Below are 56,389 nucleotides of genomic sequence, written 5' to 3'. Positions count from 1 at the left end.
AGCGAGGACTACAGCCTGCAGACCAGCTTCCTCCTGGACGACGTGAGCCTGCAGAGCGGCTGACCGACCCCCCACGGGTGCTCCGCCCCGCCGCGCTCCCCGCGCGGCGGGGCGGACTGCCGCGCCGGGAATACGCTCGTCCCAGGCCGCTGCTGTGCACCTTCGGAGGTACGACGATGACGACCACGGACGACGACCGGCATTACCGCGTCGAGCGCGACTCCATGGGGGAGGTGAAGGTACCCGCCGACGCCAAGTGGCGCGCCCAGACCCAGCGCGCCCTGGAGAACTTCCCGGTCTCCGGGCAGCGCCTGGAGCGCGCCCACATCGAGGCGCTGGCGCGCGTCAAGGGCGCCGCGGCCAAGGTGAACGCCCGGCTCGGCGTGCTGGACGAGGACATCGCCGAGGCGATCCAGGAGGCGGCCGGCGAGGTCGCCGAGGGGCGGTGGGACGAGCACTTCCCGGTGGACGTGTTCCAGACCGGGTCGGGGACCTCGTCCAACATGAACGCCAACGAGGTCATCGCCACGCTCGCCACCGAGCGGCTGGGGCGGGACGTGCACCCGAACGACCACGTGAACGCCTCGCAGTCGTCCAACGACGTCTTCCCCTCGTCCCTCCACATCGCCGCGACCGCCGCCGTCACCCGGGACCTGATCCCGGCCCTCGGCCACCTCGCCGCCTCCCTCGAGCGCAAGGCCGGGGAGTTCGCCGACGTCGTGAAGTCCGGGCGCACGCATCTGATGGACGCGACCCCGGTGACGCTGGGTCAGGAGTTCGGCGGCTACGCGGTCCAGGTGCGGTACGGGATCGAGCGGCTGAACGCCTCCCTGCCGCGCCTCGCCGAACTGCCGCTGGGCGGCACCGCCGTCGGCACCGGCATCAACACCCCGCCGGGGTTCTCCGCCGCCGTCATCGAGGAGGTCGCCCGCGCGACCGGACTGCCGCTGACCGAGGCGCGCGACCACTTCGAGGCGCAGGGCGCCCGGGACGGCGTCGTGGAGACCAGCGGGCAGCTGCGGACGATCGCCGTGGGGCTGACGAAGATCGCCAACGATCTGCGGTGGATGGCCTCGGGCCCCCGCACCGGCCTCGCGGAGATCAGCCTCCCGGATCTCCAGCCCGGCTCCTCGATCATGCCCGGCAAGGTCAACCCGGTGATCCCGGAGGCCGTGCTCATGGTCTGCGCGCAGGTGACCGGCAACGACGCGACCGTCGCCGCCGCGGGCGCCTCCGGCAACTTCGAACTCAACGTCATGCTCCCGGTCATCGCGAAGAACGTGCTGGAGTCGGTGCGGCTGCTCGCGAACGTCTCCCGGCTGCTCGCCGACCGTACCGTCGACGGCATCGTCGCCCACCGTGAACGGGCCCGGGAGTACGCCGAGTCCTCGCCGTCCGTGGTCACCCCGCTCAACAAGTACATCGGCTACGAGGAGGCCGCCAGGGTCGCCAAGAAGTCCCTGGCGGAGCGGAAGACCATCCGGGAGGTGGTCCTGGAGAGCGGCTACGTCGAGCGCGGCGACCTCACCGTCGAACAGCTCGACGAGGCGCTGGACGTGCTGCGGATGACGCGCCCGTGAGCCCTCGTGTCCCGGGAGTGAACCATGAGGGGCGCCGCGGCGTCGTATGCCCGGGGCACCTAAAATCTGCGCATGGCGGAGGGCGGAGCGACGATGCGCGAGGAAGCGGGCCGGGGCGCCGGCCACTGGACGCCCGGGACGCGGATCCTGTGGCGTTACCGGGAGAACGGCGGCACGCGCATCCACATCGCGCGCCCCGTCACGGTCGTGCGCGACGACCCGGAGCTGCTCGCCGTGTGGATGGCACCCGGGACCGAGTGCGTGAAACCGGTGCTCGCCGACGGCACACCCGTGCACCGCGAGCCGCTCGGCACGCGGTACACCAAGCCGCGCACGGTGCTGCGGGACCGCTGGTTCGGCACCGGTGTGCTGAAGCTGGCCCGGCCCGGCGACCCCTGGTCGGTGTGGCTGTTCTGGGAGCCGGGCTGGCAGTTCAAGAACTGGTACGTGAACCTGGAGGAGCCGCTCGCCCGTTGGGCCGGCGGCGTGGACTCCGAGGACCACTTCCTGGACATCTCCGTGCACCCGGACCGCGCCTGGTACTGGCGTGACGAGGACGAGTTCGCGCAGGCCCAGCGGGACGGGCTGGTGGACCCCGCGCTGGCCGGGAGGGTGCGGGAGGCCGGGCGGGCCGCCGTGGAGGTGATCGACGCCTGGGGGGCGCCGTTCTCGGACGGCTGGGAGAACTGGCGCCCGGATCCGTCCTGGACGGTACCGTCACTGCCACAGGACTGGGACCGCACGGACGCGCATGTGTCCTCGTGAGACCCTTGCTGAGCCCCGGGGCGGGAAACGTAGGATCGTCGTCCGCAAGGGCGCGGGGCAGCAACCACCGGAGCGCGCGCCGGGCTTGACCGAACGTCACCGAGGGGCGGCAGGACGTGAGCGAGGGGTACGGAAACACCAGTAGCGGCCGGGAACGGCCGGCCGGCCGCGCAGCAACAACCTCTGACCACACGCGAAATCCGTTCCGGGGACAGGCATTCCGGGTATCGGAGTTTCGGCGGGACGAACCGCGCGCACGGCGTGCGCCGGACGGATGGACTCGACACGCGTGACGGAGCAGCCGACCTCCTTCGAGCGCCCGCAGCCGGGCGTGGACCCCGCGGATCCCCGCGGGGCGCTCCTGCGTACCCCGTCACCGGCCCGCGTGCCGGGCACCGGGGCCGCCTTACCGGTACAGGGCCGCTGTGGCGATGAGCCGCCCGCGCCCGGGGCCGCGTTCCCGGGATCGCCGGGTGCCGCCTCACCGGACACGGTGACGCCCGGCGGCGCCGGCCAGGACCCGGCGCCCGGACCGGGTGCCGAGCACGCACAGCCGGGCTCCGGGCACGGGGCCGAGCCGGCCACGCACCGGCCGCGGCCCGCGCCGGAGGGCATCCCGGTGCAGCCGGCCGCGGGAGCGGGCGTCCCGGCCCAGGCCCCCGACGGCCAGGAACGCCGCACCGGGCAGGTGACACGGCCCGGGCAGCCGACGCCGATGCGGCGCGACGGCGACCGGCTGCGGTTCGTCGGCGCCGCGACCCGGCGCATCGCCCGCGGCATCGACCTGGACGAGATCGTGATGGGACTGTGCCGGGCCACCGTGCCCACCTTCTCCGACGCGATCCTGGTCTATCTGCGCGATCCGCTGCCGGTCGGCGACGAGCGGCCCACGGGTCCGCTGGTGCTGCGGCTGCGCCGCACCGACCGCATCCCGGCGGAGCGGGACACCGAGGGCGGGTTCGCGCCGGTCGCCCCGCCGGAGCCGTCCGAGCTGGACTCGGTCGGCGAGGAGCTGTGCACGGTGCGGCCGGGCAGCGCGCTCGCCGAGGTGCTGCGCGGCGTGCGGCCGGTGTTCACGGACGCTCCGGCCGCCCGGGCCGCGCTGCCCGAACTCCTCGGCGAGGACGGCGCGTCGGCCGTCCCGGACGGGCAGCGGGCGATCCTCGCACCGCTGCGCGGCCGGCGCCGGGTGATCGGCGCGGCGCTGTTCCTGCGCCGTCCGGAGCGCATCCCCTTCGAGGCCGACGATCTGCTGGTCGCCGCGCAGCTCGCCACGCACAGCGCCCTCGGCATCGACAAGGCGGTGCTGTACGGGCGGGAGGCGTACATCGCGGACGAGCTGCAGCGGACGATGCTGCCGGAGAACCTGCCGCGCTGCACCGGTGTGCGGCTGGCGTCGCGCTATCTGCCGGCCGCGGAGACCGCCCGGGTGGGTGGCGACTGGTACGACGCGATCCCGCTGCCGGGCAGCCGGGTGGCGCTGGTGGTCGGTGACGTGATGGGGCACTCCATGACGTCGGCGGCGATCATGGGCCAGCTGCGCACCACCGCGCAGACCCTGGCCGGTCTCGACCTGCCCCCGCAGGAGGTGCTCCACCACCTCGACGAGCAGGCGCAGCGGCTCGGCGTGGACCGCATGGCGACCTGCCTGTACGCGGTGTACGACCCGGTGTCCCACCGCATCACCATCGCCAACGCCGGCCATCCGCCGCCGATCCTGCTGGAGCTGGGCGGCCGGGCCGAGGTGCTGCGGGTGCCCGCGGGCGCGCCGATCGGCGTGGGCGGGGTGGACTTCGAGGCCGTGGAGCTGGACGCGCCCGCCGGGGCGACGCTGCTGCTGTACACCGACGGCCTGGTGGAGTCCCGGCTGCGGGACGTGTGGACCGGCATCGAGCAGCTGCGCGAGAAGCTCGCCGCGACCGCGCAGCTCACAGGACCGGACCATCCGCCGCCGCTGGAGGCCCTGTGCGACGAGGTCCTCGACATGCTCGGCCCGGGCGACCGGGACGACGACATCGCGCTGCTCGCCGCCCGCTTCGACGGCATCGCCCCCAGCGACGTGGCGTACTGGTTCCTGGAACCGGAGGACGCGGCCCCCGGCCGGGCCCGCCGCCTGGCCCGGCGGGCGCTGTCCCGCTGGGGCATGGAGGAGCTGAGCGACTCGGTGGAGCTGCTGGTCAGCGAGGTGGTGACGAACGCCGTGCGCTATGCGACGCGGCCGGTCACGCTGCGGCTGCTGCGCACCGACGTGCTGCGCTGCGAGGTCGGTGACGACGTGCCGCAACTGCCCCGGATCCGGCAGGCGCGCGCCACGGACGAGGGCGGACGCGGGCTGTACCTGGTGAACCGGCTGGCGCGGCGCTGGGGCGCGACCCGGCTGAGCACCGGCAAGGTGGTGTGGTTCGAGCTGAACCACGGCTGAGCCGCCGTACCACGAGGGGAGGGGCGCCCGGTGCGGTCACCGGGCGCCCCTCGTGCGCTCTACTGGTCCGCGCCGAACTGCGGGTCGTCAGGGTCGCCGGGGATCCCGAAGGTCGGCGAGCCCGACGGCGGCGTGGTCGTCGGCGGCGGTGTCGTGGGCGTCTGGGTGGGCGGCTCGGACGTCGGCGGGGCGGACGAGGTCTCCGGCGGCGCCTCGGTGGTGGGCGCCTCGGTCGTCGGCTCCTGGCTCGGGGTCTGCGAGGGCGTCTGCGTGGCCGACGGCGTCCGGGTGGGCCGGACGGCCGCGCCCTGGTCGGTCTCCAGGTCGAACCTGCTGACCTCGTCCATCACGCCGAAGGTGTACGCCGCCCAGATCTCGGCGGGGAAGCCACCGCCGTTGACGCGGTAGTCGACGCCGCCCGCCCGGTACATCGGGACCTGCCTGCCGTTCTTGGCGTCCTCGCCGAACAGGCCGACCGAGGTGACCAGCTCGGGGGTGAAGCCGGTGAACCAGGCCGACTTGTTGTTGTCGGAGGTACCGGTCTTGCCGGCCACCTGCTGGCCGTCGCGCAGCGGGTTCTCCCGCACGGACCTCCTGGCCGTACCGTCGTCGACCACGCCGGTGAGCACGGAGGTCACCGTGTCGGCGGCGGTGCGGCCGATGACCCGGTCGCCGACCGCCTCGGGGAACTCGACGCTGCGGTCCTTGTGCTCGACCGACTTCACGACGGCCGGGGTGACCTTCTTGCCGTGGTTGGCGAGGGTGGCGTAGACGCCCGCCATCTCCAGCGGGCTCGCGCCCATACTGCCCAGGGTCTGGGCGGGCACGGCCTCCATGCCCTCGGTCTCCATGCCGAGGTCGCCCGCGACCTTCACGACCTCGGGCATGCCGACGTCGATGCCCATCTGGGCGAAGACCGAGTTCACGGACTTGTTCATCGCCTCCTGGACGGTGATGTCTCCGTAGTCGACGTCGTCCTCGTTGGGGGGCGCGAAGCCGACCTTGCTGCCGTTGTCCATGACGGGGCGCCTGCTGGTGCCGTCGTAGAGCGTGCCGGCCCTGATCGGTACCCCGTCCTGGGTCTCGGCGGCCTGGTCGACGGCCGCGGCGAGGATGACCGGCTTGAACGTGGAGGCGGGCTGGTAGTCGTCGCGGGTGGCGTTGTTGCGGAAGTGCTTCACGTAGTCCACGCCGCCGTACATCGCCACCACCGCGCCCGTCCTGGGGTTCACGGAGACGGCACCGGCCTGGACGTCGGCGTCCACGTCGCGCCGGTCCGGGTCGAGCTTGCTGGTCAGCTTGGCCTTGACCGCCTTCTCCAGCGCGGTCTGCTTCTTCTTGTCGATGTTGACCGTGATGGTGTAGCCGCCGAGGTCCAGCAGGGCGTCGGCCTGCTTCAGGTCCTCGGCGATGCCCTGCTCGACGAACTGCCGCTTGACCGCGTTGTTGGCCGCCTCCACCAGGTAACCGGTCTGGCCCTCCATCCCGGGGGCGGCCTTGGGCTCCTTGGGGACGGGGAACGTCATGCCCTGCCGGTCGGCCGCGTCCAGCCACTTCTGCTCGACCATGTTGTCCAGGACGTAGTTCCAGCGCTCCTGGACGAGCTTCTTTCCGGTCTCGCTGGCGGCCGCCCAGTCGTACTGGCTCGGCGCCTGGAGCAGCGCGGCGAGGTAGGCGCCCTGCTCGACCGTCAGGTCCTCGGCGTCGACGCGGTAGTAGGCCTGCGCGGCGGCCTGGATGCCGTACGCGCCGCGGCCGTAGTAGCTGGTGTTGATGTATCCGGCGAGGATGTAGTCCTTGGACTTCTCCCGGTCCAGCTTCAGGGAGATGACCACTTCCTTCATCTTGCGGCTGACGGTCCGTTCCTGCGTCAGGTAGTAGTTCTTGACGTACTGCTGGGTGATCGTCGAGCCGCCCTGGGCGCCCTTGCCGGAGAGCGTGTTGAGCAGGCCGCGCGCGGTGCCCTTGATGTCGACGCCGGAGTCGTTGTAGAAGGTCTTGTTCTCGGCGGCGACGAAGGTGCGCTGGACGTCCTTGGGGACCCTCGCCAGGTCGACGATCTCGCGGTTGAAGCCGCTGCGGGCCATGACCGTGCCGTCGCTGTACTTGTAGACGTTGCCCTGCGACTCGGCGTCGGCGTTGCCCTCGGGTATGTCGATCAGCATGTAGAGCACGATGAAGGCGCCCATGCCGAGCAGGCAGAGGCCGAAGAAGGTGCCGAGGATCTTCTTCCAGGTGAAGAGCCGGCGTATGCCGCTGCGGCCGGTCACGCCCGACGAGCGGTGGCCCGCGGGTGCCGCACGGCGCCCGCCGCGCTGTCGTGCGCGTCTTTCTTCCGCTCGTCCCATACGCCCGTTCCGCTCCGCTTCGTTCATGTGCGCTCGACTGCTGCACAGGTTCGCAGCCCAGGTCAGCTCAGCTCAGCTCAGAAAGCTAACACCGGGAGCTATGACAAAGGACTGCTGATGCGGTCGTTACGGACGTGACAATCAGCACCCGCCCCGAAGGAACCGACGTGCGGGAGGGGCACAAGGTTGCCATGAGCGGGTAATCTGCTATCACTTAGATAGGCAGGCGCCAGCGGCGGGGAACCCGCGCGGACGGCGCGCGGAGAAACGTGGGATCACCCATGTCCACACACGACACGCAGGTCACGGCCGATGTGCCCGAGCTGCCGGCCCCGCGCGTGCGAGAGTTCGCGGCGCACAGCATCGGCGGCGTCCTGGTCGCGCTCGCCGCGTTCCTCGCGATGTGCGGGCTGAACATGGTGGCGCCCGGCGAGGCCCGGATGGTGCAGCTCTTCGGCCGCTACCGGGGCACGATCCGGCAGGACGGACTGCGCTGGGTGAATCCCTTCACCTCGCGCACCAAGATCTCCACACGCGTGCGCAACCACGAGACCGCCGTCCTGAAGGTGAACGACGCCTACGGCAACCCGATCACCCAGACCGAGGCGGCCGTGCGGCACATCGCCATCGAGTACCGCTACGACGCCCATGACGAGGACGGCCTCTCGCTGCGCGGCAACGCCGAGGAGATCACCGAGAAGCTCGCCGTCGAGCGGCACGCGCGCGTGGACGCGGCCGGTGTGCAGATCATCGAGTCCCGCTTCACACACCTCGCGTACGCTCCCGAGATCGCCTCGGCGATGCTCCAGCGGCAGCAGGCCGGCGCGGTGGTGGCGGCGCGGCAGCAGATCGTGGAGGGCGCCGTGGGCATGGTCGAGTCGGCGCTGACCCGGATCGCCATGGGGGCACCTCCCACGCCTTTCGGGCAGTGGGGGAAGGACATCGTGGAGCTGGACCCGGAACGGAAGGCGGCAGTGGTGTCCAACCTGATGGTGGCGCTGTGCGGTGACCGCTCGGCGCAGCCGGTCCTCAACACCGGGACGCTCTACCAGTGACGACTCCGTCCGGGGACCCGGCCCCCCGCGGTCGGCCGCAGCGCAAGCAGGTGCTGCTGCGGCTCGACCCGTCGGTGTACGAGGCGCTGGCGCGCTGGGCGAACGACGAGCTGCGCTCGGCCAACGCGCAGATCGAGTTCCTGCTGCGGCGGGCGCTCGCGGAGGCGGGGCGGCTCCCGGGGGACACCGGGCCCCTGCCCCGCCGCGGGCGTCCGCCCGGGGGCTCTGCACCCAGACCCCCCTCGGCCTGAACCGGCCTCGGTGGCAGAACCGTGACAATCGACCTCCACCTGCGGTGTCGCACGCCCCGCCATGGACTGCACACTCCGCGTATACACGCGGCGTATACACGCTGTGTAGAGTGCTCGGCATGTCCATCGGTCACACCCTCCTGGGGCTCCTGGAGTCCGGCCCGCGTCACGGTTACGACCTGAAGCGGGCCTTCGACGAGAAGTTCGGTCACGACCGGCCGCTGCACTACGGCCAGGTCTACTCGACGATGTCCCGCCTGCTGAAGAACGGGCTCGTCGAAGTCGACGGCATCGAGGCCGGCGGCGGCCCCGAGCGGAAGCGGTACGCGATCACCGAGGCCGGCATCACCGATGTCGAGCGCTGGCTCGCCACGCCGGAGAAGCCGGAGCCGTACCTCCAGTCGACGCTCTACACCAAGGTCGTCCTGGCGCTGCTCACCAGCCGCGACGCCGCCGACATCCTCGACACGCAGCGCTCGGAGCATCTGCGCGGCATGCGGATCCTCACCGACCGCAAGCGCAAGGGCGATCTCGCCGACCAGCTCATCTGCGACCACGCCCTGTTCCACCTCGAGGCCGATCTGCGCTGGCTCGAGCTGACCGCGGCGCGCCTCGACAAGCTCCGTGCGGCGGTGACCCGATGACCGCCCCCGTTCCCCCCGGTTCCCTGCTCACCGCCCGGGACCTGCGCAAGGTCTACGGTCCGACCACCGCGCTCGACGGTGCCGGCTTCTCCATCCACCCCGGCGAGGTCGTCGCCGTGATGGGCCCCTCCGGCTCGGGCAAGTCGACCCTGCTGCACTGCCTCGCCGGAATCGTCACCCCCGACTCCGGCTCGATCACCTACGACGGGCGCGAGGTGACCGCCATGAGCGACGCCGAGCGCAGCGCGCTCCGGCGCTCGGAGTTCGGCTTCGTCTTCCAGTTCGGGCAGCTCGTTCCGGAGCTCACCTGCGTGGAGAACGTCGCCCTGCCGCTGCGGCTGAACGGCACGCCACGCAAGGAGGCCGAGCGGGCCGCGTCGACCTGGATGGAACGCCTCGAGGTCGACGACGTCCGCAAGAAGCGGCCCGGCGAGGTCTCCGGCGGTCAGGGCCAGCGGGTCGCCGTGGCCCGCGCGCTGGTCACCAACCCGCGGGTGATCTTCGCCGACGAGCCGACCGGCGCGCTGGACTCCCTCAACGGCGAGCGCGTCATGGAGCTGCTCACCGAGGCCGCCCGGTCCGCCAACGCCGCCGTCGTCCTCGTCACCCACGAGGCGCGGGTGGCCGCGTACTCCGACCGCGAGATCGTGGTGCGCGACGGCAGGTCCCGGGACATGGAGCGCGTCGTATGAGTGCGCGTCAGTGGGGGCGCGACCTCGGCATGGGCATGCGGTTCGCCTTCGCCGGCGGACGCGAGGGGTGGATCCGGGCACTGCTCACCGCCGTCGGTGTCGGGCTGGGAGTGGCGCTGCTGCTGCTCACCACCGCCCTGCCCGGCGCCCTGGCGGAGCGGCACCGGCGGGAGGAGGCGCGCCTGGACTACACCTTCGGCGAGCCGGTCGAGCACAGGGCCGACAACACCCTCGTCATCGCCAGGACCGACACCGGGTTCGGCGACCGGGACGTCCGCGGCCGGCTGGTGGAGGCGGAGGGCGCGAAGGCCCCGCTGCCGCCGGGTCTGCGGGAGTTCCCGGCGGCGGGCGACATGGTGGTCTCCCCCGCGCTGCGGGAACTGCTCGACTCCGAAGGCGGCACGCTGCTGCGGGAGCGGCTGCCCTACGACATCGTGGGGACGATCGGCGAGCAGGGGCTCATCGGTTCGCAGGAGCTCGCCTACTACGCGGGCGGCAAGGACCTGGCGGAGCGGGTCGGCAACGCGGCGGCGGAGCGCATCGACTCCTTCGGCAACCCGGATCCCACGGAGGAGAAGACCGATCCGGTCCTCGTCCTGCTGGTCCTGGTCGTCTTCGTGGTGCTGCTGATGCCGGTCGCCGTGTTCATCGCCGCGGCCGTGCGGTTCGGCGGCGAACGGCGCGACCGCAGGCTGGCCGCGCTGCGGCTGGTCGGCTCCGACGGCGGCATGACCCGGCGGATCGCCGCGGGCGAGGCACTCGGCGGGGCGCTGCTGGGTCTGGTGTTCGGCACCGGGTTCTTCCTGGCGGGACGCGAACTCGCCGCTTCCTTCGAGGTGTTCGACGTCAGTGTCTTCCCGAGCTATCTCAACCCCTCGCCGCTGCTGGCGCTGCTGGTCGCGGTGGCGGTGCCGGCGGCCGCGGTGCTGGTGACCCTGTTCGCGCTGCGCGGGGTGGTCATCGAACCGCTCGGCGTGGTGCGCACGGCACGGCCCGCCCGCCGCCGGCTGTGGTGGCGGCTGCTGCTGCCGCTGGCCGGGATCGTCATGCTGGCCCCCATGCTCGGCCAGGGCCGGGAGAACGGGGAGTTCAACGGGTATCTGGTCACCGGCGGTGTCATCTGCCTGCTCGTCGGGGTCACGGCGCTGCTCCCCTGGGTCGTGGAGACGGTCGTCGCCCGGCTCGGCTCGGGCAGCGTGTCCTGGCAGCTGGCGGTACGCCGCCTGCAGCTGAGCAGCGGTGCGGCGGCCCGCATGGTCAACGGCATCGCGGTGGCCGTGGCCGGCGCGATCGCGCTGCAGATGCTGTTCGCCGGGGTCGAGGGCGACTACACCACGGACACGGGCCTGGACGTGTCGCGGGCGCAGATGCAGGTACGGGTGCCGGACGGCACGGAACTCGCCGCGGCCACCGCGAAGCTCGAGGGGACCAAGGGCGTCCGTAAGGTCCGCGCACTGTCCGAGGGGTACCTCGGCGACCGGCCCTGGCGGAAGAACCCGGAGCGCTCCGCCGAACTGACCATCGGCGACTGCGCGGCCCTGCGCGAGGTGGCGAGGTTCCCCTCCTGCGAGGACGGCGACGTGTTCTCGCTCCGGGGCGGCGAGTACGACACCGACACCCCGTCGCTGAGCAGGCCCGGCCAGAAGCTGTACCTGGAGCAGGGCACCGTCGACGGCAAGGCGGAGGACGTCGTCTGGACCCTCCCGAAGACACTGAAGGAGGCCGAATCCGTCGAGGACCCGACCGGGACGAAGCGCGGCGGCTTCCTGATGACACCGGGCGCGGTGCCCGCGGACGTGGCGAAGTCGGTCCGGGGCGAGCTGTACCTGTCGGTCGACGACTCGGTGCCGTACGCCCGCGAGTACGTGCGCAACGCGGCGGCCGCGATCGACCCGCTGGCCGCGCCGATGACCTGGTCCGCCACCGAGCGCACCGATCGCTTCGACGCCATCCGCACGGGTCTGTTCGTCGGGGCCACCGCCGTCCTGGTGCTGATCGGGGCGAGTCTGCTGGTCTCCCAGCTCGAACAGTTGCGGGAGCGCCGGAAGCTGCTGTCGGCCCTGGTCGCCTTCGGTACCCGGCGGCGCACGCTGAGCCTGTCCGTGCTGTGGCAGACGGCGATCCCGATCGGTCTGGGCCTGCTGCTGGCCTCGGTGGTGGGCGTGTCCCTGGGCGCGGTCCTGCTGAAGATGACCGCGACACCGGTCGGTGTCGACTGGCCGAGCGTGCTGCGGATGACCGGCATGGGCGCGGGCGTGGTCCTCGTGGTGACCCTGCTCAGCCTGCCCCCGCTGGTGCGCATGATGCGCCCGGACGGGCTGCGCACCGAGTAGGGCCGGCGGGGGCGCTCAGCTCCCCAGTATGCGCACCGGCAGGCCGCGCATCGCCTCGCGCAGGGCCACCGCCAGCTGCTCGTACTCCGCCGCCCTCGCCGTGCCCGTGCGCATGGCGAGGGCGATGCGGCGGGCGGGGGCCGGGTCGGTGAAGCGGCCGGTGAGCAGGCGGCCGGCGCGGGTGGTCTCGACGTCGACGGCGGTGCGCGGCAGCAGCGTCACCCCGAGGCCGCCCGCCACCAGCTGCACCAGCGTGGACAGTCCGGCCGCCGTGGTGGTCGCCGGGACCCCGGCGCGGCCGGCCTCGCGGCAGATCTCCAGGGCCTGGTCACGCAGGCAGTGCCCCTCGTCGAGCAGGAGCAGGTTCAGCTCGCGCAGCACCTCGCGGGGTATGCCCTGCCGGCCGCCGAGCCGGTGGCCGAGCGGGGTGACCAGGACGAAGTCCTCGTCGAACAGGGGAAGTTCGGTCACCCCCGGTACCCCGAGGGGCACGGCGAGCAGCAGCAGGTCGAGCCGTCCGCCGGCCAGGCCCTCCAGCAGGTTCGCCGTCTGCTCCTCGTGCACCTGCAGGTCGAGGGCCGGGTAGCGCTCGTGGACCAGCCGCAGGACGGTCGGCAGCAGGTAGGGGGCCACGGTCGGGATGACGCCGAGGCGCAGCGCCCCGGTGAACGGCGCCCGCAGCGCGTCCGCCTCCTCCATCAGCGCACCGACCTCGGCGAGTACGGCCTTGGCGCGGACGGCGAGCCGCGCACCGGCCGGTGAGAGCAGCACCTTGCGCGTCGTACGCTCCACCAGGGTGACACCGAGTGTCTCCTCCAGCGCCGACACGGCCCCCGAGAGGGCCGGCTGGCTCATCCCCATGGCCGCCGCGGCGTCCCGGAAGTGCAGGTGCTCGGCCACCGCGGCGAACGCCCGGAGTTGCGCGAGGCTGGGCTGCCTGCGCCTATTACCCACAGTCACTAATAGGTCCCTCCGATCAACACGACCGAGTGTAGCTATTTCACTAATCAATGCACCCTGTGCCAACATCAATAAGGTCCAACCCATGGGAAATGCCCACACAATGGGTGTTTCTTCGCTGCAAGGAGAGTCTGTGCTCACTGTCGGTGACAAGTTCCCCGAGTTCGAACTGACCGCCTGCGTCTCGCTGGAGAAGGGCAAGGAGTTCGAGACGATCGACCACAAGACCTACGAGGGCAAGTGGAAGATCGTGTTCGCATGGCCCAAGGACTTCACCTTCGTGTGCCCGACCGAGATCGCGGCCTTCGGCAAGCTGAACGACGAGTTCGCCGACCGCGACGCCCAGGTCCTCGGTTTCTCCGGTGACTCCGAGTTCGTCCACCACGCCTGGCGCAAGGACCACGACGACCTGCGTGACCTGCCGTTCCCGATGATGGCGGACTCCAAGCACGAGCTCATGCGCGAGCTCGGCATCGAGGGCGAGGACGGCTTCGCCAAGCGCGCCGTGTTCATCGTGGACCAGAACAACGAGATCCAGTTCACCATGGTGACCGCCGGCTCCGTCGGCCGTAACCCCAAGGAGGTCCTCCGCGTTCTGGACGCCCTGCAGACCGACGAGCTCTGCCCGTGCAACTGGAGCAAGGGCGACGAGACCCTGGACCCGGTCGCGCTGCTGGCCGGGGAGTGACCTGACATGTCGCTCGACTCCCTGAAGTCCCGGATACCGGACTACGCCAAGGACCTGAAGCTCAACCTGGGCTCGGTCATCGGCAACTCCGACCTGCCGGCCCAGCAGCTGTGGGGCACGGTGCTGTCGACGGCCATCGCCTCGCGCTCGGCGACCGTGCTGCGCGAGCTGGAGCCGGAGGCGAAGGCGAACCTGTCGCCGGAGGCGTACACGGCCGCCAAGGCCGCCGCCGCGGTGATGGCGATGAACAACGTCTTCTACCGCACCCGCCACCTGCTGTCGGACCACGAGTACGGCAACCTGCGCGCCGGTCTGCGGATGAACGTCATCGGCAACCCCGGCGTCGACAAGGTCGACTTCGAGTTCTGGTCCTTCGCGGTCTCCGCGATCAACGGCTGCGGCATGTGCCTCGACTCCCACGAGCAGGTACTGCGCAAGGCCGGCGTGGAGCGCGAGGCCGTCCAGGAGGCCTTCAAGATCGCCGCGGTGGTCCAGGCGGTCGCCGCCACGCTCGACGCGGAGGCGGCCCTCGCGGAGTGACACCGCGCGCCCCGTCACGCACCACGGGCCCGTCCACCTCGACCGGTGGGCGGGCCCGCTGCCGTACGGGCTACTGCTCGCGCGGGGGCCCGGGGCGTTTGCCCTCCTCCGGCGCCGCCTGTTCGGCGGGCGCGGGGAGCGGGGCGTCCGGCGCGGACAGGGCCGTGGCACCCCGGGGCCGCGGGGAATGGCGTACGGCCGTCTCGTGGGCGTACGCGCGCAGATAGCCGACGACGGTGTTGGTGACCGCGACGAGCGGTACGGCGACCACCGCGCCGCCGATGCCGGCCACCATGCCGCCCGAGGCGACGGCCAGCACCACCGCGAGCGGATGGACCCGCACCGCCCGGCCCAGGATGAACGGCTGGAGGATGTGCCCCTCGATCTGCTGCACCGCCAGCACCACCACCAGCACCATGACGCCCGTGAACACGCCCTGCGTGACCAGCCCGACGACCACCGCCAGCGCTCCCGACACCACGGCGCCCACGAGCGGGATGAACGAGAACAGGAAGATGAAGACGGCGAGCGGCACCGCCATCGGCACGTCGAGGAAGTAGATGCCGAGGCCGATGAAGATGGCGTCGATCAGGGCCACCACCACCGTGCCGCGCACGTACGCCGTCAGCGTCCGCCACGCGGCCGGCCCGGCACCGGCGACACCCGGACGGGCCGCGGCCGGGACGAGCCTGAGCGTCCACTGCCAGATCCGCTTGCCGTCGTAGAGCAGGAACAGCGTCGAGAAGACGGCGAGCAGTATGCCGGTGAGCGCCTCGACGACGACCGTGACGCCCTCCAGGCCCGCCGAGGTGATCTGCTCGGTGTTGGCGCCGACCGCCTCCCGCAGGTTCGCGGCGATCTCGTTGATCTGCTTGTCGGTGACGTGGAAGGGGCTGTTGAGCAGCCAGTTGCGCAGTTCGTCGATGCCGTCCTGGATCTGGCTGGAGAGGTTGTCGATGTTCTCCATGATCTGCCAGGTCACGAACCAGCCTATGAGGCCGATCACGACGAACCCGAACAACGCCGTCAGCGCCGTGGCCGGGCCACGCGGCACGCCGATCCGCCGCAGCCGCGCCACCGTCGGCTGGAGCAGCGCGGTGATCAGCAGCGAGGCCACGAAGGCCAGCACCACGAGCTGTACCGCACTGATGACCCGCATGAGCACCCAGACCGTGCCGGCCAGCACCAGCAGCCGCCAGCCGGCCTCGGCGGCGACCCGCACCCCCCAGGGCACTGCCTGCGCCGGGTCCGGGCGGACGAAGACGGCCCCGGAGGCGGTGTACTCGGCCGGCGCCACCAGGTCGGGGCGCTCGGCGGCCTCCCGCCCGGTGTCCTCGTCGTCGGGCCGGCTCTCCCCCGTCACCTCGGCGCGGCGTTCCTCCAGCCGCTTGCTGACCTCGGTCAGTCGGGCTCCGGCACGGCCGAGCCACCCTGGCACTCGCGACATGATCCGTCCTCTTCCCCCGTTTCTCCCCACCACTCCCCCTGGAGTCGTCGCTCAGACCGTACAGGGCGACAGCCCCGCACCGTAGGACGGTGCGGGGCTGTGCCGGGGTTGAGCGGGGGCCGGGGGTGGAGGGCACCCCGGTGCCTCTAGTACCAGTGGTTGGCCTGCCAGAAGTTCCAGGCGCCGCAGGGGCTGCCGTAGCGGCCGTCCATGTAGCCGAGGCCCCACTTGATCTGGGTGGCCGGGTTCGTCATCCAGTCGGCGCCGGCGGAGGCCATCTTGGACCCCGGGAGGGCCTGCACCAGGCCGTAGGCGTCGGAGGTGGGGTTGTCGGCCCGGTAGTTCCAGCTCGACTCGCGCTCCACGATGTTGCTGAAGCACTGGAACTGGTCCGCGGGGACGATCTGCCGGGCCATCGCCTGGACCTCGGCGACGGTGTAGGACGCCTGGACGGCGAAGGTGGACGCGTCGCGGACCTCGGAACGGCTGGCGGCGGCCTTGGCCTCCGCGCGCTCCTTGGCCTCCCGCTCCGCCTTCTCGGCCGCCTCCTTCTTCTTGGCGACCGCGGTCTCGGCGGCGGCCTTGCGGGCGGCCTCCTCCGCGTCCTTCTTGGCGCTCGCGTCCGCCGCGATGGCCATGGTTTCGGCCTGCTGCGTCAGGGACGCGGTCTGCACCTGGGCCTGCTGGCCCGCGGGGATGTCCGCGAGCAGCGTGGTGCCGCTTGCCGTCGCTTCGACGTCGTTGTTCTGCGCGGTGCTGCCCGAGGCAACACCGACGACGCTTCCGACAGCGGTGACCGCCGTGGCCGAGGCCACTGCGAATCCCCGGACCGAGATCCGGCTCACACGGTTTCCTTCCAGCATCATCCGCTTCGGTGACCCTCGCGGACGCAATCGTGCCCCTGGCACTGTCCTCCCCAACTACGGGTCACGGGAGGCACGGGCCCGGTGGGCAACTCCCACGAGGGGAGCGCCGCGTGATGCTCGGGCGGCATACGACGACGCTATGGAGTTGGAACGGAGTCCTGCTGTGGCGCCGTACCGCTGGGGGTACAGCTGTGTCGTATGCGGGGCCTGACAGGAGTGAGACTCTGCCGTAACCCGACGGGGCAAGGCAATTCTCCGTTGCGTGTGAAAGCTCACATCCCGTTTGGCCCTGGGGATATTCGGAAATCCGCACACGCGTCGGCGCCGCCCGGCTAGGCTCTTCGCCTTTCCGGACGGCGCCAATTACCGCGTAACCGCCTCTGCTTGGAGAACGAGGGTCAGATCTGCCCGTCTTCGAGCATTTCGGTCACAAGGGCGGCGATCCGGGACCTCTCGGAACGCGTCAGTGTGACGTGCGCGAACAGCGGATGCCCCTTCAGTTTCTCGACGACGGCGACCACGCCGTCGTACCGCCCGACCCGCAGATTGTCCCGCTGGGCGACATCGTGGGTCAGAACGACCCGCGAATTGGCCCCGATGCGGGACAGAACGGTCAGCAGGACGTTCCGTTCCAGCGACTGCGCCTCGTCGACGATCACGAACGCGTCGTGCAGCGAGCGGCCCCGGATGTGGGTGAGCGGCAGAACCTCCAGCATGCCGCGCGCGGTGACCTCCTCGATGACCTCCCGGCTGGTGACCGCCGACAGCGTGTCGAACACCGCCTGCGCCCAGGGGCTCATCTTCTCCGCCTCGGAACCGGGCAGATAGCCGAGCTCCTGCCCGCCCACCGCGTACAGCGGACGGAAGACCATCACCTTCTGGTGCTGCCGGCGCTCCAGGACCGCCTCGAGGCCCGCGCACAGCGCCAGCGCCGACTTGCCGGTGCCCGCCCGGCCGCCCATGGACACGATCCCGACGTCCGGGTCCAGCAGCAGGTCGAGCGCGATCCGCTGCTCGGCGCTGCGGCCCTTGACGCCGAACGCCTCCCGGTCGCCGCGCACCAGCCGGACGTTGCCGTCGGCGGTGACCCGCCCGAGCGCCTTGCCGCGCTCGGACTGGATGGTCAGACCGGTGTGCACCGGGAGACCGGCCGCTTCGGGCACGTACACGCGCCCTTCCTCGAAGAGGATGTCCACCTGCTCGCCGGGCAGGGTCAGTTCGGACATTCCGGTCCAGCCGGAGGAGTCCGTGATGGCGAGCTCCGCGCGGTACTCCTCGGCGAGGAGACCGACGGAGGACGCCTTGATCCTGAGCGGGAGGTCCTTCGACACGACGGTGACGTCGAACCCCTCGGCCTGCAGGTTGCGGGCGACCGCGAGGATGCGGGAGTCGTTGTCCCCCAGGCGGTAGCCGCTGGGCAGCACGCTGGGGTCCGAGTGGTTGAGCTCGACCCGCAGGGTTCCGCCGAGGTCCCCGGTCGGAATGGGGGCGTCGAGGCGGCCGTACCGCACCCGGTAGTCGTCCAGCAGACGGAGTGCCTGCCGGGCGAAGTAGCCGAGTTCGGGATGGTTCCGCTTGGCCTCCAGTTCCGTCACCACGACGACGGGGAGCACGACCTCGTGCTCGTCGAAGCGGCTCGGGGCCTTGGGGTCGGCCAGCAGGACGCTGGTGTCGAGAACATAGGTGCGCCGGTCTGGCTTGTGGCGCTTTGCGCTGGTCACCACGGAAGGACGTACCCCCTCGGATGAGGTCGGGGAGCGACGGAGCGGAGCTGGACCGGTCGACGGCCCCCGTGCACGGCGGGCCGGGAACCGGCCCTCCGCTGCTTCGTCCGTGCCGTGACCGCACGGTCGGGCTGCTGCAACAGGGCCTCCCGGGCGGACGGCTTCCGTGCCGCCCGCTGAGATCCGACACCCGTGGTTCGGGTGTCGACCTGCCTGGCTTATTCCCTCGATCGAGCACGGCCATGCCACGGCATATGACGGCGTGCCGGTGAACAGCGTGTGACCAGCGGTGCGGGAGGGGCCGGGAGGGGCGCGTCAGCCGCCGTAGCGCCGGTGGCGGGCGGCGTAGTCGCGCAGCGCCCGCAGGAAGTCGACCTTGCGGAAGGCCGGCCAGAAGACCTCGCAGAAGTAGTACTCCGAATGCGCGGTCTGCCACAGCATGAATCCGGACAGCCGCTGCTCGCCGCTGGTGCGGATCACCAGGTCCGGGTCGGGCTGGGCGCGGGTGTAGAGGTGACGCCCGATCATGTCGACGTCGACGGCCTCGGCGAGTTCCTCCATCGAGGTGCCCTTGTCGTGGGCGTCGACGAGCATGGACCGCACCGCGTCGGCGATCTCCTGGCGACCGCCGTATCCGATGGCGACGTTGACCACTATCCCGGTGACGTGCGCGGTGGCCTCCTCGGCCTCCTTCAGGGTGGTCTGCATCCCGGACGGCAGCAGATCGGGCGTGCCGACGTGATGGACCCGCCAGCGCCCGTCGGCGGCGAGGGTGCGCACGACGTCCTCGATGATGCCGAGGAGCGGGACGAGTTCCTCCTTCGGCCGGTCGAAGTTGTCCGTCGACAGCAGCCAGAGGGTGACGACCTCGACGTCCGTCTCACTGCACCAGCCGAGGAACTCCTCGATCTTGTCCGCGCCGGCCCGGTGGCCGTGGACGGTGCTGGAACCCGCGGCCTTCGCCCAGCGGCGGTTGCCATCCATGATGACGCCGATGTGCTTGGGCACCTGAGCGGTGTCCAGGTGGCCTTCCACCCGGCGTGCGTACAGCCTGACCAGCAGGCTCCGCAGCTTGTCGCGCAGGTTCACGTGATCGTCAGCCCCTCCGTACGGATCGGACAGGCGCGGCGCCCCGCCGCGTCGCGCGGCTAGCGGCCCGGTCTCGGCCACGGGCGGCCCCTGTCCGTATGGCGGTCCCCGAAGGCGAAGCGTACCCCCGCCGGGGCGGGGGTCCCCAAAGTCCGCCGTGGTGCGTTTGTCAGCCGTACTGCGGCGGCACGCCGTTTGAGCGCGGCCGCCGGAACCACTGCCCGGCGGAGCCCTGGCCGAGCAGGACGACGACGGCGACGGCGGTGCCGAGCGGCAGGATGCCCAGGGGGACGCCCTGTGCCGTCGCGCTGAGTGCGAACAGGATCTGCACGGACGCCAGCACGATGGAGGCGACCCGGACGCCGTTGCCCGCCGTGGGGTACCGGAACGCCAGGACGAACAGGGCGACAGTCATCAGGTACGTGGCGAAGAAGCGCCCCGCCGACTCGGCCCCCACGGTGACGCCGACCAGGACGGTGAGCAGCACGCCGAGCCCGAACGTCGCGAAGATCACGATCTGGGCGGCCCGCACGGGGCCCGGCATGGTCAGGGGCGGGGGCGGGGGCGGGGACGGGGCGTAGTACGGCGGGGCGCCGGTCCAGCCGTGGGGGTGGTGGGCGCCGGGGTGGGCGAAGGCGCCGGGCTGGGGCGCCGGCGGGGCGCCGTAAGGGCCGGGCGGCTGTCCGTACGTGCCGTACGGGGGCTGCTGCGGTGGTGTCGGCTGTTCGTTCGACATGCCTGGACTCTAGCCAGCGGGCGTCCGGGGACGGGAGCGCCCGGGGCGGCATGAAGAGCGGCATGAAAAAACGGGCCGGTCCGTGGGGGGGAGACGGACCGGCCCGAGGGGGGGTTTCCACCATAACCCTTCGTAAGTGATGCTGCGCGCATCGGCGGGCCACAACTACTCTCCGGAATCGTCCGGCGACACCCCGATGGCCCTGGAAAGCGCAATCCACGAGCCCTCCGTGACCGAAACAGGGCCACATACCGCGAAAAACCGAGTGGTGAGGGGACCGTGTGCAGGATGTGGCATCGTCATCCCCCGTCAGGGCCACTCTTCCGGTCGTCCCCCCGACGGGTGACCCCGGTGGTGACGCCCGCTTGACCCGGCGGCGGCACTCGGGGTGTCCGCGCCGGGCACCGCGCAGTACGGTGCCGCCGCGGAGCCGGCCGCAGCCGGCAGCGATGGGGCGACCTGCCGGACGCCCCCGATGACCGGGACCCTCACGGCGTCCGGGCCCCGCGTCGCATCTCGAAGAGGTGCCGGCTGCTGTGCGCCACGAACGCCCCCTCGGCCTCGATCCGCTCGTGCAGCGCCCGCAGCCGCGGCCGGTACCTCCCGACGGTGAAGTCCGGAACCATCCAGACCACCTTGCGCAGGAAGTGCACGACGGCGGCGATGTCGTGGAACTCCATGCGCAGGCGTTCGGCCCGCACGTCGACGGTCTCCAGTCCGGCGGCCTCGGCCGCGCGCCTCTCACGGTCGGGGTGCCGCGCCTCCCACAGCTCCGCCGGCCGCGGTCCGAGGAAGAACTCGACGAGCTCCCGCGCGCTGCCGGGCCCGACATGCTGCGCGAAGTACGTGCCGCCGGGCCGCAGCACGCGCGCGATCTCGTCCCAGTGCGCCCGCACGGGATGCCGGCTGACGACCAGGTCGAAGCTCTCGTCGGCGAACGGCAGCGGCGCGTCCTCGGGGGAGGCGACGACGACGACACCGCGGGGCCGCAGCAGCGCCGTGGCCCGGGTGACGTTGGGCGGCCAGCCCTCGGTGGCGGCCGTGAGCGCCGGGCGCCGGCCGGCCCGCGCGAGCGCGAAGTCCAGGACCTCCCCTCCCCCGGTCTGGACGTCGAGCACGGCGCCGGCACCGCTCAGCCGCCCGGCCAGCGTGCCGGCGTACCCCCACGAGGGCCGGGCCTCGGTGGCCCGGCCCTCGAACCAGGAAAAGTCCCATCCCTCCGTGGGCACCAAGGCGCCTTCGGCGAGGAGTTCCTCGAAGCTGCGCGGTCGCTCGTCGGACATGCTCCGACCCTGCCCGAACGCGGCACCTCCTGTCGCCCGGTTATCGGCTCGTCGCCCGGTCATCGGCTCGTCACGGCACGAGGGGCCGAACGTCCTCCGCCACGAACCGCACGAAGCCCTCGGGGTCGGGTTCGTCGCCGGTCGGCTGGAGGACGACCGAGTCGGCCCCGGCGTCCGCCAGCCGCCGCACCGCCCCGGCGACGGCGGAGGCGTCCCCGGCCACCCCGAGGTCCGCCTCTCCGGCGACGCCCTCGGCGGCCAGTCCGGCCCGCAGCCGCTCGTCCGCTCCCTCTCCCGTGGCGGCGAGCAGATAGACGACGATCCTGTGCGGTGTGCCGGTGCGTCCCGCGGCGGCCCGCCCCTCCTCGACGAGCCGACGCGCATGCCGCACCCCGTCCGGGGAGGTGGCGGCGGTGAGGATGGTCCCGTCGGCGGCCTCACCCGTGAGCCGCACGGTACGGGGCCCGGTGGCGCCGGCGAGCACCTCGACCGGGCCCTGCGGCGGCCAGTCGAGGGCGACGTCGTCGAGCATGACGTACCGCCCCTCGGTGGTGACCCTTTCTCCGCCCAACAGGGCGCGCAACGCGAGGAGGTGCTCCCGCAGCAGCGTCACCGGCGACTCGACGCGCGCCCCGACCTGCCCCATCCAGTCCTGCACCCCGTGCCCGACCCCGAGCATCGCGCGGCCGGGGAACATCCGGTGCAGGGTCGCGGCCTCCATCGCGGTGACGGCGACGTTCCGCAACGGCACGGGAAGCAGTCCGACCCCGACCCGCACCCGCTCGGTCCACGCCAGCGCGGCGGCGCCGGTCGAGATCCCGCCCTCCCGGAAACAGTCCTCCCACAACCAGAGTTCCTCGAGACCGGACTCGTCCGCGGTCCGCGCGACGGCACGGAGCCGCTCGGGGGCGAGCTGGGGACGGAAGACCGCGCCAAGTGTCGTCATGGGCCCTTCCTACCCGAACTCAGCGGTTGACCGCCTGGATTTCCTGGACCACGACGTCCTGGGTGGCGCCGAACTCGCCGTCGGGCAGATCGCCGCCCGCGCCGCCGGTGCCCGTCCAGTGGATCTCCCAGGTGACCGTGGCCCGGAGAGGGAAGGTGCCGTCGCCCGAGGAACGCAGGTACGTCACCCCGCACGGTGGCGTCTGGTCCGCCTTGCCCTTCGCGTACGGCTGCCCGATCCGGCCGCCGGCCGGCGCGCAGACGCCCGAGGCCGGGTGGGTCCCGGCGTCCGGGGTGCCCGGCTCGATCTTCAGCGAGACGGGTTCCGCCGTGGCGGTCGCCTCGATGCCGATCTCCGGGACGGACGCGGTGACGGAGACCGGCTTGAACTCCGCGCCGTCCAGCCACGCCCAGGTCGGCAGGTTCACCTTGGTCGCCTCCGCGGGGGCGAGCGTGACCTCGGTGCCCGGGACGCGGATCTCGGCGTAGGCGAGCTGGGCGAGGATCTCCGGTGTGACCGCGTTCTCGATGTCCGCGGGCGGGGCCTCGCCCTCGTCCACCCAGAAGTAGTCCTCGGTGCAGGAGTCCCAGCCGGGCGGGAAGCTCTCGTTGACGTACGAGCCCCACCAATAGCCCTTGCCGGACTTGTCCTTGTTGAAGTCCTTCTTCGGGTCGTCCGGGTCCGTGTACTTCTCCCGCTGCTCGGCGTCCCACTCGTGACCCGTCGACCCGGCCTCCCAGATGGGTTCCAGGTAGGCCTGCAACTGCTCGGGCGTGTACTTCGGGGCGTACCAGCAGGCGGGCGGGGTCCACGACGTGGAGGACGTCAGCGCACCCGCGGAGTCACCGGTCCCGTTCTTCGAACGGTCGAAGACGACCCCGCCGACGGTCACGGAAACGGTCCCGTCGGCGCCGGTTTCGGCACGCTGCTGCGTGTCGCCGTCGGTGCCACCGCCGAATCCGGTGTCCGCGTGCACGGGGGCGGCAGCCGCGAGAACCAGTGCCGTGACTCCCCCGGCGATCCGCAGACGCTGTCGCATCACGGCCGGCACTTGGCGCTCCCCCTCTGGGACGTCAGGCGCTCGGTGACCCACACACCGCTCTTGTTCTTGCGCAGGGTGCTCGCGTAGATGACGTACGAGTCCTTCGTCACCTCGGTGACGTCCGTCTTGCCCGTCTCGAGGAACTTGTTGTACGCCTTGCTCTGGTCCTCGCAGTACACCAGGGCTGCCGTTCCGTCCTTGTTGACGGTCACGCTCTCGTTGTAATAGCGGGCCGAACCCGTCGTGCGGGCCTGGTGGTCGACGAACTCCTGGATGTACTTCTGGCTCCCCGCGGCCGCCGTGCCCTCGGAGTAGAAGCGGTACGCCTCGTGGAGGGGATCCTGTTCCGCGATGGCCATGTCCACCGCCCTGATCCGCTGCTCGGCGTCATGGAGCACCGCGTCCTTGGCCGGGTCGCCGGATTTCTTCCACTCGAACGTGGGCGTGACGTCGGAGGGCAGCTCGATCCTCGGCCGGTCGGCCGATGCCGGCGGGGCGGTCGTGGGGGTCGACTTCTCGCCGTCCGTGTCGGCGCCGGCGATGTCGTCGCCGGCCTTGGCGGGGGCGTCGTCGCCTCCGCAGGCGGACAGCGTCAACACCGCTGTGGCGGTCAGCGCGAACGCTGCGAGCAGGGTGGGGCGGCGGGTCACGGTCGGCTCCCGGTGGGGCGAGGCTTCTCTCGAGCGACCCCAAGTTATCCGGGGCCCGCCGCACGGCACCAGAGTGGAGGGTGTCAACTCCTGCTACAACACGGTCACATCGGGCAGCGGCCGGTCCATGACCAGTGCGGTGAGGATCAGCGGGGCGTCGCCGTCGGACTGGTTGAGGGAGACGGCGGCCAGGCGGCCGTCCGGGGCGGGCACCGGCCCCCAGAGGGCCAGGTCGCCGTTGCAGTCCTTGGCGACGAGGGTGCGGAAGGGTTCCACGCCCGGGCGCCGGAGCAATGCCGGGCCCATGGTCACCGTCCGGTGCGGTCCCCAGCGGCGGTCCAGTTCCGCCACCAGCGCGGCCAGGTGCGCCTGCGCCCTCGCCTCCGCGTCGTTCCACGCGCGGCCGTACACACCCGTGAGCGCTTCGCTCTCCCAGAGGGGGAGGAGCAGGAACCCCTCGCCCCGGGTCGACCTCCACTCGCCGGTGCCGGGCTCCCCCTCGTCGGCCGCCGGACCGGAGTCCGGGAGGGGGACGGACAGGGCGGCCTCGATGTCGGACACCGCCCGGCCCGTGTCGAAGGGCTCACCCGCACGGGCTGTCACAGCGCGGGCCTGTCCATCGGGCGGGGCAGCGGCTCCAGTGCACCGGACTTCTTGAGGGTCCGGTACGCCTCGACGACGGCCGCGGTGTCCCCCGGGGAGGTGAGGGCGAGGAGCAGTCCCCCGGTGGGCAGTTGGACGCGGTCGGCCGTCAGGCCGGCGGGGACGCGCGCGGCGCGGCCCGCGGACAGGTAGCCGATCCAGCCGACCGACGGCGTGCCGACCCGGAAGCCGGCCTCCTTCTTCAGGGCGGAGGTGACCGACCGGTCGCTCACGTCGCCGTAGTCCGGCCGCCAGGCCTCCGCCACGACGGTGAGGAGCGCGGCGTCGGGGAGCGACGCCTCGTCGGGGGAGGTGATGGTGGCGACCAGTGACTGGAGCAGGGAGTCCGGGGCGCCGCCCGCCAGCCCGGCGATCTCCACCTTCCAGCCGGCGGCGGGGCGGTCGGCGAGCAGCCGCAGCGACGTGCCGTTGGCCGCCGCCCAGGGGTCGGCCTCGCGGGCCGCGCGCAGCGCGCCGTGCAGCGACGGCTCGTCCGGCCGGACCGTCTCGGCGGGCCCGGCGGCGGGGACGGTGCGCCACTTCCAGGACGGCGCGCCGGCCGTCTCGCCCGGTCCGCCCGCCGCCTCCGGCAGCAGCGTCGCGAACCGGTCCAGCGTCGTGCTCCACCGTGCGGCCAGTTCCTCCGCCGACTCCTGCCGGGGTCCCCAGAAGCCCCGCACCACGCGTCTCATGTCCCGTCCCTCTCCTCTCGCCTCGCGCCCACGTCCACCGCCGCGACCACCTTAGGGCCGCGGTCCGGCCGGCGCCCCGTCAGCCGAACGCCTCCGGCCGCCTGTCGCCGGCGACCCGCTCCGGCTTGGTGTGGACGACCTCGATGTCCAGGCCCGCGTCCTCGAAGGCGTCGCGGGCCGCGTCGGCGACCTCCTCGTTCGAGAAGTGCCACTCGATGTCCTTGCCCTTCGCCGCGCTCACCTGCCGGCGTGCCTCGGCCAGCAGCCGTTCCCGGCCGGACGGGGTGAGTTCCGTGCGGTCGGCGGCCAGGAAGCTGTCGTAGCCGTTCTTGGCCTCGAGGTAGGTCCTGCGGGAGGAGTCCCAGCCGTCGAACTCGACGTCCGGCACCTCGGGGTCGGGGTGCGGGACGACGTACTCGTAGCCGCGCTGCGTACCGGTGACCTGCTCCTGGTAGCGCAGCCACGACTCGTTGCGCCAGTTGGGGCTGGGGTTGCGGTCGCGGCTCGCCCAGAAGCCGTCGCCGTTGTCCGGGTCGCCGTACGTGCGGCTCGCGAGGTCGTCGGCCCACTCCGGCGGGTTGTAGTTGCGCGGGTCGCTCGTGTCGCCGTGCTCCGGCTCGGGGTACTGCTTCCTGTTCGCCAGCGCCTCCCGGGCGCGGTCCGGTTCCGCGGCGCGCTTGCGTTCCAGGTAGGCCTGGCGCTCCGCGGCGCGCGCCTCCTCGGCCTGCTGCCTGGCCTCCTCGTCGCAGCCGCCTTCGGCCAGTACGGCGTACGGGCCGCGCGCGACGGGGCCGGCGGCGAGCACGGTGGTGCCCCTGCCGGGTCCGCCGCTCGTACCCGGGTGCGGGCCCTCGCCGTACGGGATCCGGCGGGTGGGGGCGGAGAGGGTGCAGCCGGTGCGGCGAGCCGCGTCCTCCGCCTCGTCCGCCGCCTCGTCGGCGCGCCGCACGGCGTCGTCCAGCGCGTCGAGGTCGCCGGCCTCGGCCGCGCGCCGCGCGTCCTGGGCGGCCTCGGCGGCGTCGTCGACGACCTTGCTCAGCCGGCCGAGCGAGCCGATCTTCTCGGCGATCTTCGCTTCGCCGTACCCGGGGATGAAGAGGGAGCCGACGTTCCAGATGACGGTGGTGACCGCGCGGGTCTCGTTGCCGCTGTTCCACTGGTCCACGACGTCGTCGCCGACGAACGAGTCGAACAGGACGGTTCCGCCGGTGCCGAGCGAGGCTCCGCCCCAGTCCAGGAGCGCGCCGAACCAGTCTCCGTCGTCCCACTTCTCGCGGGCGTCGGCGGTGTTGTTCCACCAGTCGTCACCGAGGGACCGGCCGTAGTCCATCAGGCCGTTCCAGGTGTCGACGGGGTGGGTCACCACGTCCCAGATGCCGGTGAGGTCACCCCAGATGCCGTCGACGAACAGCCCCTCGCCGACCTGCTTGAGCTGGTCGCCGGCGCATCCGAAGAAGGCGTCGACGCCGGAGAAGCACCCCTCGTCGCCCCCGTCGCCCTCGTCCTCGTTCCCGCCGTCGGCGGTGGGGTCCTCGTACGGCGGCTCGTCGATCTCGTCCTCGGCGGCCACCGGGTCCACGACGGAGGGGTCGTCCCCGGTGGCGGCGGACGGGTCGCCGGGGTCGCCGGAGTCCTGGCTGCCCGGCTCCCGGCCGCCCGGGCCGTCCGCGTCGCCCCCGGGGTTCCCGGCACCGCCGGTCGTCGCGTCCCCGGTGCCGCCCCCGGTGCCGTCGCCGTCACCGTCCTCCGCCGTGACCCGGCCGTCGCCGCCGTCACCGGGCGCGGGACACGCCGCCCCGGTGACGCGGCACACCTGCGCCTGGATGCCGGTGAGGAGCTGCCCGCCCAGGCCGCTGACGAGGAGGGCGGCGACGACCGCCGCGACGACCGCGACCAGGCCCGCGTACTCCACCGCCGTCTGTCCGTCGTCGCGGCGCCAGCGGATCATCCGGGGCAGGGAGAAGGGGCGGCGCTCACGCCGGTCCGGTGCGGCGAGCCGGTACCAGTCGCGGCTGTCCGGACGGGTGAGGAAGTGCAGGACGAGGAGGGGGAGGAGCAACTGGGTGAAGCCGCGGGCCGATCCGTCGGCGAGGTTGGACACCGAGCCGAGGACCAGCCATGCCTGGACGACGATCAGCCCGAGCCATACCCGGGCTCCGCCCCGCCAGGTACGGCGGGCCAGCCACCAGCCGGCCGCACCCGGAGCAGCGGCGTAGGCCACCTGGGCGAGCAGTGTGCCGTCCACCGCGTCGAGCGACGCCGCGGTCAGCAGCAGACCCAGGCCACCGAGCACGGTGAGCGCGAACAGCGCGTGCACCAGCAGCAGGGCCCGGGACAGGGGCCGCGGCATGTCCCGCCGCCCTCCCCCGTATCCGGGCGCACGCACCGCCCCGGACTCAGCTCCTCCCCCGTGCGAGCGCATACCCGCCCCTCCTCACGTCCCCCGGTTCGCAACCTTGTTTGGTTCACGGCAGGCCCCGAGGGTAGGGAGGGACGGGTGGCAGGGCATGGGCCCGTGGGCCCAAAACAGCGCCCAATCGCGGTTGTTCACCGACCGTCCCCACTGACCCGGCCCGGACGGGGATACGGTCACCCGCAGACGGGTTCGCGATGGTTCGGTGGGCGAGGGGGTCGGTCGGTGATGGGGCGCTGGCGGGACGGACGGGGGCAGTTGACCGTGCGGGCGGAGGCCGGCGAACGGCCGGCCGTGCGCGTCCCCCTGGAGGTCGCCACCTCCTACCGGGCCCGCACCAAGGGGCTGCTGGGGCGGGACTCCCTCGACGGGGCGCTGCTGCTGTCGCCCGCCAACAGCGTCCACACCTTCCGTATGCGCATGTCCATCGACGTCGCCTACCTCGACCGGCGGCTCCGGGTCATCTCCGTACGCACCATGCCGCCGGGGCGGCTCGGCCTGCCGCGCGTCAGGGCCCGTCACGTGATCGAGGCGGAGGCGGGGGCGATGGCGGAGTGGGGTCTGCGGGTCGGGGCGCGGGTGGAGGTGGTGTGGGAAGGGGGCCCGGAGGGGCGGGAGGACTGACGAGCAGAGGAAAGCCCCTGGCCCGCCGTGTCCGCCAAGGGCTTTCCTCCGGGTCCGTTGCGTCAGTCGTCCGTGCGCGGGAAGGAGATCTCCACCCTCCGGTTCTTCTTGCGGCCTGCCTCGGTGGAGTTGTCGGCGATCGGGTACTGCTCGCCGTAGCCCCTGACCTCGTAGGTGACGTTCGCGTCGCTCAGCTCCTGGACGAGGACGCCGTGCACGGCGTTGGCGCGCTTGCGGGACAGGACGTCGCCGTGGGCGGAGGAGCCCAGGTCGTCCGTGAAGCCGAAGACGCGGATCTTGGTGGCGTTCTGGGTCTTGATCTCGTCCGCGATGGCCGCGATACGGGACTTCGCCGCCCCACCGAGCCTGGCGCTGTCCTTGCCGAACAGCACCTCGGCCTGGAGGGCGAACTTCACGTCGGAGTTGGTGTCCTCGCGGCGTTCGTCACCGCTCTGGTCTTCGACGACCTGCTTGATGTCCAGCACCTTGGGCTCCGCGAGGGTGGCGCCGTCGGGGAGCTTGAGATCGGGGTCGTTGGCGTCGAGCTCCACGGGGGCCGAGGCGCTGGCTTCGGTGCCGGGAGGGACGCTCGGGCCGTCTTCGGCGTGGGCCACGCCTGGGCTGACGGCCAGGAGGGTGGCGATGGTTCCGACGAGGATCAGGCGTGTCTGAGTCATCCTCTGCCTCACCCAGAGATCTGGATGGTGCCGCTGGCGAAGGTGGGCAGTTGGACGGTGACTTCGCTCGCGTCCGCTGGCGGTGCGGGGAACTGCATGAACACCGCAAGACTCTCCCCGGCCTTGATGGTGGAGAAGCCAGTTGTGGTCAAGGGGCGACCATCCGTGTCACGCAGTACGTAGTAGCGCTTCTTGCCCTTGGAGTCGACCAGCGTGGCGCCACCGAGCGATCGGCCGTTACGAACGATCTCGGTCTCATTCCCGCTCAGGGAAGCGGGGACCACGACACTCTTGGCTCCGTCGTTCTTCAGATTTCCGTTGACGGTGACAAATCCACCGGCGTCACGTTGTGCGGATGTGATCTGCAGAAGTAGCCCGCCTGACCCCCGCAGCTCAGCAAGAGGCTCGTCCGCCTGCCCCTCCTGCGCACTCGGGTCAGAACCGTTGTCCTTGGACGTCGAAGCCGAGCTTCCCGGCTTCTTGTCGTCGTCTCCCCCACCACCGCAGCCAGCCACTCCGAGGGCCAGTCCGGCCGCAACAGCCAGTGCGACCACCCCCCTGCGGGCCTTCGTTGTGAACCGAATGCTCATGCCTCTGCTTCCTTAGTCACTTGTCGTTCGCTTGTCAGTCGGCCAGGTGGACGTCGAAGAGGTCTTCAGGTGCCGGGAGCAGTTCATCTGGGCCCTTCGGGTCCAGTTTCCACTCCCTTCCTTCACAGGTGAGCAAAGGAAGCACGTCCTCCCCTGCGTCCTCTGTTGGAAGGTCGAACTCACAACGAGGCTCGATCACAGCAGTGGCCTGCTCTTGGGACTTGTAGTCCTCCGTTCCGGGCACGACGGACTCGCCCACCGTGTCGTTCGTTTCGACCACCACCGTGTAACTCAGGGCTCCAGGACTGCAGGACAGCACATCGGCGTCGTTCTGTGCCGCGAGTTGGTCCGCTCGCCAGCAAGAAGAGCCGAGCCCTTCCGCTTGGCCTTCGAAGATTGCCTGCCACTTGGTCGGATCGAGGAGGTTATCCACCCACGCACCAGCGAGCTGATCGCGCTCGTCCTGAGCAGCAGCAAGGGCGGCCGCGTCAGCGGCCGTCTGCGCGTCGTTGCGGTTTGCCGCTGCCTGGCCCACGGCGAAGTAAGCGAACGCGAGAAAGAGCAGGCCCCCCACCACAGTGATGTAGATGGGGAAAGCCTGCCCTGCGTCGCCGTGCCTGCGACGGTGTATCAGCCGCCGGTGACCTCCGCAATCTGCTGCGTGATCGCGTCGTAGATCGACTGCCCGATGTCCGTCCCCGTGATCGCCAGCACGATGGCCACGACCACCGCGATGATGCCCAGGTACTCGACCGCGGTCTGGCCCTTGTCGTTGCGGGCGGCGCGGGAGTGGAGGTAGCTGACGGTCGTGTTGATCCAGTTGCTCATGGTGGTCCCCTCCGGCTGACGCGGTGGCGGCGCCCTTCGTGGAGCCGCTTTCGACACGAGCACCGTACGGTCCGGCACCCCGTGCGTCAGAGGGCCCCAGGGCCCAATCCCGGGCCCAAGCGCGGGCCCACTTCCTCGTCCCCCCTGCCGTCACCGGACGTCACCCCACCCCTCGGCCCTGACCCGGCGCCGTACCGAGCCACTTCGCCGCGGCCTCGGAACGGCTCGTGCTGTGGAGCTTGGCGAAGATGCGGTTGATGTGGTTCTTGACCGTCTTCTCGCTGATGAAGCACGTGGCGGCGATCTGCTGGTTGTTCATGCCGGATGCGATGAGGTCCATGATCTCCGCCTCCCTCGCGCTCAGTTGGAACCCGGCCCTGCCGGGTGCGGCCGGGCGGCGGCCGCTCGTCCACCCAGACGACGACTGTGCCACATCCGGTTGCATGTGCGAAAGGTTTTCCGCAGAAGTAGATCGGGGCGGCACACGGGGCGGCCCGAGTCCGGTATCCAGAGGGTCGGTTGCACGCGCCGCACCCAGCCCCTCCGGCAACGGCCGCTCCGGCCCGGGACCCTGTCGCAGTTGCGAGAGCAACGCCCCCGCCGCCGTCGGGGTGAAGTGCGGCCGGCCCACCTTGATGTCGCGCACCGCCGCGACCAACTGGTCTGCCGTGAACTCGCCGTGGACCAGGTAGCCGCCCGCTCCCCTGCGCAGCGCCTCCTGGACGATCTCCGATTCCCCGCTGTACGTCAGCATGACGACCGGGGCGATCCCCACCAGGTACGGAAGCGCCGAGATGCCGTCCACGCCGGGCATGCGGACGTCCAGGAGGACCACGTCGGGGCGGTGGGCGCGGGCCGCCTCGCAGGCCTCCCTGCCGTCCGCCGCCTCCGCCACGACCGTGATGTCCGCACGGCCGGTGAGAAGAGCGGTCAGCCCGGCGCGGACCACCGGGTTGTCGTCCGCCACCACCACGCGCAGGGGCGACGGCGGCGGAACGTGTCCGAAGGGGTTCGGCAGTGTGTTCATGGGGTGGTGGCCTCCGTGGGGGTTGTCGGGGTCACCGCCGCGAGCGGGAGTTCCAGGCGGACCTCCGTGCCCCGGGCGCGTGTGCCCCGGCCTATGCGGATGCGGGCGCCGACCGAGGCCGCCCGCTCGACCATGCCGACCAGGCCGAAGTGGCCCGCTCTGCGCAGGTGCTCGAGGTTCGTGCCCGGCGGGAGGCCGGTGCCGTCGTCGTAGACGCTGATGCGGAGCAGGTCGCCGTGGACACCGGCGTGGACGTCGACCCGGGTCGGTCCGGCGTGGCGGTGGGCGTTCTCCATGGCCTCCGAGGCGATGGTGAGGAGCTGGCGTGCCACCGCGGGTGGGACGGGCGGGACGGTGTCCTCGCCGGTCGGGCTGTAGGACGCGGGCACGCCCGTGCGCTTGCTGAAGTCCTTGGTGCGGGCCGCGAGTTCCACCAGGACGTCCGTGCCCTCGTCCGGGTCCGACTCCCTGCGCAGGTCGGCCAGGAGTTCACGGGATTCGGCGGCGGCCCTGCGGGCCGACCGGGCCACCAGTTCCGCCTGCCTGCGCACCCGGGCCGGGTCCATGCCGGTGGCGCCCGCCGAGCCGGCCAGGCCGTCGGCCGCCAGGGCCACTCCGTGGAGGGTCTTGGCCACCGAGTCGTGCATGTCCCGGGCGAGTCGCGCCCGTTCCGCGCTGACCGCCTCCGTGACCGCCAGGCGGGCCCGGACCGTCGTCAGGGCCCGGGTCGCCTCGCCGAGGCGGAGCATCAGGTTGCGCAGGCTCGACCCGACCGCGCCGGCGATCACGCACAGGCCGGGCAGGAGCAGCGTCTGCGCCAGGTCCGCGTGCGGGTCCTCCAGGGTCGCGTAGACGAGAAGGAGGATCAGGCCCTGGAGGGAGGCGAAGACCGCGGCGCCGCGCCAGCCGTAGACCAGGCCCGCGAGCAGGGGCGTGCAGACGCTGACGTAGGCGAGCGTGGTGTCCGGGCCGGCCGAGACCAGGAGCAGCGCCCCGAAGAGCATGTCCACGGCCAGCAGGGTCGGGTGGCGCAGGAGGAGGGGGCCGAAGCGCTCCCAGTCGCGGAAGAGGACGTAGGACGCCATGAAGGTGACCACCACGGCCATGGCGACCAGGCGGGTGCCCCAGCCCGGGCCCGCGTTGAGGAGGGCGGAGGGGGAGGCCAGCGCGATCATCGCCAGGCGGAAGCCGAATGCCTGCCGGCACAGCGCCTGGAGTGCGTTGACCTGGATCTGCACGTCCGGTGCGGGTGCGGGTGCGGGGGCGGGTGCGGGGGCGGGTTGTGGGGGGTGCGTCCGGCCTCCGGCCGGATCGGGGTTCCCGCCCGCATCACCCGTGCGGGACGCGGTGCCGGACGCCGGCGGCCCCTGTCGGGACCCGGCGCCGTCGCCGGCCGCCGGCTCCCAGCCCGGAGGAAGCGCCGGGGTCACGGAGGTCACCGGGATGTCCGGGGCGCCCGTCCTGGCGTGCGGCGGGAGGACCGTGCCGGCCGGCGGGGTGGTGATCTCCGACGGCTTGGCCGGGCGGCGGAGCAGCCTCGTGCGTTCCCTGGTCGTCGTCATCGCGTCCGGCCCCGTCCTACTCGCCCGTGATCGAGCCGAAGTCGGTGCCGGAGCCGAGGATCAGGCCGGCGCCGAGGAGGATCATCGTGGCCGGGACCATGAACGTGGTGATCATCATGGTGGCCTTGGGGACCGCGCGGGCCGCCTTCCGGCGGGCGTTCTGCGCGTCCGTGCGGCGCATGTCCTTGGCCAGCGAGACCAGCGTGTCGACGATCGGCGCGCCCAGCTCCTCCCCCTGCTGCAGCGCCGTGACGAACATGGCCACCTGCTCGGAGTCGTTGCGGCGGCGCAGTTCCGCGAACGCCTGCCGGCGGCTCATGCCCAGGTCCATCTGGCGCAGGGTGATGCGCAGTTCGTCCGCCCACGGGCCCTCGTACCTCGACGAGACCCGGTCCAGGGCCTGCCGGAATCCCAGGCCCGCGCTCACCACCACCGCCAGGACGTCCAGGAAGTCCGGCAGCGTCCGCTCGATGACGTCCTTGCGGACGCGGATCGCCGACCAGATGCCGACCTCCGTCCAGAACGCGCCGAACGCGAGCAGCAGCAGGGCCACGAAGAGCTGGCCGCGCATGAGGAAGACGAGGAAGCCGACGCCGCCGAGGGCGCCGTAGACCGCGCGGCGGGCGGCGTAGCGGTCGATGGTGAGGCCGCCGGGGTTGCCCGCCAGGTCGATCTTGCGGCGGTACTTGGCGACCTGCTTGGGCCCCATGAGGCGCAGCACGGCAGGGGCGTAGCGCATGCCCAGGCGGTCGACGAGGGAGTCGACCGCGCCGGTGCGGGTGGAGCCGACCTCCAGGGCGAGCATCAGGTCGCCGGGGAGTTTCGCCTCGGCCCGGTACATGCGGAGGCCGGCGAAGACCCCCCAGACGCCGAGAGCCATCAGCAGGGCGAGCAGAAGTCCCATGTCGGTCAGCCTCCTCGCCGGTCAGACGTCGATGCGGGACAGTCGGCGGATGAGGACGAAGCCGACGGCGTACAGCCCGAAGGCGATGATCACCGCGGCCTGGCCGGCCGGGGAGCCGGTCATGCGTTCCAGGGCGCCGTCCTTCACGCCGTTCATCAGGAACAACGAGCCGACGCCGAGGACGGGGACGGCGTACGACGTCATGCTGACCTGGGAGAGCTGGGTGCGGACCTCCCGCCGGGTCTCCTTGCGCTCCTCCAGCGTCTCGGTGAGGTTGCGCAGGGCGCTCACCACCTGGCCGCCCGCCCGGTTGGACAGCACCAGCGTGGTGACCAGGACGACCAGTTCGCGGGAGGGGAGGCGCTCGGCGAGTTCGCCGAGCGCGTCGTCCATGGACGCGCCCATCGCCAGCTGGTTCGCGACCTTGGCCAGTTCCTCGCCCGCGGGCGCCTCCAGTTCCTCCGCCGCCATGCCGATGGCCGTGCGGAGCGCCAGGCCGGCCTGGGTGGCGTTGGCGAGGATGCGGGCGAGTTCCGGGAGCTGGTTGATGAACTTCTCGATGCGTTTCTGGCGCTGCCAGTTGAGGAACTGGAGCGCCGCCCAGATACCGAGCAGGCCGGCGATCGGGCCGAAGAACGGGGCGAGGGTCGCCTGGCCGACGAGCCAGAGGCCGGCGACGCCGGCGAGCATGGCGGCGAAGAACTCGCCGGGGGTGATGTCCAGGCCGGTGGCCAGCAGGCGCAGTTCCAGCCTGCGGCCGGCCCTGGTGCGGCGCAGGCGGCGGTCCAGGGCCGGGAAGTGGCGTCGCCGGCCGGTGACGGGGATCTGGCCGGTGGCCGACAGGCGGTCCACCAGTGCCTGGCGCTGTGCCCTGCCGGCGGCGTAGGAATGCACACCGACGACCGCGAGGACGCAGGTCAGCAGTGTGATGCCGGTGGTCAGCGTGATCAGGTTCTGCAGATCCATGGGGACGGTTCCTACCTGGCTTCTCTGGTGGCGAGCTGGTCGGCGGAGTGGGCGATGCCGAACGCCTGCGGGATGGGCTGGCTCGCCATGTAGAGGCGGTCGGCGGTGCGGCGCGGGAGGGGGTGGTGGTCGTAGGCGCCGTGGACGCGGCCGTCGGCGGTCATCGGCCGCGCGTGGAACCGGGCGACCGTGGCCAGCCGGTAGGGCTCACCGCCGTGGCTCTCCAGCAGGGCGATCTCGGTGATGCGGCGGGCGCCGTCGGCGAAGCGGGTGAGCTGGACGATCACGTCGACGGCGCTGTTGATCTGGTCGTGCAGGGCGACGAAGGGGATCTCGACGTCGGACATGGACGCGAGGGTCTGCAGCCGCATCAGCGCGTCCTCGGCGCTGTTGGCGTGGACGGTGGCGAGGGAGCCGTCGTGGCCCGTCGACATCGCCTGCAGCATGTCCAGCGACTCGCCGCCCCGGACCTCACCGACGACGATGCGGTCGGGGCGCATGCGCAGGGAGTTGCGGACGAGGTCGCGGATGGTGACCTGGCCCTTGCCCTCGACGTTCGGCGGGCGGGACTCCAGCCGGATGACGTGCGGCTGCTGGAGCTGGAGTTCGGCGGAGTCCTCGATGGTGATGATGCGCTCGCCCTCGGGGATCAGGCCGGAGAGGGCGTTGAGAAGGGTCGTCTTCCCGGTGCCGGTCGCGCCCGACACGATGATGTTGAACCGCGCCTGCACCAGTCCCGCGAGCAGGTACAGCATGTGTTCGTCGAGCGAGCCGAGGCCGATGAGTTCCTGGAGGGTGAAGGAGCGCGGGAAGCGGCGGATGGTGAGGGTGGCGCCGGTCAGGGACAGCGGCGGGATGATGACGTTGACGCGTTCGCCGGAGGGGAGGCGCGCGTCGACCATGGGGTTGGACTCGTCGACGCGGCGGTTCACCGTGGAGACGATGCGTTCGATGGTCTGCATGAGCTGGTCGTTGGAGGCGAACCGCATGGGGAGCTGCTCCACCCGGCCGCCGCGCTCGACGAAGATCGCGTCGGGGCCGTTCACCATGATCTCGGTGATCGACGCGTCCTCGAGCAGCGGCTCCAGGATGCCGAGGCCCAGTGCCTCGTCGACGACGCGGCGGATCAGCTGGGACCGTTCGACGGTCGACAGGACCGGGCCCTCGCGGCTGATGATGTGGCCGAGGACGCGTTCCAGCCGGGCCCGGCGCTCGGCCGCGGCCAGCGAGCTCATCTCCGCGAGGTCGATCTCCTCGAGGAGCTTGGCGCGGTAGGAGGCGACCAGGTGGCCGTCCTCACCCCGTCCGGCCGTCTCCTCGGGGGAGTTGATGCGTGCCCGCAGGCTCATGGGTCGCGTGCTCCTCGTTCGTCCGTGCCGTGCGTTCTCGTCGGTCCTCGTGGTCGGTCAGTGGTCCATCGGCATCGTGGCGCTCTTGCTGGCGGGGTCGAAGTCCCAGCCGGGGACGATCGACGGGATGTCGACCGTGGCGGTGACGGTGACCTCGTCGCCGCCCTGCGCCGCCCCGCAGTCGGTGCCGTCCGCGAGCCAGGCGCTGACGGCGGCCGCGCAGGCGCCCTGGGCGCCCCGGTCCAGCGAGGCGCTGCGCGCTCCCGCCCGCGCGGCGGTGCCCGCCTGCTGGGCGGTGTAGGCGATCAGGCCGAGCTGTACGGCGGCCATGGCGACGACGAGGAGCACGGGGAGGAAGCCCAGGTACTCGAGCGCCGCCTGACCGCGGTCGCGGTCCCGCCGGTTCGGAAGGTGCCGGTTCGGCCCGTACGGCATCTCAGTCCACCTCCTCCTCGACCGCGCCCGCGTGGCCCTCGACGTCGAAGGGGAAGGAGACCGTGCCGGGGAAGAGGAGGGGCACGTCCAGCGTCACGTCGGCGGTGACGAAGCCGCCCGCCGTCGCACAGTCCACCGTCGCTCCCCCCGCCCACGCTCCCGACAGCTTGTCGAGACCGGCCTCCTGGCAGGCGCCCTGGCGCGCGCCCGGTGCCGCCGCCGTCGCCGCCCGTACGGCCTCGTCCGCAGCATTCCCCGCGAGCGTGAAGGTGTACCCCACCAGCACGAGCTGCCACAGCACCACCAGCGTCACCAGGATCGTCGGCGTCATGCCGAGGAACTCGACGGTGACCTGGCCCCGGTCCCGGTGACGGTCCGTCATGGTCGTTTCTCTCGTCCGTCTCATCCCCCGCCGTCCTTCCGCCGCCGGAAGGTCACCGACCCCCGGTCGCCGCGCGGTCTGCCGCCCTTGTGTGTGCCCTCGGCGGCCTTGACCAGGCCGAGTTCGCCGGCCAGACCCCACAGGGCCTGTTTCACCGTGCTCCTGCTCTCGAGTTCGTGGACGCGCCCGGCGTCCACGACGCCCTGGAGTTCCTTGAAGTGGGCGGGGACCGTGGTGGCCGCCACCGTCGTACCGGTGATCTTCTGGATGAGCGGGGGCTGGATCTCCGTGGACCGGGTGTGCCGGTTGACGACGATCGTGGTCTCCTCCGCCTTGCGGATCTGCAGCCGGTCCCACATCCGCACGGCCCGCTTGGCTCCCCGCACGGCGATCACGTCGGGGGTGGTGACCAGCAGGGCCCGGTCGGCCATCTCCACCGCCGCCGCGCCGGCCCCGCCGAGCTGGGCGCCGCAGTCGATGACGACGACCTCGTAGCGGGAGCGCAGGGCGCTGACGATCTGGCGGGCGGCGCGGTCGGTGACGTCCTCGCCCCGTTCGCCCTCGGCGGGGGCGAGCAGCAGGGTGACGCCGGTGTCGTGACGGAAGACGGCGTCGGCCAGGACGCGCGGGGAGATGTCGCCCACCGCGGCGAGGTCGACGACCGACCGCCGGAACTGGACGTCCAGGTAGGAGGCGATGTCGCCGGTCTGGAGGTCCATGTCGACCAGGGCGGCGGGGCGGCCGGACGCCTGGGCGGCGAGGGCGAGCTGGATGGCGGTGAGGGTCGTGCCCACGCCGCCCTTCGATCCGCTGACGGTGACGACGGTGCCGCCGACGCCGGTGAACACGTCGCCTCCGGCGCCCAGATGGCGGCGTACGCCGACCGACCACTGGGCGACGGCCTGGACGCGGCTGGCGAGTTCCTCGTAGCTGAGGGGGAGGGCGACCAGGCCGCGGGCGCCGTAGTCCATGGCGGCCTGGAAGAGGCCGGGGCTCGCGTCGGAGGTGACGAGGATGACGCCGACGGACGGGAAGCGCAGGGCGACCTCGCGGATCAGCTCCAGGGCGGGGACGGGGCCGATCCGCTCGTGCACGACCACGACCTCGGGCAGTTCGTCGACGGACTCGGCGGCCAGGCGCGCGAGGGTGTCGATGAGCTGGGTGGAGTCGGCCACCGGGGCGACCGGCTCGGCGTCCGGGAGCTGGCTGAGCAGGGTGGTGATGGACCGGACCGCGTCCGCGTCGCCGGCTGCCGGGAGGATCCTGGTGGGCATGCGGGCCTCTCACTTGTCCTTCGCGAGTTCGTACGTCCGGTCCTTCTCGGGGACGGCGGTGTCGCCTCCGGGCGCGACCAGCGCGAGCCGGACCCGCTGGGCGAACGACTCGGCGTAGGTGATGCGCTGGGCGTCGATGGCGGAGAGCGCGAAGGTGATCGGGACGGCGTCGGTGGTCTCCCGGCCGCGGTCGTTCTCGTCCGGCTGGAGCGCGGTGAGCCGTCCCACGTCCAGGACCTTGGCGTTGGTCACGATGATCCTGGACTGGGCGGGGTCGCCCTCGCGCTCGCCCGCGAAGGTGGCGTAGACGTTCACCGACGAGCCGGGGGTGATCTTGCCGGCGACCCCGGTGGCCGCGTCGATCATGATGGCGACCTCCTGCTGTCCCGGCTGGAGTTCGGGCTGGTCCACGATCATGTCGCTCTGCAGCAGGGAGCCCTTCTGCAGCGTGGTCACGGCGATCTTGCCCCGGATGTCGTCGAGGTCGGTGACGGCGTTCTCCGACAGCCACCGCTCGGGCATCCCGATCTTCTCGAACTGGTCCGTGGTGAGCGCGGTGTAGGGCGCGATGTTCGACTTCAGCCGGTACGCGGTGACCTCGGGCCCGACCTTGGACTTCACGTCGCTGATGACGGAGAGCACGCCGGCGAACGCGCCGAGGGCGCACAGGACCGACAGGAGCAGGAGTATCACGCCGCGGCGCTGACGGGAGTTCATGAGCCGTACAACCTCATCGGGGATATCGGTCGAGCGGGATCGGGCGGGCTGGTGCGGTGGGATCAGGTGCGCCGGGAGACAGCCGGTGCGCCCTCGGGGGCGGGTGGTACGGCCGAGCAGAACACGCACCGGTCACCGATGACGTCGATGCCGCACCAGTGGCAGGTGCCGCGCCGCACGGAGGTGACCAGCTGGTACAGGACGGACAGGTCGGGCAGGTAGGTGCAGAACTCGATGATCTTCCCGGTGCCCCACCAGCCCGGGGACGCGGCGGGCAGCGGCGTCTCGCGCAGCCCCTGCACGTTCCAGGCCGGGGCCAGGGTCGCCCCGACCCAGTCCGACTGGAGCTGCCCCTTGGCGACCAGCATCCAGGTGCCGAACTCGGGGCCGTCGAGGGTGGCTTCCGGGCCGAGGCGGACGAGTTGCGGCTGCGGGTGGGCGAGTACGGCGAACTGGCTGCCCGGCATCCAGGACTTGGCGTGCTGCTTCAGGTTCACGGGGACGCGGTCGAGCCGGGCCACGGAGCCGAGCAGGGCCCCGGAGTGGAGGTAGTGGACCAGCAGGCGGCCGGCCGAGGCGAGGACGCCGGGGCTGAGGTCGCAGGAGGCGAGCTGCCGCAACTGGCGTGCCAGGACGGCCAGTCCGAGCGGTGGCAGATCGGGGCGGAAGACGGCTATCCGGTCGCTCTCCAGGAGGGAGCGCAGGGTGTGCAGCCGCCGCTGGACGGCGGTGGGGGCGGCCGGGGAGCAGACGACGATGACGTGGCCGTGCTGCTCGATGAGCATCTGCAGTTCGCCCACGGCCTCTTCGAGCGGGCGGGTGTCGATGTCGCGCAGCACGACCGCGGGCAGGGTCCGTTCGTCCTGCGCCGGCAACGCCATGTCGGCGCCGGTCACGGCAATGGCAGTTGGCACGCGCGGCTCCCCGTTCTCCCCATGCCCGGCAGCCCACCGGGCGTCACTGACGACGACCCCGGTGACTTCACTGCGTGACTACGTGAGCACTGTAACCGCGGGTCCGTGACCGGAGAACAGCGTTTGTGTAGCTGAACAGCAACTACTGGTGCACAAGGTGCGTCAAACCGGGGCAGGTCGAGCATCTCGCCGGTCTCGATCCGGACCCAGTGGTGTGGGTCCTGTGCACCGGCTTGACGCCGGATGCCGCCCCGGGGTCCCAGGACCCACGCTTCCCCGTCGACCGCGGCCCTATTCCCCACCGGACAACGGCATTTCCGGTCCGGACCTATTGACAACGGGATTGGTCTGGACCACCTTGTCCTCCAACGGTGGCCACCGTCGCTCCCCCTCCCCGACTCCCCCACCGGAGGCCCCACAGTGGACCGCGCACCACGAACGTCCGGCCGCAGACGCGTCTGGGCCGGAGCCCTCGTCTCCGCCCTCGCACTGACCCTTCCCCTCGTGGGCGCGGGCCAGGCGTCCGCGGCTGACGTCAACAACGTCCAGAACGCAGGCTTCGAGGCGGGCCTGAGCGGCTGGACCTGCTCGGCGAACAGCGGCAGCACCGTATCCTCCCCGGTGCACGGCGGGACGGCCGCCCTCAAGGCGACCCCGGCCGGGCAGGACAACGCCCGCTGCACCCAGACGGTCGCGGTGCGGCCCGGCTCGACGTACGCGCTGAGCGGCTGGGTGCAGGGCGGGTACGCCTACCTGGGCGTGACCGGCACCGGCACGACGGACGTGTCCACCTGGACACCGGACTCCGGAAGCTGGAAGCAGCTGTCGACGAGCTTCACCACCGGCCCCTCCACCACCTCGGTGACGGTCTACACCCACGGCTGGTACGGCCAGGCGGCGTACCACGTGGACGACCTGTCGGTGTTCGGCCCCGACGGGGGCGGCGGCGGTGACCAGGAGCCCACGATCCCGGGCACCCCGGGCGGGCTCGGCGTCTCCGGCACGACGTCCTCGTCGGTGTCACTGGCGTGGAACCCGGTGTCGGGCGCGACGGGCTACTCCGTCTACCGGGACGGCACCAAGGTGACGGCCGTGACCGGCACCTCGGCGACCGTGACCGGGCTCGCGGCCTCGACGTCGTACTCCTTCCAGGTCGCGGCGACCAACGCGGCGGGCGAGTCGCCGAAGTCGGCGGCGGTGTCGGCGCGGACGGACGACAGCGGCGGCGGGGGCGGCGACCTGCCCAGGCACGCGGTGACCGGCTACTGGCAGAACTTCAACAACGGCGCCACGGTCCAGAAGATCTCGGACGTCCCGTCCCACTACGACATCATCGCGGTCGCCTTCGCCGACGCCACCGGCACTCCGGGCGCCGTCACCTTCAACCTGGACTCCGCGGGCCTGAACGGCTACACCGTGGACCAGTTCAAGGCGGACATCCGGGCCAAGCAGGCGGCCGGGAAGAAGGTCATCATCTCGGTCGGCGGGGAGAAGGGCACCGTCTCGGTGAACGACTCCGCCTCCGCGGCGAACTTCGCCGACTCGGTGTACGCGCTGATGCGGGAGTACGGCTTCGACGGCGTCGACATCGACCTGGAGAACGGCCTCAACGCGACGTACATGACGCAGGCGCTGCGCTCGCTGTCGGCGAAGGCGGGCCCGTCGATGGTCCTCACGATGGCCCCGCAGACCATCGACATGCAGTCGACGTCCAACTCCTACTTCCGCACCGCGCTGAACGTGAAGGACATCCTCACGGTCGTCAACATGCAGTACTACAACAGCGGTTCCATGCTGGGCTGCGACGGCAAGGTCTACAGCCAGGGCTCGGTGGACTTCCTCACCGCGCTCGCCTGCATCCAGCTCGAGGGCGGCCTCGACCCGTCCCAGGTGGGCCTCGGCCTGCCGGCCTCGACCCGGGGCGCGGGCAGCGGCTACGTCTCCCCGTCCGTGGTGAACAACGCCCTGGACTGCCTGACGCGGGGCACCAACTGCGGCACCTTCAAGCCCTCCCGGACCTACCCGTCCCTGCGGGGCGCGATGACCTGGTCCACCAACTGGGACGCCACGGCGGGCAACGCCTGGTCGAACGCGGTCGGCCCGCACGTGCACGCCCTGCCGTAACCACGGTCGTCCTCCCTCCCCCCGGCCCCGCCCACACCACTGTGGGCGGGGCCCCTTTCGTCCGCCGGGCCGACGCCGCGAAGTCCGTGTGAAACATTTCCCCCGCCCCACCGCATCAATGAGGTGAAGGCAGCGGGCGGCGGGACGGGCACGGGGGGCGCGGCGTATGAGGCAGGGACGGGCGGACGAGTACGCCGAGTTCGCGGCGGCGCGGGCCGGCCACCTGTACCGCTCCGCGTGTCTGCTCACCGCGGGGGACACGCACCTGGCCGAGGATCTCGTGCAGGAGACCTTCGGGCGGCTGTACGTCCGCTGGGGACGCGTCAGCCGGGTCGGGAATCCGGCCGGGTACGCGCAGACGGTGCTCACCCGTGCGTTCCTCGCCCACCAGCGGCGGCGCAGCAGCCGTGAGCGGGCGACGGACGTGTTCCCCGACCTGCCGGGTGCCGCCGACGGGGACGCGTCCCTGCGGCTGACCCTGATGGCCGCGCTCGCCCGGCTGCCCGCCAAGGACCGGGCCGTCGTCGTTCTGCGGTACTGGGAGGACCGCTCGGTCGAGGAGACCGCCGACGTGCTGAACGTCAGCTCGGCGGCCGTGCGGACGCGGTGTGTCCGTGCGCTCGGCCGGTTGCGGGAGCTGCTGGGCGAGGACCTCGCGGCGTACTCCAGACCCTGAGGCGGGCCGCCCCGCCCCTCAGGACCCGATCACTCACACCTTGCCGAAAGGGTGGCTCGTCATGCCCGGAAGTCAGCACCACGACCCCTTCGAGGAGCGGCTCGCCGCCGCGCTGCGCGACGCCGGGGACGGCTTCGACGCCGACCCGGCCGCCCTCACCGCCGGGGGCCGGGTCCGCGGGCGGCGCGCCCAGCTGCTGCGGCGGACGGCCGTGCTCGGGGGCGCGGCCGGTATCGCCCTCGTCGGGGTGGGCGGCGCGCTGCTCGTGCCGGGCGGTGACTCCTTGGGACCCGACCGGTCGTCCGCCGCCGCGAAACCGGCCGCGTCCGCGTCCGCCACCGCCGCCGCGTCCTTCTCCGGCGACGACCTCCTCCGCACCCTCAAGGGGCTCCTGCCCGACGGTGAGTTCAGCCAGGAGGCGGCGAACGGCACCCGGGGGGACACGCCCCCGTTCGCGCACGTCGTGTACGACGACGGGGAGGGCGCCGCGGCCATCGGTGTCGGCTTCGGCCGCCTGGAGGCCGGCAGCCGGGAGGTCAGGGAGGTGACGACGTGCCCGGACAGGGCGCTCGTCGAGTACGACGACTGCACCTCCGGCCGGCTGCCCGACGGCTCACTGCTCATGCTGTACCGGGGCTACGAGTACCCCGACCGGCGTGAGGACACGAAGCGGTGGTCCGCCGAGCTGGTGACGGCCGACGGGCAGCACGTGTCGCTGAGCGAGTGGAACGCCGCGGCGGAGAAGGGGGCCCCGGTCTCCCGTGCGGAACCCCCGCTGTCACTGGAGGAGTTGAAGCGCATCGTCACCGCCGGCGCGTGGCGGCGCGTCGTGGACGCCATGCCCGAGGACCGCAGGCCGCCGGCCACCGGCGCCCCGGACGCCCCGCCGCCGGGGGCCGCGGGCGAGTCGATCGGCGCGCCCCTGGCCGGCCTGCTGCCGAAGGGGCTCACCGTGGTGGACCGGGGCGGCCAGGAGACCGAGTACGCCTACCTCGTCATCGACGACGGCAAGGGCAGGAGCCTCGTCCAGGTCAATGTGCAGCCCGACATGTCCGATGTCGCGGATCAGCTCTACGGCGAGGCCGAGACCCTCCCCGACGGCACCCTGGTCGCCACGCGCGAGGGGCCGGGTGAGAAGGGCGGCGAGGGCGTCCTGATGTGGACCGCCGACACCATGCGGCCCGACGGGTTCCGGGTGGTGATCAGCGCCTTCAACACCGGGGCCCAGCATCAGGACGCCACCCGCGCCACCCCCGCGCTGACCGTGGACCGGCTGAAGGAGATCGCGCTCAGCGGGAAGTGGGAGGGACTGCGGTAGCCGCCCGTCAGAAGAACTCCGACCAGGGCTGGTCCCAGACCTGCTTGACGCACAGCACCAGGAACAGCAGGCCGGCGAGGGCGAGCATGGTGTTGCTGAGCGGCCCGTTGCGCCACTCGCGGGGCGTGCGGGCGGAGTTGAGGAGCCACATCAGGGTCAGGGCGAGGAACGGCATGAAGGCGGCGCCCAGGACGCCGTAGATGATGACCAGGCGGAAGGGCTGGCCCTGGAAGAGCAGGACCATGGGCGGGAAGGTGAGCCAGAGGAGGTAGGCGCGGAAGGCCCAGGAGCGTTCGCGCCGCCCGGAGGCCAGCGCGTCGCCCCGCGCCTGACGTTCGCCGCGCTGCCGGGCCAGGAAGTCGGCGAACATCAGGCTCACGCCGTGCCAGACGCCGATCAGGGAGGTGAAGGAGGTGGCGAAGAAGCCGATCAGGAACAGCTTGCCGGTCGCGGTGCCGTACTGCTCCTCCAGGACGCCGCCGAGCTGGATCAGGCCCTTGTCGCCGCTCGCGATCGCGATGTTCGCCGAGTGCAGCAGCTCGGCGCCGACGAAGAGCATCGCGACGACGAAGATGCCGGTGGTGGCGTAGGCGACCCGGTTGTCCAGCCGCATGATCCTCATCCAGCCGGTGCCGGTCCAGCCCTTGGCGTTGACCCAGTAGCCGTACGCCGCCAGCGTGATGGTGCCGCCGACACCACCGATCAGGCCGAGGGTGTTGAGGACCGAGTCCTTCTCGTCCGGGAGGACCGGCAGGAGTCCGGCGAAGGCGTCACCGAGGTGGGGCGTGACCCGGACCGCCAGATAGACGGTCACCACGAACATGACGCCGACCAGCACCGTCATGACCTTCTCGAAGACGGCGTACCGGTTGAACCAGACGAACACCAGGCCGGCCAGACCGCAGGCGATGCCCCACCACTCGAGGTCCATCACGTCCGGGAACAGCGCCTGGAGCGGCAGGGCGCTGGACGACATCGCCGCCGCGCCGTAGACGAAGCCCCAGATCACGGCGTAGCCGGCGAAGAACCACGTCGTCCAGCGGCCGAGGCTCGCCCAGCCGTCGAAGAGCGTACGGCCGGTGGACAGGTGCCACCGGCCGCACGCCTCGGCGAGGGAGATCTTCACCAGGCAGCCGACGACCGCGGCCCACAGCAGCGTGTAGCCGAAGTTGCTGCCGGCGATGAGTGTGGCCACGAGGTCGCCGGCGCCCACACCGGTCGCGGCGACGACGATGCCGGGGCCGATGTACCGCCAACTGGAGGTGCGCGGGTCGGGGCCGGGCGCGCTCGCCGTCCCGGTGTCCTGGATGTTTCCCGTGGTGTCCGCCATGGGGCCAAGAAAGCGGACGGCCGCCCGTCGGACAAGAGGGCGTGCCGGGATCTTCACGGGACGCGCCCCGGTCCGGCCGCCGACCGGAAACAGTGCCTTGACCTGATCATGCCATGCACTGAGGATGACCGCACCGCACCACGCACGTCGCCATGGACAACCCCCACCTCCCACAAGGAGACTTCATGCGACTCCGCCCACGCGGCAGACGTTCCGCCGCGCTCGCCACCCTGCTCGCCCTCGCCCTGGCGGCACCCCTGTCGCTGACGGCCTCCCAGGCCGGCGCCGACAGCGCCGACCGGCCGGCCCCCTCGGCCGACGACGTCCGCCAGTACGAGATCCACCAGCACACCACTCCCGTGACCCGTACGGCCATCCAGCGCTCCGGGGTCACCGTGGACGAGGCGGACGAGGAGACCGTGGTGGTCTCCGGACGCGCCGACCAGATCCGGGCGCTGCGCCGCCAGGGCTACGAGGTCACGCCGCTGGGCGCGGCACCGGACCGCTCCTCGGCCGCCGACGGCGTGCGGCTGTACGACTTCCCGTCGGCCGACTCCCGGTACCACAACTACGCCGAGATGAACGCGGAGATCGACCAGCGGCTGGCGGCGTACCCGTCCATCATGAGCAAGCGGGTGATCGGCACGTCCTACCAGGGCCGGGACATCGTCGCCATCAAGATCAGCGACAACGTGGCCACGGACGAGAACGAGCCCGAGGTCCTCTTCACCCACCACCAGCACGCCCGCGAACACCTCACCGTGGAGATGGCCCTGTACCTGCTGCGCGAACTCGGCGCGGGATACGGCAGCGACCCCCGGATCAGGAACATGGTCGACGGACGGGAGATCTGGATCGTCCCGGACCTCAACCCGGACGGCGGCGAGTACGACATCGCCTCCGGCTCCTACCGCTCCTGGCGCAAGAACCGCCAGCCCAACTCCGGTTCGTCGTACGTCGGGACGGACCTGAACCGCAACTGGGACTACCGCTGGGGCTGCTGCGGCGGCTCCTCCGGCTCCAAGTCCTCCGAGACCTACCGGGGTTCGGCCCCCGAGTCCGCGCCCGAGGTGAAGGTCGTCGCCGACTTCGTGCGCAGCCGGGTCGTGGGCGGGGTGCAGCAGATCAAGGCGGGCATCGACTTCCACACCTACAGCGAGCTCGTGCTGTGGCCGTTCGGCTACACCTACTCCGACACCACCACCGGGATGACGGCCGACGACCACGCCGCGTTCAAGGCCGTCGGCCAGAAGATGGCCGCGAGCAACGGGTACACACCCCAGCAGTCCAGCGACCTGTACATCACGGACGGGTCGATCGACGACTACCTCTGGGGTGCGCACAAGATCTTCGGCTACACCTTCGAGATGTACCCGACGTCCTCCTGGAACGGCGGCTTCTACCCGCCCGACGAGGTCATCGAGCGGGAGACGTCCCGCAACCGGGACGCCGTGCTCCAACTCCTGGAGAACGCCGACTGCATGTACCGCTCCATCGGCAAGGCCGGGCAGTACTGCGGCTGACCGCCGGCCGCCCCCGGGACCCTCAGGACGGCTCGTCGCCGGTGTCCTGTGCGGGCGCGGCGCCGCCGTCCTCCTCGAAGTACTCGTCCAGGACCGCGTCCAGGGCCGCGTCCCACTCGGCGAAGCGGCTCCTGGACGGGGCCTCGATCTCGAGGGGGTACCAGCGGCGCTCGGTGGTGTGGACGGTGACCGTGTAGCGCTTGCCGAAGCGGGCGGTCTCCGTCTCCACCGCGCCGATCTCGTCCCAGCGGAACTCGCACTCCTGGTCGTCCAGGCGCAGATGGACACCGCTGTGGTCGGCGACGATCCTGGCCCGGCGGTCGGACGCCTCGAAGACGGGGCCGTCCGGGGCGGGCTCCGGGTCCTCCTCGGAGGGCTCGGAGTCCTCCTGCGGGCCCAGGGCCTTCCCGGCCGCCTTCTCCGGGACCCCGGACTCCCCGGCGGTCTCCTCCTCCGGCTCCGTCCCGGCCTCCGCGCCGGGTGGCGTGCCGTCCTCGGGCTCGTCCGCCCCGGCGCCCGCGTCCTCCTTCCGGACGGACGCGGGCGAGGTGAGCCCGGGGATGAATGCCGGGTCGAATCCGGCGCCTTCCAGGGGCTGGCTGCTCGAACCTATGCGCTGCTCCACACCGCAGGAGTATGGTCGACAAACCTGTGCCGGACACAGCCAGCCCCCAACTTCGTTATCAGACGCCTACACAGGCACCCCGGCTCACACGACCAGGCTGAGCGCGGCGGCGACCACGAACCCGGCCACGGACAGCACGCTCTCCAGCACCGTCCACGTCCTGAGCGTGTCCCGCTCGCTGATGCCGAAGTACTTGGCGACCATCCAGAACCCGCCGTCGTTGACGTGCGACGCGAAGATGGAACCCGCCGAGATGGCCATGATGACGAGCGCCACGAACGCCTGGGAGTGGTCCCCCTCGGCCAGCAGCGGCGCCACGATGCCCGCCGTCGTCACGATCGCCACCGTCGCCGAGCCCTGCGCGACCCGCAGCACCACGGAGATCAGGTAGGACAGCACGATCACCGGGAGGCCGACGTCGTTGAAGGTGTCGGACAGCGCCTGGGCGACCCCGCTGGCCTTGAGGACGGCGCCGAAGACGCCGCCCGCCCCGACCACCAGCAGGATGTTGCCCACCGGCTTCAGCGAGGACGTGGAGACCGTCTCCAGGGACCTGCGGGACCAGCCGCGCCGGATGCCCAGCAGGTAGTACGCGAGGAACAGGGCGAGGGTGAGCGCCACGAACGGGTGGCCGAAGAACTCGATCACCGAGCGCGGGGTGGAGGGGTCCAGGGCGATCGAGGAGAAGGTCGCCGCGAGGATGAGCAGGAGCGGCGTACCGATGATGCCGAGGACCGTGCCGAGCGGCACCGGCGTCTCCCGCGGCTCGACCCCACAGGCGCGCTGCTCGGCGACGACGGCGTCCTTGGCCTCCTGCGCGGCCTCGACCATGTCCTGCGGTACGGCGACGAAGATCCGCCTGCCGACCCAGGCGGAGTAGGCCCAGGCGGCGACGACGGCCGGCAGACCGCAGACGACGCCCATCAGGATGACCCAGCCCAGGTCCACGTCGAGCAGTCCGGCGGCGGCCACCGGGCCCGGGTGCGGGGGCAGGAAAGCGTGGGTGACGGAGAGGCCGGCGAGGAGGGGGAGGCAGTAGAGCAGGATCGACTTGCCGGAGCGCTTGGCCGCGGCGTACACGATCGGCGCGAGGACGAAGATGCCGACGTCGAAGAAGACCGGGATGCCGAAGATCAGACCGGTCAGGCCCATGGCGAGCGGGGCCCGCTTCTCGCCGAACAGGCCGAGCAGCCGGCCCGCCAGCACCTCCGCCCCGCCGCTGACTTCGAGGATCGCGCCGAGCATGGTGCCCAGGCCGATGATGATCGCGACATGGCCGAGGATGCCGCCCATACCGGACTCGATGGTGGACACCGCGTCCGAACGCTGGACGGTGCCGAAGAGTTCGGTGACCGACAGGCCGGCCATCAGGCCGACGGCTATGGAGACGCCGAGCAGGGCGACGAAGGGCTGGAGCCGGACCTTGATGATCAGGAAGAGCAGGAGGGCGATGCCGATCGCGGCGACGGTCAGCAGGCCCGCGGTGCCGTCGACGAGGAGGAGCAGTCCTCCGGTGTGCGGTGGTGTCTCCACGGGTGCGGTGGCGGCGAGCGGGAGGGACGGATGGGACATGCGGGGGTCCTCTGGGTAAGTGCATGCGGCTTTCGGGCAGGGGGGATCGCGGCACGGCGTCCCAGGGGAGGGACACCGTGCCGTGAGGGCGTACGGCGGGGGGGGGGGAAGGGGACGGGTGCGGGTCAGCCGAGGACGGCGAGCGCGTCGATCTCGACGAGGAGCCCGGCGGGGAGACCGACGTAGACGGTCGTGCGGGCGGCGGGCGGCCGGGTGAGGCCCTGTTCCTCGAAGTAGGCGTCGTAGATCTCGTTCATCTCCGCGAAGTGGTCCACGTCGGTGAGGTAGACGCGGATCATCATCACGTCGTCCCAGCCGGCGCCGCCCTCTTCGAGGATCGCCTTGACGTTGGCGAGGGTCTGGAGGGTCTGCTCGCGCAGGGTCGGCCCGGCCGGGGTGGGAACCCTGCCCTCCTCGTGCGGCAGGAAGCCGACCTGGCCGGCGACCTGGAGGATGTTGCCCTTGCGGACGCCGTGGGAGAACCTCGCGGGCGGGGTGGTGTGGGTGGCGGGGGTGAGCGCGGTCTTCTCGGTCATGCGGAGGTGCCCTTCACTGGGGTTCTGCCGGAGTACTCGCCGCTGATCGTGTCCGCCGTACGGCGCACCAGCGGCAGCAGGGTGAGGAGTTCGTCCGCGGTGACGACGACGTTCGGCGCGGACACCGACATCGCGGCGACCACCCGGCCGTCGGCGCCGCGGATCGGCGCGGCGACGCAGTTGATGGACTCCTCGTGGCCGCCGAGGTCGGTGGCCCAGCCCTGTTCGCGCACCGTGGCCAGTTCCTGGAGGAACGCGGCGGCGCTGGGTGTCGAACGGGCCGTGTACATGGGGTAGTCGAGCTTCTCCGCGAGGGCGCGGCGCTCGTGCTCGGGCAGGTCGGCGAGGAGGAGCTTGGCCACGGCCGCGACGGTGATGGCGACGGGCTTGCCGATCCTCGAGTACATGCGCACCGGGTAGCGGCTCTCCACCTTGTCGATGTAGAGCACCTCGTTCTCCTCGTACACGGCGAGGTGGACGGTGTGTCCGCAGCTCTCGTTGAGGCGTACGAGGTGGGCGTGGGCGATCTCGCGGACGTCGAGGTTCTCCATCGCCTCCTGGGCGAGGGCGAAGAGGCGTGCGCCGAGGCGGTAGCGCTGGTCGGACTGGCGGTAGACCATGCCGTGCTCGTGGAGCGTGCGCAGCAGGCGCAGGGCCGTGGACTTGTGCACGCCGAGGCGGTCGGCGACCTGTCCGAGGTCGGCGGGGCCCTCCGCGAGCAGCGGAAGGATGCTCAGGGCGCGGTCTACGGTCTGGCTCATGGGGTGCGTACCTCCTCGTCGGCCTCTTCGTCGGCCTGTGTCCAGCCGGGGCCGAGTCGCAGTCTCCCCCACGCGGTGTCGTCGAGGGCGGCGAGGCGGTCCGCGTGGGCGCGGGTGGGGGGCGGGGCGAGGTCGCCGGGGGTGGTGAGGGCGGCTGCCGCCATGAGGTGGCCGTGGCGGAGGCGGTCCCGTACGGGCAGGCCGCGCAGGGTGGCGGAGAGGAAACCCGCGGCGAAGGCGTCACCGGCGCCGGTCGTCGCGACGACGTCGACTTGCAGGGCCGGGGCGGTCGTGGCCGGGCGGGGGGTTGTCGCGCGGCCGCCGGCGGTGCCGCCCGCGGGTGGGCGGCAGAAGGCCGTGGCTCCGTGTGCGCCCTGCTTCACCACCAGGGTGTCCGGTTCGGGCAGGGCTTCCCGGATCGGCGACGGTCCGCCCGTGACGCCCCACGCCTCTTCCGCCTCGTCCTCTCCCACGAAGACGACGTCCGCGCGGCGGGCCAGTTCCAGGAGGACCTCGGGGCCGTGGGTGTCGCGCCACAGGCCCGGGCGGTGGTTGACGTCGAAGGAGACCAGGGGCCGGGCGGGGTGGGGGGCGGTCAGCTTCCGCAGCAGGTCCAGGCAGCCGGCGGAGAGGGCCGCCGTGATGCCGGACAGGTGCAGGACGCGCCCGGCGCGTGCGGCGTCCAGGTCCACGCCGTCCGGCGACATCGCGGACGCCGCCGAACCGGCCCGGTAGTACGCGACCTCGTGGGCGTCGCTCGAGCGGTCGCCGGCCGTGCGGAAGTAGACGCCGGTGGGCCGGTCCGGGTCGCGGCGGACGCGGGACACGTCCACCCCGTATCCGCCGATCGTCTCGACGAGGTGGTCGCCGAAGCCGTCGGCGCCGACCCTGCTGATCCACCGGGTGGTGTGCCCCGCGGCCGCGAGCACGCACGCCACGTTGGACTCCGCGCCGCCGATGCCCCGCTCGAAGGACGGGACGTCGGCGAGGCGGCCCGGCCGGGAGGGCAGGAACGTCACCATGGACTCGCCGAGCGCGACGACGTCGACGACGTCGGGGGCGGTGCAGGGTCCGGTGGCGGTCACGATGGCGGGGCTCCTCGTCTGCGGCGGGGTCGAAGCGGTGTCCGTTGACCCCGCGTGGCCGAGATGTTAGACAGCGGTAAGCGATATACGCAATGGGTGTTGCACATAACGCAACACGCCTGATCAGGGAGGTTCCCCGATGGTCTCCGGCACCGACGCTCTCGCCCGTCTCACCGAGGAACGGGTCGACCACCGCTTCAAGGGCCTCCCGCCGGACGCCGAGGGACTGACCGTCGGCGAGCTGGCCGCCCAGCGCCGCAACCTCTTCACCGGCGGCTTCACCACCCCCGTGCTCGCCCTCTCCGCCGAGCGCCTGGAGCACAACCTGAGGCTGATGGAGACGTATGCCGCCCGGCACGGGCTCGCCTTCGCCCCGCACGGCAAGACCTCCATGGCCCCGCAGCTCTTCCACCGCCAGATCGAACACGGCGCGTGGGGTATCACCCTGGCCGTCCCGCACCAGGTGCGGGTGGCGCGGGCGTTCGGCGTCCAGCGGATCTTCCTCGCCAACGAGCTGGTGGACGCGGCGGCCCTGCGGTGGATCGCCGGCGAGCTGGACACCGACCCCGCCTTCCGCTTCGTCTGCTACGTCGACTCCGTGCGCGGGGCCGAGCTGATGGACGCGGCCCTGAGCGGCGCCTCCCGGCCCGTGGACGTGGTCGTCGAACTCGCCGCCGGCGAGGATGCGCGCACCGGTGTGCGGACGGAGGCGGAGTGCGCCGCCGTCGCCGACGCGGTGGCCGGGGCCCGGTCGCTGCGGCTGGCCGGGGTCGCCGGCTACGAGGGCGAGGTGCCGGGGGCGGACCCAAAGCGGGTGCACGCCTGGCTGAGGCGGCTGGTGTCCCTCGCCGTGGACTTCGACCGGGCGGGGCGGTTCGCGGGGCTCGACGAGATCGTGGTGAGCGCGGGCGGCAGCGCCTGGTTCGACGCGGTGGCGGACGTCTTCGCCGGGATCCCGGAGCTCTCCTCCCCCGTGCTGAAGCTGCTGCGCTCGGGGGCGTACGTCTCGCACGACGACGGCCACTACCGCAGGCTGACCCCCTTCAACCGGGTCCCGGAGGAGGGCGCGCTGGAACCGGCGTTCCGGCTGTGGACGCAGGTGGTGTCCCGGCCGTCCGCCGAGCAGGCGTTCACCAACGCGGGCAAGCGTGACGCGGCCTACGACCTCGATCTGCCGTGCGCCCAGGTGGTCCGCCGGGACGGCGCCGAGTACCCGGCCGCCGGGATCTCGGTGACCGGGCTGTCCGACCAGCACGCGTGGCTGCGCACCACCGGGGAGGCCGCTCTGGAGGTGGGAGACTGGGTCGGGTTCGGCTTGTCCCACCCGTGCACGTCCTTCGACAAGTGGGTGCTCGTCCCCGTGGCGGAGGCGGACGGCACGGTCGTCGACTACGTCCGTACGTTCTTCTAGGAGGCCGGCACATGGAAGAGCTCGTCATCCGGGACGCGGACGTCGTGGACGGCTCCGGCGACTGGTCGTACCGCGCGGACGTGGTGGTGGACGGCGGACGCGTCGTCTCCATCGTGAAGGAGGCGGCGGACGCCGGCTGTCAGCGCCCGAAGGCCCGCCGTGAACTGGACGCCGAGGGGCTGGTGCTGGCCCCCGGCTTCATCGACATGCACGCCCACAGCGATCTGGCGCTGCTGCGCGACCCCGACCACAGCGCCAAGGCCGCGCAGGGCGTCACCCTCGAGGTCCTGGGCCAGGACGGGCTGTCGTACGCGCCGGTCGACGACCGGACGCTCGGCGAGGTGCGCCGGGCGATCGCCGGCTGGAACGGCCCCGGCGACGACGTCGACTTCGACTGGCGGTCGGTGGGCGGGTACCTGGACCGCCTCGACCGGGGCATCGCGGTCAACGCCGCGTACCTGATCCCGCAGGGCACGGTCCGGGCGCTCGCCGTCGGCTGGGAGGACCGGCAGGCCACGCCCGGAGAGCTGGACCGGATGCGGCAGCTGGTCGCGGAGGGCATGGAGCAGGGCGCGGTCGGCATGTCCTCGGGGCTGACGTACACGCCCGGGATGTACGCCGAGGACGCCGAACTCACCGAGCTGTGCCGGGTGGTGGCGTCGTACGGCGGCTACTACTGCCCGCACCACCGCTCCTACGGCGCCGGGGCGCTCGGGGCGTACGCGGAGATGGTGGCGCTGGCCCGGGAGGCGGACTGTCCGCTGCACCTCGCGCACGCCACGATGAACTTCGGCGTGAACCGGGGCCGCGCGCCCGAGCTGCTGTCCCTGCTGGACGAGGCGCTGGACGCCGGTGCCGACATCACGCTCGACACCTACCCCTACACCCCGGGCTGCACCACCCTCGTGGCGCTGCTGCCGAGCTGGGCGAGCGAGGGCGGCCCTGAGGAGGTCCTGCGGCGGCTCGCGGACGAGGAGGCGGCCGAGCGGATCCGCCACCACCTGGAGGACATCGGCTCGGACGGCTGCCACGGCGTGCCCGTGGAGTGGGAGACCATCGAGATCTCGGGCGTCGGCGATCAGGCGCTGGGCGAGTACGTCGGCCGGACGGTCCTCGACTCGGCGCGGGAGCGCGGCGAGTCGCCCTGGGCCGTCGCGCGCGGCCTGCTCCTGAAGGACAGGCTCGCCCCGACGATCCTCCAGCACGTCGGCCACGAGGAGAACGTCCGCGCGATCATGCGGCACCGGGTGCACACCGGCGGCTCCGACGGCATCCTGCAGGGCGCCAAGCCGCATCCGCGCGCCTACGGCACGTTCCCGCACTACCTCGGGCACTACGTGCGGGAGCTGGGGGTGCTGTCGCTGGAGGAGTGCGTCGCGCATCTGACCTCGCGCCCGGCCGCGCGGCTGCGGCTGCCGGACCGGGGGCTGGTCCGCGAGGGCTACAAGGCGGACCTGGTGCTCTTCGACCCGCGCACGGTGGCCGCCGGTTCCACCTTCGCCGAGCCCCGGACGCTTCCCACGGGCATCCCGTACGTGCTGGTCGACGGGCGGTTCGTCATCGAGGACGGGCGGCGCACGGACGTCCTGGCGGGACGGGCGGTCCGCAGGACTCCCCGCTGACCGCCCGCCCTCCACGGTCTACGGCTTGGGGACGGCGCAGCCGCTCGCGCTCAGCTCGAGCCTGTTGTCCACGCCGAAGCAGGCGGGGAACAGATAGGTCTGCTGGGCGTAGTTGATGCCCTTGCGGACCGTGACGACGCCGTTCTCGTCGACCTCGCACGGGTTGTTGACGGTGCAGCGCTCGCCGTCCTCGTTGCCGGTGTTGTTGACGGCGACCACCTGGCCGGTGGCGCTGTCGACGACCGGTGAGCCGGAGGTGCCGCCGATGGTGTTGCAGGCGGAGGTGTAACGGACCGAGTCCTTCCAGGTCCAGTCGCCCTCCTTCATGCGGTAGGCAAATCCGTCGATGGAGCAGGTGTAGATCCGCTTCCAGTAGCCGGACACCACGCTGATGGCCGTGCCGGCCGCCGGCCGGACGTCGCTCAGGGTCAACGGGTCGATGCCGTAGGCGCTCTTGATCTGCGCGTACGTCGTGCCGAGCCGGTAGATCGCGGCGTCCGTGTCGGTCATGGTCGCGTACACGAGCCGGTCGGCGCGCAGGGTGGCGACCTTGGCGCCGGAGGAGTTCAGCAGGCCGAAGCTGCGGCTGGACGCCCGGTCGACGAGGACCTGGCCGGGCGCGGGGAAGCCGCTCTCCAGGCAGTGGCCGTTGGTGAGCACGAGCGCCGGGTCGTCGGCCGCCGAGTCGGGCATGCGGACGACGGAGCCGGAGCAGTTGCTGAGCGAGACCGTGCCCGCGAAGTTCACCGCGCCGGCCTTCGGCGCGGTGAGTCCGGACAGGGTGTCCGCCACGGTCCCGACCGTGTCGTCGACGACGTCCGTCAACGTGGTCGGGACCGCGCCCGTGGTCGTGTCCGCGCCCGTGGGGGAAGGCGCGGCGGCGACCGCGGGGGTCGCGCCCGCCCCGGCGAGGGCCAGGGCACAGAGCGCGACGACGAGAGGTTTTCTCATGGGGGGTCCCCTCAATGCGGCGTCGGGCGACCGGAAGTCCTCCGGCCGCCCCGAGATTGTCATGCGCATTGTCAGCATGGGGACACCGGCGGGGCAAGGCCATGTTTCCGCCGGTAACGTCACCGGGGGACATGGTCCGGCAGGGGTGTCACCCGCACCGGCCGGGTTCCGGGCATGCGCGACCGCCGGGCCGGCCCGCACGGGCGCCCGCGTCCGGGCGGCCCTCCGCACGCGAGCCTGCCCGGAGCAGGTCGTCCCGGGGGCACACGGCAGGGTGGAGCCGGCTCAGCCCGCCGACCGGGCACCGGCCCGCACCAGGGCGGCGCCGACCGTGACCGTGTCTACCTGGTCCACTTCGGCCCCTGGCCCCGGCCCGGCCGGTCGTCGTTCTCGCCCGCACCAGGGTCACCCGGCGCGGTGGAGACGGTGGGGGTAGCCGTGGGGAGGCTCGGTGCGGAAGTGGTGGAGACACCGGCGGCGGGCGAGGACGGCGACCCGCCGGCCTCCCGGTCCCCGCCGGAGGCGCTCGCACTCGGGGAGGCGGACCCGGCCGACGGGGCGCCGGTGGCGTCCGGCGCCCCTGCCGGTGCGGACGCGTCCGTCTCCGCGGACGGCACGTCGGACTGCCCGGTGGTCACCCCCTCGCGGTCACCCTGCTCCCCGGCACCCTTGGACGGCGAGCCCGAGAAGGCGAAACCGGCGATCAACGCCGCCACGGACACGGCACCCACCGCCGACACGGCCGCCACCGCGCGACGCGCGCGCGGGGGCGCGGGGGCCCTGCGGCGGCCCCGCCCA

At 72.0% G+C, this 56,389-nt stretch carries 53 protein-coding genes and 1 pseudogene (1 of these 54 cut by a window edge); 18 read left to right on the top strand and 36 right to left on the bottom strand.

Features of this window, described 5'->3' with window-relative positions; all coding sequences use genetic code 11:
- The 4 genes from BU52_RS27565 to BU52_RS27550 form a co-directional block, all read left to right on the top strand.
- Positions 1 to 63: the 3' portion of a M28 family peptidase gene (locus BU52_RS27565; RefSeq protein WP_037939418.1), read on the top strand. Its footprint begins 1,362 nt before the window's first position; 63 of the gene's 1,425 nt are visible here — the last part of the coding sequence; its start codon lies beyond the left edge, outside the window; it ends in the stop codon at positions 61 to 63.
- A gap of 113 nt (positions 64 to 176) precedes the next feature.
- Positions 177 to 1,580, top strand: coding sequence for a class II fumarate hydratase (locus BU52_RS27560; RefSeq protein WP_037939416.1), 1,404 nt, complete (start codon positions 177 to 179; stop codon positions 1,578 to 1,580).
- Positions 1,581 to 1,652: 72 nt separating this feature from the next.
- A complete protein-coding gene (gene fomD / locus BU52_RS27555) occupies positions 1,653 to 2,345 on the top strand; it encodes a cytidylyl-2-hydroxypropylphosphonate hydrolase (protein ID WP_037939414.1) in 693 nt (230 codons plus the stop codon).
- A 274-nt stretch (positions 2,346 to 2,619) separates the two neighbouring features.
- Positions 2,620 to 4,767, top strand: a complete 2,148-nt coding sequence (locus tag BU52_RS27550; RefSeq protein ID WP_037939412.1) for a SpoIIE family protein phosphatase — start codon at positions 2,620 to 2,622, stop codon at positions 4,765 to 4,767.
- 59 nt (positions 4,768 to 4,826) lie between these two features.
- Here the strand turns inward: BU52_RS27550 and BU52_RS27545 are convergent, their stop codons facing one another.
- Complete coding sequence (locus BU52_RS27545; protein ID WP_037939409.1) at positions 4,827 to 7,115, bottom strand: transglycosylase domain-containing protein; 2,289 nt, start codon at positions 7,113 to 7,115, stop codon at positions 4,827 to 4,829.
- Positions 7,116 to 7,396: 281 nt separating this feature from the next.
- On the opposite strand from BU52_RS27545, the gene BU52_RS27540 reads away from it, so the two are divergent.
- The 5 genes from BU52_RS27540 to BU52_RS27520 all read left to right on the top strand — a co-directional run bounded on the left by BU52_RS27540 (position 7,397) and on the right by BU52_RS27520 (position 12,090).
- Complete coding sequence (locus BU52_RS27540) at positions 7,397 to 8,170, top strand: SPFH domain-containing protein (RefSeq protein ID WP_037939406.1); 774 nt, start codon at positions 7,397 to 7,399, stop codon at positions 8,168 to 8,170.
- A complete protein-coding gene (locus tag BU52_RS27535; RefSeq protein ID WP_037939404.1) occupies positions 8,167 to 8,421 on the top strand; it encodes a hypothetical protein in 255 nt (84 codons plus the stop codon). Before BU52_RS27540 ends, BU52_RS27535 begins: the two co-directional genes overlap by 4 nt.
- 119 nt (positions 8,422 to 8,540) lie before the next feature.
- Complete coding sequence (locus BU52_RS27530; RefSeq protein WP_037939462.1) at positions 8,541 to 9,065, top strand: PadR family transcriptional regulator; 525 nt, start codon at positions 8,541 to 8,543, stop codon at positions 9,063 to 9,065.
- Entirely contained in the window at positions 9,062 to 9,757 is a 696-nt protein-coding gene (locus tag BU52_RS27525; protein WP_037939402.1) for an ABC transporter ATP-binding protein, read from the top strand. The genes BU52_RS27530 and BU52_RS27525 overlap by 4 nt, the downstream gene beginning before the upstream one ends.
- On the top strand, positions 9,754 to 12,090 hold the full coding sequence (locus BU52_RS27520; protein WP_037939399.1) for an ABC transporter permease: 2,337 nt from the start codon (positions 9,754 to 9,756) through the stop codon (positions 12,088 to 12,090). The genes BU52_RS27525 and BU52_RS27520 overlap by 4 nt, the downstream gene beginning before the upstream one ends.
- A 15-nt stretch (positions 12,091 to 12,105) precedes the next feature.
- On the opposite strand, the gene BU52_RS27515 is transcribed toward BU52_RS27520, so the two are convergent.
- Positions 12,106 to 13,050 carry a hydrogen peroxide-inducible genes activator gene (locus BU52_RS27515; RefSeq protein WP_078903467.1) on the bottom strand — a complete coding sequence of 315 codons (945 nt, stop codon included), beginning with the start codon at positions 13,048 to 13,050 and terminating at the stop codon, positions 12,106 to 12,108.
- 133 nt (positions 13,051 to 13,183) lie between these two features.
- On the opposite strand from BU52_RS27515, the gene BU52_RS27510 reads away from it, so the two are divergent.
- Together BU52_RS27510 and BU52_RS27505 are read left to right on the top strand one after the other, a co-directional pair.
- A complete protein-coding gene (locus BU52_RS27510; RefSeq protein WP_037939395.1) occupies positions 13,184 to 13,738 on the top strand; it encodes a peroxiredoxin in 555 nt (184 codons plus the stop codon).
- A 6-nt stretch (positions 13,739 to 13,744) separates the two neighbouring features.
- Positions 13,745 to 14,278: an alkyl hydroperoxide reductase gene (locus tag BU52_RS27505; RefSeq protein WP_037939393.1), complete on the top strand. Its 534-nt coding sequence runs from the start codon at positions 13,745 to 13,747 to the stop codon at positions 14,276 to 14,278.
- 70 nt (positions 14,279 to 14,348) lie between these two features.
- On the opposite strand, the gene BU52_RS27500 is transcribed toward BU52_RS27505, so the two are convergent.
- The 12 genes from BU52_RS27500 to BU52_RS27445 all read right to left on the bottom strand — a co-directional run bounded on the left by BU52_RS27500 (position 14,349) and on the right by BU52_RS27445 (position 27,745).
- Positions 14,349 to 15,725, bottom strand: a complete 1,377-nt coding sequence (locus BU52_RS27500; protein ID WP_037939391.1) for an AI-2E family transporter — start codon at positions 15,723 to 15,725, stop codon at positions 14,349 to 14,351.
- A gap of 146 nt (positions 15,726 to 15,871) precedes the next feature.
- Entirely contained in the window at positions 15,872 to 16,570 is a 699-nt protein-coding gene (locus BU52_RS27495) for an aggregation-promoting factor C-terminal-like domain-containing protein (RefSeq protein ID WP_037939388.1), read from the bottom strand.
- A 419-nt stretch (positions 16,571 to 16,989) separates the two neighbouring features.
- A complete protein-coding gene (locus BU52_RS27490; RefSeq protein ID WP_037939386.1) occupies positions 16,990 to 18,315 on the bottom strand; it encodes a PhoH family protein in 1,326 nt (441 codons plus the stop codon).
- Positions 18,316 to 18,630: 315 nt separating this feature from the next.
- Positions 18,631 to 19,404: an isoprenyl transferase gene (locus BU52_RS27485; RefSeq protein WP_037939382.1), complete on the bottom strand. Its 774-nt coding sequence runs from the start codon at positions 19,402 to 19,404 to the stop codon at positions 18,631 to 18,633.
- Between the two features lie 169 nt (positions 19,405 to 19,573).
- Positions 19,574 to 20,140, bottom strand: a complete 567-nt coding sequence (locus BU52_RS27480; protein ID WP_037939379.1) for a hypothetical protein — start codon at positions 20,138 to 20,140, stop codon at positions 19,574 to 19,576.
- Between the two features lie 488 nt (positions 20,141 to 20,628).
- Positions 20,629 to 21,423, bottom strand: a complete 795-nt coding sequence (locus tag BU52_RS27475; RefSeq protein WP_037939376.1) for a class I SAM-dependent methyltransferase — start codon at positions 21,421 to 21,423, stop codon at positions 20,629 to 20,631.
- Positions 21,424 to 21,493: 70 nt separating this feature from the next.
- Positions 21,494 to 22,369: an LLM class flavin-dependent oxidoreductase gene (locus BU52_RS27470; RefSeq protein ID WP_037939372.1), complete on the bottom strand. Its 876-nt coding sequence runs from the start codon at positions 22,367 to 22,369 to the stop codon at positions 21,494 to 21,496.
- 19 nt (positions 22,370 to 22,388) lie between these two features.
- The gene (locus tag BU52_RS27465; RefSeq protein WP_407702063.1) at positions 22,389 to 23,408 is read right to left on the bottom strand and encodes a hypothetical protein; all 1,020 of its coding nucleotides are present in this window, start codon (positions 23,406 to 23,408) and stop codon (positions 22,389 to 22,391) included.
- Positions 23,408 to 24,061 (bottom strand): hypothetical protein, encoded by a 654-nt coding sequence (locus BU52_RS27460; RefSeq protein ID WP_078903466.1) that lies wholly within the window; start codon positions 24,059 to 24,061, stop codon positions 23,408 to 23,410. The genes BU52_RS27465 and BU52_RS27460 overlap by 1 nt, the downstream gene beginning before the upstream one ends.
- Positions 24,062 to 24,154: 93 nt before the next feature.
- Positions 24,155 to 24,664, bottom strand: coding sequence for a hypothetical protein (locus BU52_RS27455; protein ID WP_037939368.1), 510 nt, complete (start codon positions 24,662 to 24,664; stop codon positions 24,155 to 24,157).
- The gene (locus BU52_RS27450) at positions 24,661 to 25,395 is read right to left on the bottom strand and encodes a serine/threonine-protein kinase (protein WP_037939366.1); all 735 of its coding nucleotides are present in this window, start codon (positions 25,393 to 25,395) and stop codon (positions 24,661 to 24,663) included. Before BU52_RS27450 ends, BU52_RS27455 begins: the two co-directional genes overlap by 4 nt.
- Positions 25,396 to 25,474: 79 nt before the next feature.
- Positions 25,475 to 27,745, bottom strand: coding sequence for a Tox-REase-5 domain-containing protein (locus BU52_RS27445; protein ID WP_037939363.1), 2,271 nt, complete (start codon positions 27,743 to 27,745; stop codon positions 25,475 to 25,477).
- Positions 27,746 to 28,036: 291 nt separating this feature from the next.
- Here BU52_RS27445 and BU52_RS27440 point away from each other — a divergent pair, with 291 nt between their 5' ends.
- Complete coding sequence (locus tag BU52_RS27440) at positions 28,037 to 28,432, top strand: DUF192 domain-containing protein (RefSeq protein ID WP_037939360.1); 396 nt, start codon at positions 28,037 to 28,039, stop codon at positions 28,430 to 28,432.
- A gap of 62 nt (positions 28,433 to 28,494) precedes the next feature.
- Here the strand turns inward: BU52_RS27440 and BU52_RS27435 are convergent, their stop codons facing one another.
- The 14 genes from BU52_RS27435 to BU52_RS27370 all read right to left on the bottom strand — a co-directional run bounded on the left by BU52_RS27435 (position 28,495) and on the right by BU52_RS27370 (position 40,039).
- A complete protein-coding gene (locus BU52_RS27435; protein ID WP_037939357.1) occupies positions 28,495 to 29,109 on the bottom strand; it encodes an OmpA family protein in 615 nt (204 codons plus the stop codon).
- A gap of 8 nt (positions 29,110 to 29,117) precedes the next feature.
- Entirely contained in the window at positions 29,118 to 29,699 is a 582-nt protein-coding gene (locus tag BU52_RS27430; RefSeq protein WP_037939354.1) for a hypothetical protein, read from the bottom strand.
- A gap of 34 nt (positions 29,700 to 29,733) precedes the next feature.
- Positions 29,734 to 30,330 (bottom strand): pilus assembly protein TadG-related protein, encoded by a 597-nt coding sequence (locus BU52_RS27425; RefSeq protein WP_037939454.1) that lies wholly within the window; start codon positions 30,328 to 30,330, stop codon positions 29,734 to 29,736.
- Complete coding sequence (locus BU52_RS27420) at positions 30,330 to 30,527, bottom strand: Flp family type IVb pilin (RefSeq protein WP_037939351.1); 198 nt, start codon at positions 30,525 to 30,527, stop codon at positions 30,330 to 30,332. The genes BU52_RS27425 and BU52_RS27420 overlap by 1 nt, the downstream gene beginning before the upstream one ends.
- A 160-nt stretch (positions 30,528 to 30,687) precedes the next feature.
- Positions 30,688 to 31,554: a response regulator transcription factor gene (locus tag BU52_RS27415; RefSeq protein ID WP_037939349.1), complete on the bottom strand. Its 867-nt coding sequence runs from the start codon at positions 31,552 to 31,554 to the stop codon at positions 30,688 to 30,690.
- Complete coding sequence (locus BU52_RS27410; RefSeq protein WP_037939346.1) at positions 31,551 to 33,116, bottom strand: sensor histidine kinase; 1,566 nt, start codon at positions 33,114 to 33,116, stop codon at positions 31,551 to 31,553. Before BU52_RS27410 ends, BU52_RS27415 begins: the two co-directional genes overlap by 4 nt.
- Before the next feature lie 16 nt (positions 33,117 to 33,132).
- Positions 33,133 to 34,020 carry a DUF5936 domain-containing protein gene (locus BU52_RS27405; RefSeq protein ID WP_037939343.1) on the bottom strand — a complete coding sequence of 296 codons (888 nt, stop codon included), beginning with the start codon at positions 34,018 to 34,020 and terminating at the stop codon, positions 33,133 to 33,135.
- 21 nt (positions 34,021 to 34,041) lie between these two features.
- Positions 34,042 to 34,986 carry a type II secretion system F family protein gene (locus tag BU52_RS27400; protein WP_037939340.1) on the bottom strand — a complete coding sequence of 315 codons (945 nt, stop codon included), beginning with the start codon at positions 34,984 to 34,986 and terminating at the stop codon, positions 34,042 to 34,044.
- An 11-nt stretch (positions 34,987 to 34,997) separates the two neighbouring features.
- Complete coding sequence (locus BU52_RS27395; protein ID WP_037939337.1) at positions 34,998 to 36,335, bottom strand: CpaF family protein; 1,338 nt, start codon at positions 36,333 to 36,335, stop codon at positions 34,998 to 35,000.
- A 57-nt stretch (positions 36,336 to 36,392) separates the two neighbouring features.
- The gene (locus BU52_RS27390) at positions 36,393 to 36,770 is read right to left on the bottom strand and encodes a TadE/TadG family type IV pilus assembly protein (RefSeq protein ID WP_037939335.1); all 378 of its coding nucleotides are present in this window, start codon (positions 36,768 to 36,770) and stop codon (positions 36,393 to 36,395) included.
- Between the two features lies 1 nt (position 36,771).
- A complete protein-coding gene (locus BU52_RS35810; RefSeq protein WP_037939332.1) occupies positions 36,772 to 37,152 on the bottom strand; it encodes a septum formation initiator in 381 nt (126 codons plus the stop codon).
- A 20-nt stretch (positions 37,153 to 37,172) separates the two neighbouring features.
- A complete protein-coding gene (locus BU52_RS27380; protein ID WP_037939331.1) occupies positions 37,173 to 38,426 on the bottom strand; it encodes an AAA family ATPase in 1,254 nt (417 codons plus the stop codon).
- 9 nt (positions 38,427 to 38,435) lie between these two features.
- On the bottom strand, positions 38,436 to 39,143 hold the full coding sequence (gene cpaB / locus BU52_RS27375; protein ID WP_037939327.1) for a Flp pilus assembly protein CpaB: 708 nt from the start codon (positions 39,141 to 39,143) through the stop codon (positions 38,436 to 38,438).
- Between the two features lie 62 nt (positions 39,144 to 39,205).
- Positions 39,206 to 40,039, bottom strand: coding sequence for a hypothetical protein (locus BU52_RS27370; RefSeq protein ID WP_037939324.1), 834 nt, complete (start codon positions 40,037 to 40,039; stop codon positions 39,206 to 39,208).
- A 438-nt stretch (positions 40,040 to 40,477) separates the two neighbouring features.
- Here BU52_RS27370 and BU52_RS27365 point away from each other — a divergent pair, with 438 nt between their 5' ends.
- The 3 genes from BU52_RS27365 (at position 40,478) to BU52_RS35015 (ending at position 44,175) form a co-directional block, all read left to right on the top strand.
- Positions 40,478 to 42,181, top strand: a complete 1,704-nt coding sequence (locus tag BU52_RS27365; protein WP_037939322.1) for a chitinase — start codon at positions 40,478 to 40,480, stop codon at positions 42,179 to 42,181.
- A gap of 166 nt (positions 42,182 to 42,347) precedes the next feature.
- Positions 42,348 to 42,857 (top strand): SigE family RNA polymerase sigma factor, encoded by a 510-nt coding sequence (locus tag BU52_RS27360; RefSeq protein WP_037939320.1) that lies wholly within the window; start codon positions 42,348 to 42,350, stop codon positions 42,855 to 42,857.
- Positions 42,858 to 42,918: 61 nt separating this feature from the next.
- Positions 42,919 to 44,175 carry a hypothetical protein gene (locus tag BU52_RS35015; RefSeq protein WP_037939317.1) on the top strand — a complete coding sequence of 419 codons (1,257 nt, stop codon included), beginning with the start codon at positions 42,919 to 42,921 and terminating at the stop codon, positions 44,173 to 44,175.
- A 7-nt stretch (positions 44,176 to 44,182) separates the two neighbouring features.
- Here the strand turns inward: BU52_RS35015 and BU52_RS27350 are convergent, their stop codons facing one another.
- Positions 44,183 to 45,505, bottom strand: a complete 1,323-nt coding sequence (locus tag BU52_RS27350) for an Nramp family divalent metal transporter (protein WP_037939315.1) — start codon at positions 45,503 to 45,505, stop codon at positions 44,183 to 44,185.
- 185 nt (positions 45,506 to 45,690) lie between these two features.
- Between BU52_RS27350 and BU52_RS27345 the strand changes: the two genes are divergently transcribed.
- Positions 45,691 to 47,028: a M14 family metallopeptidase gene (locus BU52_RS27345; RefSeq protein WP_037939311.1), complete on the top strand. Its 1,338-nt coding sequence runs from the start codon at positions 45,691 to 45,693 to the stop codon at positions 47,026 to 47,028.
- A 22-nt stretch (positions 47,029 to 47,050) separates the two neighbouring features.
- Here BU52_RS27345 and BU52_RS27340 read toward each other — a convergent pair whose 3' ends face one another.
- The 5 genes from BU52_RS27340 to BU52_RS27320 form a co-directional block, all read right to left on the bottom strand.
- Entirely contained in the window at positions 47,051 to 47,653 is a 603-nt protein-coding gene (locus BU52_RS27340; RefSeq protein WP_037939308.1) for a hypothetical protein, read from the bottom strand.
- A gap of 84 nt (positions 47,654 to 47,737) precedes the next feature.
- Complete coding sequence (locus BU52_RS27335) at positions 47,738 to 49,225, bottom strand: GntP family permease (protein ID WP_037939305.1); 1,488 nt, start codon at positions 49,223 to 49,225, stop codon at positions 47,738 to 47,740.
- A 125-nt stretch (positions 49,226 to 49,350) separates the two neighbouring features.
- Entirely contained in the window at positions 49,351 to 49,761 is a 411-nt protein-coding gene (locus BU52_RS27330; RefSeq protein ID WP_037939300.1) for a RidA family protein, read from the bottom strand.
- Positions 49,758 to 50,522: an IclR family transcriptional regulator gene (locus tag BU52_RS27325; protein ID WP_037939298.1), complete on the bottom strand. Its 765-nt coding sequence runs from the start codon at positions 50,520 to 50,522 to the stop codon at positions 49,758 to 49,760. Before BU52_RS27325 ends, BU52_RS27330 begins: the two co-directional genes overlap by 4 nt.
- Complete coding sequence (locus BU52_RS27320) at positions 50,519 to 51,607, bottom strand: sugar kinase (protein ID WP_037939296.1); 1,089 nt, start codon at positions 51,605 to 51,607, stop codon at positions 50,519 to 50,521. The genes BU52_RS27325 and BU52_RS27320 overlap by 4 nt, the downstream gene beginning before the upstream one ends.
- 139 nt (positions 51,608 to 51,746) lie before the next feature.
- On the opposite strand from BU52_RS27320, the gene BU52_RS27315 reads away from it, so the two are divergent.
- Positions 51,747 to 53,018: an amino acid deaminase gene (locus BU52_RS27315; RefSeq protein ID WP_037939293.1), complete on the top strand. Its 1,272-nt coding sequence runs from the start codon at positions 51,747 to 51,749 to the stop codon at positions 53,016 to 53,018.
- An 11-nt stretch (positions 53,019 to 53,029) separates the two neighbouring features.
- Entirely contained in the window at positions 53,030 to 54,640 is a 1,611-nt protein-coding gene (locus BU52_RS27310; RefSeq protein WP_037939291.1) for an N-acyl-D-amino-acid deacylase family protein, read from the top strand.
- 18 nt (positions 54,641 to 54,658) lie between these two features.
- On the opposite strand, the gene BU52_RS27305 is transcribed toward BU52_RS27310, so the two are convergent.
- Both BU52_RS27305 and BU52_RS35380 read right to left on the bottom strand, forming a co-directional pair.
- The gene (locus BU52_RS27305; protein ID WP_037939289.1) at positions 54,659 to 55,591 is read right to left on the bottom strand and encodes a S1 family peptidase; all 933 of its coding nucleotides are present in this window, start codon (positions 55,589 to 55,591) and stop codon (positions 54,659 to 54,661) included.
- 341 nt (positions 55,592 to 55,932) lie between these two features.
- Positions 55,933 to 56,389: pseudogene (locus tag BU52_RS35380) on the bottom strand (hypothetical protein); the annotation flags it as partial.

Origin of the sequence: Streptomyces toyocaensis (assembly GCF_000725125.1) — a bacterium.
Classification (GTDB): domain Bacteria; phylum Actinomycetota; class Actinomycetes; order Streptomycetales; family Streptomycetaceae; genus Streptomyces; species Streptomyces toyocaensis.
Note: the sequence above shows the minus strand (reverse complement) of the source record. Positions and strands in the feature narration are given on the sequence as shown.

Bases quoted from the DNA above. Each gene is read 5' to 3' on its own strand.
- BU52_RS27420 (WP_037939351.1), bottom strand. From the start codon at position 30,527: ATGAGCAACTGGATCAACACGACCGTCAGCTACCTCCACTCCCGCGCC.
- BU52_RS27445 (WP_037939363.1), bottom strand. From the start codon at position 27,745: ATGCCGCGGCCCCTGTCCCGGGCCCTGCTGCTGGTGCACGCGCTGTTC.
- BU52_RS27345 (WP_037939311.1), top strand. From the start codon at position 45,691: ATGCGACTCCGCCCACGCGGCAGACGTTCCGCCGCGCTCGCCACCCTG.
- BU52_RS27470 (WP_037939372.1), bottom strand. From the start codon at position 22,369: ATGACGACACTTGGCGCGGTCTTCCGTCCCCAGCTCGCCCCCGAGCGG.
- BU52_RS27405 (WP_037939343.1), bottom strand. From the start codon at position 34,020: ATGGGACTTCTGCTCGCCCTGCTGATGGCTCTCGGCGTCTGGGGGGTC.
- BU52_RS27435 (WP_037939357.1), bottom strand. From the start codon at position 29,109: ATGACTCAGACACGCCTGATCCTCGTCGGAACCATCGCCACCCTCCTG.
- BU52_RS27380 (WP_037939331.1), bottom strand. From the start codon at position 38,426: ATGCCCACCAGGATCCTCCCGGCAGCCGGCGACGCGGACGCGGTCCGG.
- BU52_RS27360 (WP_037939320.1), top strand. From the start codon at position 42,348: ATGAGGCAGGGACGGGCGGACGAGTACGCCGAGTTCGCGGCGGCGCGG.
- BU52_RS27390 (WP_037939335.1), bottom strand. From the start codon at position 36,770: ATGCCGTACGGGCCGAACCGGCACCTTCCGAACCGGCGGGACCGCGAC.
- BU52_RS35810 (WP_037939332.1), bottom strand. From the start codon at position 37,152: ATGACGGACCGTCACCGGGACCGGGGCCAGGTCACCGTCGAGTTCCTC.
- BU52_RS27465 (WP_407702063.1), bottom strand. From the start codon at position 23,408: ATGCGACAGCGTCTGCGGATCGCCGGGGGAGTCACGGCACTGGTTCTC.
- BU52_RS27450 (WP_037939366.1), bottom strand. From the start codon at position 25,395: ATGAGACGCGTGGTGCGGGGCTTCTGGGGACCCCGGCAGGAGTCGGCG.
- BU52_RS27505 (WP_037939393.1), top strand. From the start codon at position 13,745: ATGTCGCTCGACTCCCTGAAGTCCCGGATACCGGACTACGCCAAGGAC.
- BU52_RS27400 (WP_037939340.1), bottom strand. From the start codon at position 34,986: ATGGATCTGCAGAACCTGATCACGCTGACCACCGGCATCACACTGCTG.
- BU52_RS27540 (WP_037939406.1), top strand. From the start codon at position 7,397: ATGTCCACACACGACACGCAGGTCACGGCCGATGTGCCCGAGCTGCCG.
- cpaB (WP_037939327.1), bottom strand. From the start codon at position 39,143: ATGAACTCCCGTCAGCGCCGCGGCGTGATACTCCTGCTCCTGTCGGTC.
- BU52_RS27330 (WP_037939300.1), bottom strand. From the start codon at position 49,761: ATGACCGAGAAGACCGCGCTCACCCCCGCCACCCACACCACCCCGCCC.
- BU52_RS27475 (WP_037939376.1), bottom strand. From the start codon at position 21,423: ATGTCCGACGAGCGACCGCGCAGCTTCGAGGAACTCCTCGCCGAAGGC.
- BU52_RS27335 (WP_037939305.1), bottom strand. From the start codon at position 49,225: ATGTCCCATCCGTCCCTCCCGCTCGCCGCCACCGCACCCGTGGAGACA.
- BU52_RS27440 (WP_037939360.1), top strand. From the start codon at position 28,037: ATGGGGCGCTGGCGGGACGGACGGGGGCAGTTGACCGTGCGGGCGGAG.
- BU52_RS27560 (WP_037939416.1), top strand. From the start codon at position 177: ATGACGACCACGGACGACGACCGGCATTACCGCGTCGAGCGCGACTCC.
- BU52_RS27500 (WP_037939391.1), bottom strand. From the start codon at position 15,725: ATGTCGCGAGTGCCAGGGTGGCTCGGCCGTGCCGGAGCCCGACTGACC.
- BU52_RS27315 (WP_037939293.1), top strand. From the start codon at position 51,747: ATGGTCTCCGGCACCGACGCTCTCGCCCGTCTCACCGAGGAACGGGTC.
- BU52_RS27545 (WP_037939409.1), bottom strand. From the start codon at position 7,115: ATGGGACGAGCGGAAGAAAGACGCGCACGACAGCGCGGCGGGCGCCGT.
- BU52_RS27480 (WP_037939379.1), bottom strand. From the start codon at position 20,140: ATGTCGAACGAACAGCCGACACCACCGCAGCAGCCCCCGTACGGCACG.
- BU52_RS27550 (WP_037939412.1), top strand. From the start codon at position 2,620: ATGGACTCGACACGCGTGACGGAGCAGCCGACCTCCTTCGAGCGCCCG.
- BU52_RS27395 (WP_037939337.1), bottom strand. From the start codon at position 36,335: ATGAGCCTGCGGGCACGCATCAACTCCCCCGAGGAGACGGCCGGACGG.
- BU52_RS27520 (WP_037939399.1), top strand. From the start codon at position 9,754: ATGAGTGCGCGTCAGTGGGGGCGCGACCTCGGCATGGGCATGCGGTTC.
- BU52_RS27415 (WP_037939349.1), bottom strand. From the start codon at position 31,554: ATGAACACACTGCCGAACCCCTTCGGACACGTTCCGCCGCCGTCGCCC.
- BU52_RS27430 (WP_037939354.1), bottom strand. From the start codon at position 29,699: ATGAGCATTCGGTTCACAACGAAGGCCCGCAGGGGGGTGGTCGCACTG.
- BU52_RS27305 (WP_037939289.1), bottom strand. From the start codon at position 55,591: ATGAGAAAACCTCTCGTCGTCGCGCTCTGTGCCCTGGCCCTCGCCGGG.
- BU52_RS27310 (WP_037939291.1), top strand. From the start codon at position 53,030: ATGGAAGAGCTCGTCATCCGGGACGCGGACGTCGTGGACGGCTCCGGC.
- BU52_RS27410 (WP_037939346.1), bottom strand. From the start codon at position 33,116: ATGACGACGACCAGGGAACGCACGAGGCTGCTCCGCCGCCCGGCCAAG.
- BU52_RS27530 (WP_037939462.1), top strand. From the start codon at position 8,541: ATGTCCATCGGTCACACCCTCCTGGGGCTCCTGGAGTCCGGCCCGCGT.
- BU52_RS27525 (WP_037939402.1), top strand. From the start codon at position 9,062: ATGACCGCCCCCGTTCCCCCCGGTTCCCTGCTCACCGCCCGGGACCTG.
- fomD (WP_037939414.1), top strand. From the start codon at position 1,653: ATGGCGGAGGGCGGAGCGACGATGCGCGAGGAAGCGGGCCGGGGCGCC.
- BU52_RS35015 (WP_037939317.1), top strand. From the start codon at position 42,919: ATGCCCGGAAGTCAGCACCACGACCCCTTCGAGGAGCGGCTCGCCGCC.
- BU52_RS27350 (WP_037939315.1), bottom strand. From the start codon at position 45,505: ATGGCGGACACCACGGGAAACATCCAGGACACCGGGACGGCGAGCGCG.
- BU52_RS27325 (WP_037939298.1), bottom strand. From the start codon at position 50,522: ATGAGCCAGACCGTAGACCGCGCCCTGAGCATCCTTCCGCTGCTCGCG.